We start from the raw sequence: 57671 nt of genomic DNA on the forward strand, positions 1-57671 counted from the left end.
GGTAAGGCAACATATCAAAGCCGGATACTGGAGGCCACTTGCCGGCTTTTGAAGCAGCCCGACAGCATTGCCGCGCTTCAAGGGCGAATTCAACGCCTCGACCAAGCGGGCATTTTTGCCGGAACCGACTGGAGCACCCCGGCCCAGCTTTTGCCGGGGCTGGTAAAGAACACGCTTGAAAAAGCGGAACCCCAAACCGTTGCACTTGAATGTTTAAGCTTGCTGCGGTTTTTGGCAGTTGCGCAATATACCTACCGCGTAAACGGGTTGCCCGCAGCGCAAGCTCGCCATTTTTTAACGCAGGTACTGGCCTTGAATCTCGACCGGATTCTGGGCACCGCGTCTGAAGTATCACGTGTGCGTGAGGGCCCGATGGGTCCGGCAATCGACCAGTTGTTAAAACACGTTCTAGAGCAGATCGGCGCGGAAAGTATCCTGAGCCGCCTGGTGGATGAAGTGTGGCGTATCCTGACCCAACGGCCCTTGCAGGTTGGGCCGGTGAAGTCAATGATTGTGCAAATCGCCGTCGCCTTGCACGCCGAGCAGAACGGCATGAGTGATACCCGCGCAGTGGGGGCCGACCGCCTCATTAGCGCGCTGTTCGGCCCCACGCACTTATGCCGCGACGACCCTGGTCTTGAGGTTTACACACAACGCCTGAACGCGGCCGACCGCGGCGCACTGCAAGCGGAAGCCATGGGTATGGCCCGCGCCATGCACGACACCGGTCTGGTATCCGACTACCAGGTTGGCTTTGTGCAATTTATTATGGCCTCCGATCACCGAGACCTTCTACCTCAGGTACTGGGCCTTTCCAGTACCGGCCTGGATTGCCTGCGTTGCTATCAATCGCTGGTTAATCAGCTTATTAAAGAATCGGTCCATATCGGCACCGGCGAGGCCATTTTAGGTATGGCGCTCATGCTTGAGCGCGGCATTTTGTATTCGCCGCCTATTGCCCCGTCATTGTGGCGACTTTTAGCGACAGAACCCAGCACTGCCTGTACCTATTCTTTAGAGGTGGCTTTTGGCCCGACTATTCCCGCCCGACAACGCATGATTGCCGGGGTTATGCAGATGTTGGGGCAACCGCTAGGGGTGGGCCAGGGCAACAACCCCACTTGTCAATCGGCACGCGCCTTATCAATGTGGGCGTTGAATGACCCCGACTACTTGCTGTGGTTATTGGCCCAGGTCACCCATAACGACCGCATTATTATGCATTTCGAAGGGCAACCGCTCGATTCAAGCCAATTACAGCTTGGCTTGGCGTCGAACATTCCGTTGGATGCCGACGCAGTGTCAATCCTGCTGGTACCGCACCTTGACCGTCTTTATGCAGAAATGGGCCGGCGCGTGGCAGGGCGTGGCGAAGACCCGCACAAGTGGATTAATCCGGAACTACACGGTTGGTGGGTAGGGCGCGACTTTTATATTGCGGTCGACATCGCAACCGGGCAGTTAAAGCAGTACCATCAATTCATTACATCGTTCTATCAAACCTACCATCCGCTCTATAACGGCAACGAGCCCATTATTCACCCCCAACCAGCGGGGATTGCAGTCACCGACAGTTCAGGCGGGTTTGTAGGTTGGCATGCGATTACCATTATTCGCGTCGCGCTTGACCAAAACAACGAAATGCGGGTGTATTTTTTCAACCCTAACAACGACAGCGGTCAAGACTGGGGCAATGGCACCGTGGTTTCAACACAAGGCAGTGGCGAATTGCCGGGCGAAGGGTCGTTGCCCTTTGCCGACTTCGCCTCACGTTTATATATTTTCCACGACGACGGCCTGAAAGGGGCTGAAAAACCGCCTGTTGAAGCGAACGTCTTCGAAGATGTATACGAAAAAGCCAAAGCAAGTTGGGCGGCCGGCCGTCTGGCGGAAAGCCCCCTCTAAACCACCAAAAAAGTATGACCCGGTTTACGGCTTTGGGCTCGGCCCTGTCTTTGCCCCTTCGCGAAACGGTTTACTAAGAAACCCTGAGCCCGTCAGACCAAATCGCCAGGGGGTTTCCACAGCCTTGCTGATACCAATGCGCGGACCCACACTCACCGGTAGGGGTGCTTCGGCCGCCCACACTTCAAAAGGCGGCCTGTCAAGCGGATGACCGTTGTAATCGCGGTGAATCGCCAGCGCCTGCCCCACCCGACCCGGCCCTGAACATAATTCGCGCAACGGTCGGCCGTCTCGACGCTCCCGTATGACATCCAAACCATATAGCGGTTCCAACGCTCTAATTAGTACACCCGCGCCATGGCCCTGCTCTCGACAAACAAAATTCAAGCACCAGTGGATACCATACGACCGGTAAACATAGGCGCATCCAGGAGGCCCAAACATGGCTTGATTACGGCTTGTTCGTCCGCCAAAACAGTGTGACGCCGGGTCATCCCGATCGTAAGCCTCCGTTTCCACAATTCGGCCTCCCACACCATCCACCAGCAGTATTGCCCCTATAAGACGGCGAGCCACGCGCGATGCGTCGTCATTAAAGTCACTCGATTTCAACTGCAACGTCATTTCCTCAAACTCGTGCCACGTTCCAACACCCCCCTGCTCCTTCGTTTTGCGCATATATTATGCAATGCCCTTACTCATAACACAGCACTTCCGGTTCGCCCTAAAGGACTTTATATGAACGTCTCATGCGCTCGTTGTCGTGTCCCTATGCACCTGTTTATTGCGTTTTGCCTCACACTGTTGCTCTCAGTCTTTGCAGCGCTCCCGGCGGAGGCGACCCAGCCAATTTCACATTGGGTCAATGCGCCACTCAACGCAATTTGAACGAAACCGGCCGCGAACAGGCACGACAAATTGGTCAATGGTTTCGTAACCAGACGATTGCAGTGACCCAAGTCTTAAGCTCGCAATGGTGTCGTTGCATGGATACGGCCACATTGGCCTTTCCCAGCCAAGTCACCGAAGCACCGGAATTCAACTCTTTTTTCAGCAATCGACAAGCCGAAGCGATGCAAACCCAACGCGCGCTGGCCCGATTTGCGCGGTGGGACGGTCCCGGGCTGATGGTGGTGATAACACACCAAGTAAACATCACAGCGCTAACGGGGATTGTGCCCCGATCGGATGAAGGTATCGTCGTTAAATACAAAAACGGGGCAGTTCAAGTCGTTCAAAGGCTTAATTTTGGCGTTCAATAAAACCAGGCGGAACCATTTACCCATGTCGACTACAATCGATTTGTTTATTACACCGATTCCCAAGAGTACATTATGTCGAAATTGTTGCCCGCCGTGGATCCCGATGGCTTGCTCGAATATTCGGTTGTCTACACCGATCGAGCTCTTAACCACATGTCGGCGCTTTTTCAAGGCGTAATGAATGATGTTTCCAGCGCGATGAAACGGGTATACAACGCCGACGCAACCATCATCGTACCCGGCAGCGGAACCTTCGGCATGGAAGCCGTTGCCCGCCAGTTTGCCCACGGAAAGCGGTGTATGGTTTTGCGCAACGGTTGGTTTAGCTATCGTTGGTCGCAAATCTTCGACATGGGAAACATTCCAGCCGACACGCGTGTGCTGAAAGCGCGCCCAATGGAAGCGGGGAGTCAGGCGGCTTTTGCTCCGGCGCCTATTGAAGAGGTTGTTCAGGCCATTCACGAATACAAACCCGATCTTTTATTCGCGCCACACGTAGAAACGGCCTCGGGCATTATGTTGACGGACAACTACCTGAAACAGGTCGGTGACGCCGTGCGGGCCAATGGCGGGCTGTTCGTTCTGGACTGCATCGCATCGGGCGCCATGTGGGTCGACATGAAAAGTTCGAATGTGGATATCCTGATCAGCGCCCCTCAAAAAGGCTGGTCGGCATCGGCCTGCTGCGGCCTGGTGATGTTAAGCGACCGCGCTTTGAACCGTATTGAAGAAACCACCAGTTCAAGCTTTGCATGTGATCTGCGCAAATGGTTGCAAATTATGCAAGCCTACGAAAAAGGCGGCCATGCCTACCACGCAACCATGCCAACGGATGCGTTGGTGGTATTGCGCAATGCCATTGCCCAAACCGAGGCGGAAGGCCTTGAGCAAACTAAAACGCGTCAGCGCGAATTGGGGCAAGCAGTACGCAAACTGCTGGGCGGATGCGGTTACAAAAGCGTGGCGGCGCCCGGGTTCGAAGCGCCAGGCGTCGTTGTAAGTTACACAACCAATCCGGATATCCACTCCTCCCGCGCATTCACGCAAATTGGCCTGCAAACCGCCGCCGGTGTGCCATTGCAATGCGATGAACCCGCCGATTTCATGACCTTCCGCCTAGGCTTGTTCGGCTTGGACAAATTACAGAATGTTGACCGCACGGTTGCCTTGTTCGCCGATGCGCTGGGGCAAATTGCCGCAACCTATCGCACGGAGCAACAGGCTTAAGCATCGGCTGCATTAGCGCTAACATTACGGGCGCCACAACCGGTGCCCGTATGCCTCCTTACCCATATCTTTATTTCCAGTAGAAATAAATATATTCTTTTATATTATTTCTAATTCTATCGGCTCATCTCTACAATGAAAAGCAGATTTTTAAACTCTCCTTTAAAAAGTGTTTTTCTATATGAGCCGTCTTACTATTCACACCCTCGATTCCGCCCCTGAAGCCGCTAAAGAGCGCCTGGAAACTGCGAAAAAGAACAACGGTTTTCTCCCAAACCTGATTGGCGTTCTGGCTAACGCACCCACCGCCCTGGAAACATACCAGGTTGTTGGCGGCATTAACGCCAAAACCGGCCTGACTCCGGAAGAACGTGAAGTCGTACAAATTACCGCCGCCACGCTGAATGGCTGCGGATTCTGCGTAGCAGGCCACACGGCTCTTTCACGCAAAAAACTGGGAATGCCCGAAGAAGTCATTCAGGCGTTGCGCAAAACCGAAGCACTGAACGACGCCAAATTAAACGCACTCGCCCAATTCACGATTGCTGTGATGGAAAACAAGGGCGATGTATCAGATGAAACATTACAAGCGTTTTTCGAAGCGGGTTATACCGAAGCCAATGCACTTGAGGCTGTGTTAGGCGTCAGTTTGGCAACCCTTTGCAACTACGCCAACAACCTGGCTCGCACCCCCATCAACCCTGAACTGCAACCCCACGCCTGAAGTTTGCAACCCACAGGTAATACTAGGACGTCAGCGCCATGAATCAATCAGAAGCAATCATCAATGCCATTTCCCAGCAGGCCCGCACCGAATTGCGCCCTCTGGCCGATGCCATCGACCGCGAAGGCTTCTACCCGGAAACGTATTTACGCGAGCTGGGCAAACTGGGAGGCTTTGCCGCTGCTATCCCAGAGGAATACGATGGTCTGGGGCTAGACCTGTCCACCCAAATTGATATCACCACATCAATTTCCCGTGAATGCGGCTCAACCGGATTCATGGTGTGGTGTCAGTCGACTTGTGCCTGGTATTTATTGCACTCCCCCAATCAAGAGGTTCGTGAACGTTACCTGAAAGACGTGGCGCGTGCCCGTATTTTGGCCGGAACGGGCATGTCGAATACCGTCAAGCATTTGGCCGGCATAGAAAAAATCAATCTACGCGCAGTGCGAACCGACAACGGCTATCAGGTAAGCGGGTCTTTGCCATGGGTTTCCAACATCAGCGCCGACCATCTGGCCCTGGTGGCCGCCTACGTGCAAGACGAGGGCTACATTATGTTCGCCGTACGTTGCGATACCCCCGGCGTGTCCCTGCGGCCTTGCCTGGAGTTTTCGGGCATGGAAGGCACACAGACTCTATGCCTCCGCTTCGACAAAGTGGCGCTTAACCAAACCGACATCATTGCCCACCCGGAGCAATTCGGTGATTACATTAAACGCATTAAACCAGGGTTCGTGCTCGGACAAACCGGCATGGGCTTGGGCATTATCGAAGCCAGTGTGGAAACCATAGAAGATACGAACGCCACACATGCGCACGTGAACGTCTTTCTCGACGATCAAGCCGACGATTTAAGCGCCGAACTTCAATCGTTGAAATCGCGCATTAAAGAACTGGCACAAGCCACCAAAAATGGCAACCCGGAAGTGCTGGATGTGTTAAAGGCGCGGCTGGCAACCTCCGAACTCTGCTTGCGTGCCACGCATTCGGCCGTATTGCATACCGGCGCTAAAGGCTATCTCATGAATCATCCCGCCCAGCGCCGCCAGCGTGAGGCCGTATTCGTCGCCATCGTTACGCCGGCGCTCAAACATTTACGCAAAGAGATTCACGCTATCGAACACCCCGACGAACAAGCTCAGGCCGCTTGATCTCATCCAATAACACCAGCAGCATCATGCAAACTCGCTCCGCCTCCGTCACTGACATCGTCTTGCAAGCCCACAACATTGAACTGGGTTATGTACGTACAAGCCAACCACGCCATACCGTCCTGACCGACTTTTCACTGACCGTGGCGCAAGGCGAAACCGTCGCCATTTTAGGCCCCAGCGGAGTCGGAAAATCGTCGCTGCTGCGCGTGCTTGCCGGTTTGCAAACTGCCCAGGCAGGCACGGTACATTTACACGGGCAATTGGTAAAAGGCCCCCACCCCAGGCTGGGCTTTGTCTTCCAGGACCCCAGCCTCCTGCCGTGGCTCAACCTGGAAGAAAACGTTGGTTTCGGGCTCGATTTCAAGCATCAGCCTCATTTAAGCGACCAGGAAAAACGCCAACGAATCAACACCGCCATTAATGAAGTCGGTTTAAGTACTGCCCGCAGCCGCTATCCTACCGAGCTTTCAGGTGGCATGGCCCAACGTACCGCACTGGCACGCTGCCTGGCGCGTCAACCGGAAATTCTCTTGCTCGATGAACCGTTCAGCGCCTTAGACGAAATTACCCGCGAAGAAATGCAGCAGTTACTGCGCAGCATTACACAAACACATCACGCCGCAGCCGTTTTGGTTACGCACGATATCGACGAAGCACTTACCTTAGCCGACCGCATCATACTCATTGGTCATCAACCCGGTCGCCTGGTTGGAGAATGGCGTATTCCGCTACCCCATCCGCGCGACGAAGCAATTGATGCACTTGAGCCTATTCGTCTTGAAATCGTGCATGCCTTGCGCAAAGCACGTCCCAAATCCGCAACCACGGTTGCCCACTGAGTTCTGATCACCATGAAAAAAACCGACCTCTCCCAAAACGAACCTGTCGCCACACAAGAGGCACGTCGTCAGTTTCTAAAATTATCATCGCTGTTTACCGCAGCAGGCGCGCTTCCCTTGCTTAATTTGCACAAGCAAGCGCGCGCAGCGGAAACGGATGCCCCCCTAAGAATTGGCTACCTGCCCATTACAGACGCCACACCATTATTGGTGGCCCATAACAATGGCATTTTCGAAGAACAAGGTATTAAAGTTGAGAAGCCGCGTTTATTCAGAAGCTGGGCGCAATTGGTTGAGGCCTTTCTGGCCGGGCAGGTCAACGCGGTACACCTGCTCTCACCCATGACGATCTGGGCACGCTACGGAAGCCAATCGAAGGCTAAGATCGTCGCGTGGAATCATATGTCCGGTTCGGGCCTAACCGTGCAACCGAACATCAACGACTTGTCCGACCTGGGCGGCACAACTGTCGCCATTCCCTTCTGGTATTCAATCCATAACGTCGTACTGCAACACCTACTAAAAAGTAAAGGCCTGGAATCGATCGCCGACGGCGAGCCGGGCCCCAAGCAAGTGAAGCTTGTTGTCATGGCACCATCCGATATGCTGCCGGCATTGGCCAACCGCCGCATTTCAGGCTATATCGTGGCGGAACCGTTCAACGCGGCGGCCGAACAATTGAAAGTAGGCAAAATCCTGCGGTTCACCGGCGACGTATGGAAAGACCACGCGTGCTGCGTTGTTCTAATGCACGAGGAAGACACAGTGAACCGCCCCGAATGGTCGCAGGCCGTAGTGAACGGAATTGTTCAGGCACAAGCCTGGATTCAGGACAACCGTGAGGAAACGGCGCGAATCCTGTCAAAAGAGCACGATCAGCGCTATACACCGCATGCCTATGAAACCCTGGCTGAAGTACTCGTTCCGGCAAAGCTCAATCGCGCCATGTATGAGAAAAACGGCGCCATCGTCAACACAGAATGGGAGGAAAAGCGCATTGACTTCCAACCCTACCCCTTCCCCAGCTACACCGAAGAGTTGGTGCGCCGACTGAAAGACACCCTGGTCTCCGGGCGCAATGACTTCCTGGCTGAGCTGGATCCTGCCTATGTTGCAAAAGACTTGGTTGACGACCGCTTTGCCCGCAAAGCGATCGAGTCAATCGGTGGTTTGCCGGTATTCGGCCTCCAGCCGGACTACGAGCGTCAGGAAATCATCACGGTTTAATCAGGAGTCTCCATGTTAAAAGCCCTTTCATTTTCTGTTCCAGGAAAACGCACCCTGTTGAGCCTGAGCGGCCTGCTGGTGCTGATCGGGCTGTGGTCGCTGGGAACCCGTTGGCTACAACAAGACATTGGCCTGGCAGGTTTGCTGGGCCCTGAAGAAACATTTCAAAACCTGTTCAGTTTGCTGGCAGATAATCAGCTTACCGTTCACACCTTAACCAGTATGAAACGGGTTCTGATTGGATTATTGCTGGCTTTGTTAATCGGCGTTCCCGTCGGCCTGGCCATTGGGAGTTCGCGCACACTTGAAAACAGCACCAGTAGTGCGTTTCAGTTTTTGCGCATGATCTCACCGTTGTCCTGGATGCCGATTGCCGTCATGGTTTTCGGCATCGGCGATGCCCCCATTTACTTCCTGCTTACCTTTGCCGCGGTATGGCCGATTATTCTGAATACGGCCGCCGGGGTAAAACAGCTGGATAAAAAATGGCTGATGCTGGCCAAAAGTTTAAGTGCCACCCGCTGGGAACTGCTTTCCCGTATTATCATGCCGGGAATCCTGGGCCACATCCTTACCGGTGCGCGTTTGGCAATCGGGATTATCTGGATTGTTCTGGTGCCCTGCGAAATGCTGGGGGTCAGCTCAGGCCTGGGTTACTTTATTCTGGATACACGAGACCGCCTGGCGTATTCCGAACTGATGGCCGTTATCGTGCTGATCGGCGCCCTGGGCTTTATGCTGGACACCATTGCCCAGAAACTGTACCAACGCTGGACCCATACGCCGCAAACTTAAGCCTGTTGCTCAGCCCGTTGCCGGTCTTGCTCACGAATGGCTTGCCGGAACCGGCCGGCAGCGTAATGGTAGAAAGGCTGGGGCGTAATCTGGCGGGAGACCACGGAAGCCAGCAACGATGCCAACAATAGCCAAAACAACATCGGCTGGCTACCAGTCATTTCCATTGTAATCACACTAGCGGTCAGTGGTGCCTGCGTTGCGCCGGCCAAAAATGCAGCCATGCCTAGCAACGCAAGCACTTCGGGGTCGGACAACCCATTAAAAACGTGCGCCAACTCGGCGCCAATTCCCGCGCCCGTGGTTAAAGCGGGCGTAAAAATCCCCCCTGGAATACCCGACCAATACGTCACAACTGTTGCCAACAACTTGCTGATGCCAAAGCCGGCTTCAACCTCAGCACCGCCCGATAAAGCCTGGGCGGCAATGCCGTACCCGGTTCCGTAAACCGTATGATGCGTTAACGTGCCAAGCGCCGCCAAGATCAGCCCTAGCAGGAAAGCCATTTGAATCGGGTGGCGTCGTATCCAGCCCCGCATACGAGAAGGCGCAAACGCGGCGGCACCCTTGGCCAATAACCTTGAAAAAAACCCGGCGGCCACACCGCAAATGCCGCCGGCCAAAACCACACCCCAGATTAACTGCCGATGAGCGGCCTGCGTATCAAACATACCAAAGTAAGGATTGTTCCCCATCAGTGCCACAACAATAAAGCCGCTAGCCAATACACCCAGCAGAACCATTCTTTGCCATTTGAACGATACGCCTCGCCCAAGCTCTTCAATGGCAAAAATAACCCCGGCCAAAGGTGCATTAAATGCCGCAGCCAAACCGCCTGCCGCTCCGGTGGCGATCAATTCCGAAGTTTGTACATGAATGAGCGGAACACCCAGCACTCTGCAACACTTTCCCCACGCCAGCATTAAAGCCGCCCCAACCTGAACCGACGGCCCTTCACGCCCAACCGAAGCCCCCGCGATAAGCGCCAGAAAAGTGAGCGGAATTTTCCATAAAGCCTGTACCAACGACACCAAACGACCACGCCCCGAATCATCCGGCAAAGACATCGCGGCAATCACCTGCGGGATCCCACTTCCGGCGGCAAAAGGGGCAAAGCGACGTGTCATCCAGCAGAGCAAAGCCAAACTACATGGAATAACAATCCACACAGCCCATGGCGCCAGCGCCACCCATTGCTGATTCAACTTAATGCCCCAATCCACCAAATGCGCGAATCCGATAGATACCAGGGAAACCAGCCCTGCCCCAACCAGCACCAGTGAAAACTGTAAAGAACGGCGTGAGAATCTATTTAAGTGACGGACTCGTCGGCGCAACGAAGCGCGTATCCGTTTAAGCGAAGAATCAGGATTTTTTTTTGTCGACATGCAAAAGGTTCGGAAAACAACTTAACGCGGTGGAAACAAACGATTAGAAAGGTCGGTCAGATTCCGGCGGTCTGTTTCAAGATTTAAAACCTGCATCACACGTTCCAGCGCCAGCCTGGCGTGATCGCGAGCGGCCTCACCCAAAGTATCAGGTTGAAGTTCAGCCAAGTGGCTGAGCACTTTCTGCAACCGTACCTGAACCTCGATCATCCCGGCACCATCCCGGGCAATAGGAGTAAAAAAATCGTTAAACACATCTTGCGGGTCGAGCGGCGGCATCCAGACATTTTCACACAAGGGTTTGCCTTCTTTGCCTGCCCGCCGGGCGTCGCTACGGCCATCGGCATGGTGCTCCCAACAAGACAATATCCGCACTGAACGGCTCAGAACATCAATGGCCGTTCCCGGATCATTCATGGCGGGAGACAGCGCACGCGACGCGATTTCAGCCAACACACACATCCCGTAGCGTGGATCCTGATCAAAAGACCGCTCGGCATCCAGCGAAAAAGCGCCTTGCAAGATGCCGCGTTGCTCGTCAGTCAGGGAGCCTTCAATTTTCGCCAACGGTGTGCTCGGATTTACAAAAGACCCAGGGGCGGCCAAAACATAGACCTTTACGCCCCATTCACAAGCGCACTCCGATAACTTTTGCGTATCGATATGCTCAACATAGGCCACTTTCCAGGCAGGCAGCGTCTGCGCCGTATCCGGGATTACCGAAAGGTTGGTTAAAGGGTTCGCCCCCAAACAAGGATGCTCAACCCAGTATTCAAGCGCAGCATGGGCCGCTTTTTCCACCCTTTCAGTTGTATTTCCCACCCGGCCGAAATGCGTTAGGTGGGAAATCCAGCGTAATAAGGTCAGCGCCACAATCAAAATCATGGCCAGTGACACAACAAACAACAATACCCGCCCGCCATCACCGTAAGCACCAGCATTCAAGCCCACAATACCCACCAGGCTGAAAAGAAACGCCCCCAGGAACGTCGATAGAACGTTCTGGGTGGTCGTGTCCTGCATAAGCAAGCGCGTTGCCCGGGGTGTCACACTGGACGTCGCAGCACTGTAGGCCGACACCATGACGGTGAGCGAAAACGTTGTAACGGCCAGCATACTGCTGGCCATAATATCGAGAATTTGGTCGACGGCATCGGCACCAATACGTCCGCCGAAATCAGCCGGGATATAGGGGTCAATCCAAATGGCCACCAACGCTGTCACAATAGCTAATAAGGAATACAACAAAGCCCGAACCCACAAGGTGCGGGAAAACTGCTTCAACAACCAGTCCCATTTGGAAATCATCGCCATAAGCCTTGTTCAGGATGGGGAATAAGGCAACGCACGTTTGTGGGCGGTGCGGCGAAAAATATCCACAATCCGCTCGAAAACATCCGGTGCAACCTCCTTCCCTTCAAGGAAGTCATCAAGTTGGTCGTAGGTGAGGCCAAACGCGTGTTCATCCGGTTTCTGAGGAGCCAGCGACTCAAGGTCGGCGGTTGGTACTTTATATACGAGGTCATCAGGGGCGCCCAATGCATGTGCCAGAGCTCTGACCCGCCTTTTCGACAAACCCGTAAGCGGCGTAAGGTCGGCGGCGCCGTCACCAAATTTGGTAAAAAAACCCATCAAGGCCTCTGCCGCGTGGTCAGTTCCCACCACGACCCCGCCATAAGCACCCGCAACGGCATACTGCGCAATCATGCGTTGGCGCGCCTTAATATTCCCCAAAACGAAATCCTCGTGAAAAGCATCCCGAAAGCCGGTACCCCCTGCTTTAACAGCCTGCAGCATTGAGTCGGATGCGGCCTTGATATTAACCGTGACAACCTCATCGGGTTTGATCACGTTCAGGCTCGCCTGGGCCTCACTTTCGTCTTTTTGTTCGCCGTAAGGCAAGCGCATGGCATAGAACCGCGCAGCCCCTCCTTGCGCGCGTAAGTTTTCAACCGCCCTTTGGCACAAACAACCCGCCACCAAAGAATCAACCCCGCCACTGACACCCAATACGAGAGAATCAATACGATGACGTTTCAGGTAATCGGCCAGAAAACCGGCGCGCCGGGAAATTTGCGCATCAACATCGAAGTGCTCATCAACACTCAATTCGGTTCTGATTTGATTCTGGAGGGAAATTTGTTCGGCAGACAACATGGGGCATCCTTACACGCTGAAAGCGGCATTTCAAAAGAGGTATGATAGCTGATGACTTATCCAATCATGCGATAACCATCGCTCTGTTGCACAACTCAACTATTAGGGAAACAACATATGTCTTTGAAGTTGCACGTCATTATCTGCAGCACACGCCCCACCCGTGTGGGCCCGTCGGTGGCGAAATGGTTTGCTGAATATGCCAAAAACCACGGTACCGGTTTTGATGTCAACCTGGTGGATCTGGCCGAGGTTGACCTGCCGCTGTTTAACGAACCAAACCATCCGGTGCAACGCAACTATCAGTTCGATTACACCAAGCGCTGGAGCGAAATCGTAGAATCAGGCGATGCATTTGTTTTTGTCACGCCGGAATACAATTACAACCCGCCCCCCTCTTTCTACAACGCACTCACTTACCTCAGCAAAGAGTGGAACTATAAAACATGTGGGTTTGTCGGCTACGGCGGCGCTTCCGGCGGTGTGCGGGCGATTCAATCGGCCAAAACGCTGGTGACCACCTTGAAAATGATGCCAATGACCGAGTGCGTTATGGTTCCCATGGTTGCCACCATGATCGACGATGACAAAAACTTCAAGTCGAACGAGTTAATAGAGAAATCGGCCGATGCCATGCTCATCGAGCTGAAGAAATGGGCGGCGGCAATCAAACCCATTCGCGGTTAATCCTTCATTTTTCATAGGGGTGATGCCATGTCTCAACCTACGCCTGTTGACCAAAACACTGAAACCGTCGCGCACTCACGAAATGTAGAGCGCCTGGTGGCGGGACAGCCCACATCAGACGGCGCAGGTGTACGCCTGACGCGTGTCATCACCCAGCATCTGCAACGAAGGCTCGACCCTTATCTTATGCTCGATGCTTTCGGCAGCGACAACCCGGATGACTATATCGCCGGCTTTCCAAACCACCCACATCGCGGGTTTGAAACCATTACGTACATGATTGCCGGCCGCATGCGTCATAACGATAGTCGCGGCAACGAAGGTATTCTGCAAAATGGCGGTGTGCAATGGATGACCGCCGGGCGCGGCATTATTCACTCTGAGCTCCCTGAACAGGAAGCCGGTGTAATGGAAGGGTTTCAACTGTGGCTGAACTTACCCGCCAATGAAAAAATGGGTGAGCCGGCCTATAAAGACATCCAAAACGACGACATTGCCGAGATACAACCCAATGCCAACGTAAAAGCACGCGTCATTGCGGGAACCAGCCATGGCGTAAGCGGCACAATTCAGCATCCGGTTACCCAACCCCTCTATCTCGATATCCATTTTTCCGGCCCAGGCCATTTCAGGCAATCACTTAAACCAGATCACAATGCCTTTATTTTTGTCTATCGGGGAGCGGTTGCCGTAAACGGTAAAAATATCCCCCTGAAGCATATGGCGATACTCGAAAACGACCCACAGGCCGACGGCGTCGTGATTGAAACCGACGATGCTGCAAAACTCATTCTAATCGCCGGTCGGCCGCTTAAAGAGCCCATCGCGCAATACGGCCCGTTCGTCATGAATACGCAACAGGAAATTATTCAGGCAGTTACGGATTTTCAGGAAGGTCGGCTAAATTGAACCAATGCCCCATTTTGGCGGCTTTGGTTTGCAGATAGCCTTCGTTATAACGATTGCGGTTAACCTGCAACGGAACGCGTGCCACCACTTCAATACCATTTTCACGCAAGGCATCAACCTTGCGGGGGTTATTGGTCATTAAACGTAATTGCGTCACCCCAAAATGCTCGAGCATGGGGCGGCACACGTCGTAGCGACGCATGTCTGCCGGAAACCCCAAGCGCACATTCGCCTCGACCGTATCAGCGCCTTCATCTTGCAGACTATAGGCCCGAATTTTATTGACCAACCCAATACCCCGCCCTTCCTGGCGCAAGTAAAGCAACACCCCCCGACCCTCGGCCGCAATTGCCTGCAAAGCGGCCTCAAGCTGGGCGCCGCAATCACAGCGCTGGCTAAAAAGCGCGTCTCCCGTCAGGCACTCGGAATGCACTCGCGCCAACACGGGCTCGGTGGTGCTTAAGTCGCCAAGCGTCATGGCGACATGTTCTTTACCGCTTTCGGGTGAGACAAAAGCGTGCAAAGAAAAAACAGCCCAGGGAGTGGGCAGCTTACAGGTGGCTACGTAGTCCAATTTGGTACTCTGAGAAACGGCAAATACGCCGCTTGCTGGGTTCGGCAAAAGCTAAAGATTAACATTCTTTGAGGGTCAGAGCAGATTCTGAAAATCAACCGATCCCGGATCGGTGTCCCATTGCCCTTGCGCCAGGGCCGCTCTTATGCGGCCAATCGCCTGAGCCCGCAACTGGGAGATGCGCCCTTCCGTCACACCCAATACGGCAGCCGCTTCTTTTTGGTTCAAGTCTTGTTCAAATTGCAACGACAGCAGAAGCTGCTCCCGTTCCGGCAACCGACTGATGGCGTCGACCAGCGCACTTCGGAGCCCTTGCGACATAATCTGCTGCAAGGGATTCGTCCAATGTTGAGCGGATTCATCCGATGGCAGGGCCTCTTCCGCAATACGCGTGCCTTCACCATGAAAACGAGACAAGTCCTCGTAATGTACAACCTGCACACCCTGGGCGCCCTCAAGCATTTCTTGATACTCCGCCAGCGACACGCCCAGCTCTTCGGCCAGTTCCGCCTCGGTCGCAGGGCGCATAAGACGCTGCTCCGAAGCATGAATCGCCTGTTCAATGACACGGCCTTTCGCCCGCACACTGCGCGGCAGCCAGTCTTGTGTTCGTAGCTCGTCGAGCATTGCACCGCGAATACGTGTTACGGCATAAGTTTCAAACTGCGCCTCAGGTACTTGCTGGTAACGCCGGACAGCGTCAAGCAAGCCCATCATGCCGGCCTGTAACAGATCGTCGAGTTCGACGCTGGACGGTAGCCGCGAGATAAGCTGCAGGGCAAGCCGCCGCACCATAGGTGCGTGTTCGGTTACGAGCTGTTCTTCAGAAACGGGCATTCGCTGGAAAGACAATGAAAAAAACCTGAAATAGCATTTTCGCCTGAATAAGCGTCGGCAAACTGGCTGATTTACACCCCATTAGCAGTGTAATTCCCTTCTTTGGCCTGCTTAACCGGAAACAACCCTAAAGATTACCTACACAGTGCCGTTAAGCGGTTCAGGCATGCATCTTAACCTGAATGCGCTCATACTCCGGGAGTCAGCCCAATGATTAACTCAGTTTCAACCAACTTTGCCGTTTCCGCCGGTACGCCGGTAACAACTGATACTGCACCGGTGCTGAATCGACCGGAGCCCGCTCAAAAAGTGACCGCAGCCGAACGCGCGCTGGACGGCCGGTTAAGCCCGGACGCCGAGCAACCGAATCTTACTGCCGACGCTACCAACAAAGCGCTAGAGGAAGTGAACGGACATTTACAGGCTTGGTCAACGGGAATGCAGTTCAAGTTCGACGAAGAAGCGCAGCGAATTGTTGTGTCTATTATCGACAATCATAGCGGTGAGGTACTGCGCACTGTCCCTTCGGAAGCCGTATTGCAGGTTGCAAAAAATGATTGTACAAATGCAAGGCCAGGGTGTGGATACCAAAGTATAAGCAATCAATTAATTCATTGACTGCTTGGTTAAAAGGCAATCTGGAAAAGTAACGACGCATTTGGCAGCAGACACCGGCTTTGAAATACGCTTTGTCGAGTCAAAATAGCGTAACAGGAGATTCAAGAAAATGGCTATTTCCGTAATCGGCGTTGGATCCGGGCTTCCGCTCGACGAACTCCTTTCCGACCTAAGAGCAAGTGAAAACATCGCATTGCAGCAAATCAAAACGCGGCAAGCCGATGTTCAAAACCGCATTTCAGCCTACGGAAAAATAAAAAGCGCGTTCGAAGCTTTTCAGAAAGCAGGACAAACGCTTTCGAAAGAAGGCACGTTCGGCGCTTTCAAAGCCAATACAAGCGCGGAGTCATTCAGTGCCACGGCGGAAACAAGTGCCGTCTCGGGCCAATACAACATCACCGTAGAGTCGTTGGCCAATACGCAAACACTGGTCGCCCAAGGTTTGGCAAGCCGCACCGACGCCAATGGCACCGACGGTGTGATCACATTCACTTTTGGCGACGGCTCAACCAAAACGCTCGACCTCACCGGAAAAGACACGTCAATCGACGGCATTATCGAAGCCATTAACGCCGACGACAGCCTTGGTGTGCAGGCCACTGTATTGAACGACGGCTCGGCCACCCCCTATCGTCTTATGCTGTCGAGCACGGAAACAGGTACAGACGCCGCAATTACACAAATTGACATCACCGGCAACACCGACGGCGCAGGCAGCCCTTTGGAAGATTTGCTCAATTTCGGTACGGCAGGCTCCACTTTGCAGGAACAAGCGGCATCCAATGCCGAAATTACGGTCAACGGAATTACGATTACCAGCCAAACAAATTCTATTGAAGACGCGATTGAAGGTGTAAAGCTCAATTTAACGGAAGCGAACCCGGGCAAAATCGAAACATTGTCCATCACTCGCGACGACAGCACGGCAAAATCGTCCATTGAAACCTTCGTCAAAGCGTATAACGCGCTTCAAGGCACAATTAAGTCACTTACGTCGTACAACACCGAAACACAAACGGCCAACACGCTCACCGGCGACTCAATGGCCCGGCGTATTCAGAACGAGGCCCGTGAAATTGTCAATTCGTTCACCTCTTCAGGCGACGTCAGAACGCTGTCGCAAATGGGCATTACAACGAACTTGACCTCAGGCGAACTCACCATTGATCAGGAAAAACTAACGGCGGCGCTGGAAAACAACCTGGGTGATGTTCAGAATCTTCTGACCGGCGGCAATGGAATTGCCACCCGTCTTGAACAAAGTGCCGAGAATATCCTGGATGCAAATGGGCTTATAGCGGCGGCAACCAACGGCGCCAAGAGCATTTCCGAACGACTGCAAGAACAGTTCGAAACAACCTCTGCGCGCATTGATGCCCGCATGGCAAATTACAAGCAACAGTTCTCGGCGTTAGACGGCATGATTGCCGAAATGAACTCTTTAAGCAGTTATCTAACCCAACAAATGGGTATGTTGGGAAATCTCAGCAGCGGAAATAAAGAATGACCTATTCATTTGCACGCGGCCCCCGGGCAACTCGTTCCGCCAATGCCTACGCCAGCATAGACCTTGAAACCAAGGTCATGAGTGCCAGCCCTGAACGCCTGATTACCCTGCTATACGACGGCGCCCTTGCCGCCATGGCGAAAGCTAAACTGTATATGCAAAACAATAACGCAGCGGGTCGCGGCACAGCGATCTCCAAAGCTATTGAAATCGTTGACTGCGGGTTGAAGGCCAGCATCAATACAGAAGCCGGTGGCGAGGTAGCGCAGAGCCTGATCGCCACTTACGAGCTCATCACACGTAATTTGCTGCTTGCCAATCTGAACGCCGACATTGAACGACTTGAAGCGGCCGAGAAAGCTCTCTCTGAAATTGCCGATGCCTGGCGATCTGCGGTCGATGTAAAAAAGCCCGCGGCTGTGGCCTCGTGAACGTTACGTTACGAAATACACAAGCGGACACACCTACGCTGTTAATCCCACCTATACTTACTTCCGACCTATGTTCGCCGACAATATCGCCATGAGCCGCTCGAAGTCTATATTGAATCAATACAAAATCATCGCCAACCTGTCGGGAAAAATGGTTCAGCTGGCGCGCGACAACCAATGGGATGAGGTGGTCGCCACCAGCCGGGAATACTCGGTTGCGGTGCAAGAATTGCGCCAATACGAACCTCTGGACGACCACGACCGCCTTGCGCGTAAACCCTTGCTGCAAAAAATTCTGCGTGACGATGCCGAAATCAGAGACCTTGCGGCGCCTGAGCTGGCCCGACTGGGCTCACTGCTGGGCAACATGAAGCGCCATCAGAATGTTTTGCAAACCTATCTGGCACCGCCTAAACCCAGACCATGAGCGTAAACGGTCCGTCCGGTCTGGGTACTCTGCTGGTTCAGCGTCTGGATGCTGTTCTTGGCACTTCATTATCTCAACAAACCAATTTAGTGAATGGCGCAAGACCCGACGCCATTACTCAAACACCTGAAGCACAACGCAACGACGCCGCCCAGAACAGGGTTACCCGTGACACCCGGGAGGCCATTGATCAGGTTCAGCGTCACGGCGAACGGGCAACCCGCCAGGCGGTGGAGCGCGCCAAGATCGACGCGCACAAGTCATTGCTTGAGGGCGGAGGCGACCAACCCAACACCCGAGCCACTGCCTCGGCGCCAACCACTCTGGGGGCCGCCGCACGCACAATTTTGGCGTTACTGCAAAACTTCCCGGAGCAAGCAGCTGTTGTGCGCGGTCAGCAGCCACTCATTCAACCACAAGGGAAAGCAACCCAGAATCCCGGCAATGCGCCCACAAATACACAAAGTAGCGCCTCAGGCCAGGGTGCGGCACAAGCACGGGGCGCATCATCATTGCCACAAACGCACATATCCTCTCAAGCATTGGCTCAGACGTTAAGCCAAACTGTACAGTCGAGCGGATTGTTTTACGAATCTCATTTAAGCGCTTTATCGTTCGGCAAATACGCCGCATCGGCGCTGCGCGGCGAACCTCAGGCCCAGCTTGCCGGCGGATCGAATGCGCAGGCCGGCGGGCAAGCTCCGGCGTCAACTTCCCAACCGGCCGCGCATTCCCAAGGCACGTCGCAGCCAAGCGCATCAAACGCCCAACCGGCCCAAACGCCATCAACACAAGGGGGCGCCGGCAGCTCAACCGCCCTCCTTCCCCGGGCAGAGTCAACCACCAGCCCTTTACAGCAAACACGCCAAGCCCCTGCTTCTTCAGCGGCAAATACAAGCACTTCACCGGGGACGGCCGCAGGCACAGGCACTCCCGGCTCAGGCATCGCATTAGCCGCCCTGCACCCTGAAACGCACACGCTTGTTCGCCAACAACTTGAAGTTTTGGCCAATCAAGGTTTCATATGGAAGGGTGAAGCATGGGCCGGCACCGATCTGGAAATGCACATACAGCGGCGTGAGCCGGACTCTAACGAACAAAACGCCGATTTCGCACACTGGGCAACGCGTTTAAAGTTAACGCTTCCCAATCTTGGCGAGGTCGACGTTCGCTTAAACCTGAACGGTGCTTCGCTTCAAATGGCCATTGTGGCCCCGGAGTCTGCACCTATTTTGAAAGAAAACACGCCCGCGCTGCACCAGCGCCTTGATCTGGCCGGGCTTCAACTGGCGCAAATTACTGTAGCCCAGCACCAAGCAATGGTGGAAGATAATAGTGAACAGGCCGACTCTACCCACCCAAGGTAAGCGCAGTTCAGCTGTTGCCATTACCTATGATAAAAAAGACAGTGCCCCAAAAGTGGTGGCCAAGGGCTACGGCTCTTTGGCGGAAAACATCATCAAAACAGCACAAGAACACGGGCTGTATGTACATGAATCACCCGAACTGGTTGGCCTGCTAATGCAAGTGGATCTCGATCAACATATTCCGCCGGAACTCTACCAAGCCGTTGCAGAGCTGCTTGCCTGGCTTTACGCGCTTGAATCGAGAGACGGCGAGTTTACCGGCGAAGCATAACAACACGCTGCGTACATATTTAAACCGGCATACTCGCAATTTCCTGATAGGCCGCTACCAAGCGGTTTCGAACCTGTACCGTTGCCTGAAATGCAACACTGGCTTTTTGCATGTCGATCATCACGTCGTTCAACGAAATGTCGGGCGCCCCAAGCTGAAAAGCTTTGGCTTGTGAAGTAGCTTGCGTTTGCATGTCGGATACTTTATGCAAAGACCGCTGCAACTCTGCGGCAAAGCCCCCGGGCTCAGCAACCGGCCCGGCCGCTTTTCGTTCGAACCCCGACGCTGCGTCGGCAACCGATCGCATCTGGGCAAGCACATCCTCAATGGCTGATAGCTGTGAAACACTCATGAAGCTTTCCATATAAACGTCAAGATGACGCGTTTACTATAACGCCGCCAAAGGCTTTCAAAGCCGGTTAACAAACGGCAAAAATGGCTGTTTTTCATCAATAAACCATGATAGCCATTCCGCACCGCGCTTCTAATAACACACTAAACTCTCCCGTCACGAAGCCGTTAACCGGAAAAAGCACCCAAAAGTGGTGCTTTTCTAAGCTTGGTCGAAGATCGATACACGCAATAATCCAGTCTCCGATTATTAACGTTGTATCGAATGCGTACTTTGTCTTTCACCCAGCCAATCCGTTTGCCCAGCTCAATCGCTCTGCAAGCCCGAGGTGATCGATGAGCCAGGCGTCCGCTTTGCTGGCTCGTTTCCCCGCCGCTGCAAAATTGGGCCAGCTTCCCAAGCCGGTTCTTATTGGTATTGCGTCGGGCATCCTGGCCTTAATTGTTGTTATTGCACTCTGGGCTCGACCGGCCGACTACAAGGTTTTGTTTTCAAACCTGGAAGACCGCGATGGTGGGGCGATTGTTGCCGCCTTAAGCCAAATGAATGTGCCGTACCGTATTTCCAACAACGGAACTGCTATTCTTGTCCCCGCCGATCAAGTTCACGCCACGCGTCTGCAACTTGCGGAACAAGGTTTACCCCAAAGCGGTGAAGTGGGCTTCGAGCTCCTCGATAATACCCAGTTCGGGGCCAGCCAGTTTACCGAGCAAGTCACCTATCAACGTGCTCTTGAGGGCGAACTTGCCAGCTCGGTCGAAGCAGTACACAGTGTGAAAAGCGCCCGCGTTCACCTTGCTATACCACGCGAATCGCTGTTTGTACGTCAACGGCAAGATCCCACAGCGTCCGTCCTGATTACGCTCTATCCGGGGCGAACGCTTAGCGAAGCCCAGGTTTCAGCAATAACCTGGCTGGTTTCCGCAAGCATCCCCAAACTATCGCCTGAAAAAGTATCGGTAGTCGATCAAACCGGCCGCTTGTTAACTCAACCGTCCGGGGAAGCGGGTCTGCAAAACAATCGCCGATCCCTTATTAATGACGTCGAACAGCGCACAGTAGAGCGCATTATGAATCTACTCACTCCACTGGTCGGGGCGGGCAATGTCCGGGCTCAGGCCAGCGCCGACTTCGACTTTTCAGTACGCGAACAAACTTCCGAAGTCTATCGCCCGAACCAAACACCCGGTGAAGCGGCGGTTCGCAGCAAACAAATCAGTTCGTCGGACCAATACGATGTTTTACCGCCGGCCGGTGTACCGGGCGCGTTAACCAACCAGCCACCGGTCAACGCGCAAGCGCCGATCGTTGAACCGCCTGCGGCCCCGGACGACGCAGCCGCGCAAAACAACGAAGCCGACAATGCCAACAACAACCAAAACGGCAACGCGAACAACAACGCGCCCGAAGGGCCGGCGTCGATTCAGCGCGACTCTACCGTCAACTACGAAGTTGACCGCACAATCAGCCATGTCAAGGGCCCTGCAGGCTCACTTCGTCGCCTGTCTGTCGCGGTCGTGCTGAACCATCGGCTTAACCAGGAAGGCGAATACGAGCCCCTACCCGAGGCCACTTTGGCAAACATCGAACAAATTGTGCGCGATGCGATGGGCTATTCGCAAGAACGCGGCGACACTGTCACCGTCATCAACAGTCCGTTTTCGGAAAATCAACAGCCTGAAATTCCGGTTTGGAAAAATCCGCATTACCACGACCTTGCACTCGAGGCACTTGAGTACCTGTTGATTGCTCTGGCTGTGTTCATTGTGTGGCGCAAAGTACTGCGGCCGTTGATACAGAGCCTGGCCCAGACTCGCGTCGCAACCGAACCGGCCGAGCCGGACTCTTCAGCCGCCGGTGCGCTGCGACGCAGCACTGAGGCTGACGAAATGCGGCGAGCATCGGATATTTCCCGTTACGAAGAAAACCTGAAATCCGCCCGCGAACTGGCCGAGAAAGACCCTCGTGCGGTTGCAATGGTACTAAGAGCATGGATGGATAAAAATGGCAAACCTTGAAAATGAAATGGAGCGCTGCGCCGTTTTGTTGATGTCCCTGGGCGAGGACGTCGCGGCGGACGTTTTCAAACATCTTTCCGCGCCCGAGATCCAGCGGATCAGTGGTGCCATGGCGAACCTTAAGCAATTCACCCGCAAAGATGTGGATCAGGTTATCTCGGAGTTTCGCCAAGAGGCTGACCAGTTCATGGCGGTTTCGATCGGCTCGGAAGACTACATTCGTTCGGTACTGACCAAGGCATTGGGCAATGACCGTGCCGCCGGACTCATCGAAGACATTCTTGATGCCGACGCCGGTGCAGGGGGTATTGATGCACTAAATTGGCTCGATGCGAATAGTGTTGCGGAACTGATTGCCGACGAACACCCGCAAATTATCGCAACGATTCTGGTGCACCTGGAGCGAGACCGGGCTTCTGCGGTACTTGAGCTCTTGCCTGAGCGTTTGCGCAACGACGTCATGCTGCGTATCGCCACATTTGGCGGGGTACAACCGGCCGCTCTGTCTGAGTTAACCGACGTGCTGAATAATCTGCTCTCGGGCCAGGGCGCCAAACGCAGCAAACTGGGCGGCGTTCGTACCGCCGCCGAAATTCTAAACTTCATGAGCTCCTCCGAAGAGGAAATAGTGATGAGCAATCTGCAGCAGCTCGACGCAGATCTTGCCCAACGCATTTCAGAGGAAATGTTTGTGTTCGAGAATCTTGTGGATATCGAAAACACGGCTATTCAACTCATCCTCAAGGAAATCAACACCGACGGGCTCACGATCGCACTCAAAGGCGCGCCGGAAGAACTGCGCGAAAAATTCCTCGGCAACATGTCGAATCGCGCGGCAGAGATGTTGCGTGACGACCTGGAGGCCCAAGGTCCTGTACGAATGTCCAAAGTCGAAGAAGAACAGAAGAATATTCTGGGTGTTGCACGGCGACTCGCAGAGTCAGGCCAAATCAGCCTGACCCGACTTGGAAATGACGAATATGTCTAACCCAAACGCGTCTAACTCGAACTCACCTATGGCCTGGCGGCGCCTGGAACTGCATGAACTAAGCAGTCAGGCAAGCGGTCGCGTTGCTCAACCGGTTAACGAAAACAATTTGAAAGAGCCTGGCCGAGCGCGCCAGTTCTCTCCTGAAAAGCTCAACCGCGCCGCGCTGCGTGCGAACGCGCCTGCCGAGTCGGACATACCCCAAGACGTACTTCAGGAACTTGAACGTATCAGCCTGAACGCGCGCGAAGAAGCCACCCGAAAAGGTTTTGAGCAGGGCAAACAACAAGGCCTGAAAGAAGGTCGTGCAGCCGGGCACGCAGAAGGCTTTAAAGCAGGTCACGATGAGGGATATCAGGACGGCCATAAAGAGGGGTACGAAAACGGTCTGCGCGAAGGTCAAACCTTGTCGGGCGAAGAAGCCCGAAAAATGAAAATACTGGCCGACAACCTGGGCGAATCTCTCAGCCGGATTGATCAACAAGTCAGCGATGCATTGGTAACACTGGCTCTGGATATTGCGCGTCAGGTTATTCGTACCGCACTTGCGGCTCGGCCCGAATACATTATTGAAACCGTACAAGACATTCTTCTTACAGAAACATCGGACCAAGGCTTCTTGTGCATCCGCATGCATCCCGACGATATCACTATCGTACGCCGCCACCTTAAAGACGACCCTCGTCTTCAAAAATGGCAACTATTAAGCGATGCAACCATTGAGCGCGGCGGCTGTATGGCCGAAACGTCTTTAGGCAGCATCGACGCCACCTTGCAAACACGCTGGAGCCGCGTGGCCGGGCTTTTGCAGGAAAACACTCAATGGCTGGAGGAAGGCTGATGGGCGAGCCCGCACTACCCTCCACCGCCCAACATTGGTTCGACCGGCTTGAAACGGCCTCGAACCTGGTCAGTACCACTGAGTCCTGGAACGCCTATGGTCGCGTCACCCGTGCCACCGGCTTAATTCTGGAAGCCACCGGATTACGTCTGGCCGTGGGCGCGGCATGCCGTGTGGAAATTTCCGCCCGCCACGGTCAATGGGCCGAAGCGGAAGTGGTGGGTTTTCATGGCAACACGTTGTTTCTGATGCCACAAAGCGATATATCGGGCCTGCCGCCGGGCGCACGCGTCATGCCCGCCGAAACGGCTGTTTTAAACACCCCCAACACTCAAAAACGGGGAAACCAGCGCCCTTCAGCCATTACCACTCAAGCGCGCCATTTGCCGGTTGGAGACGCTTTACTGGGGCGCGTCCTCGATGGCGCCGGTCGACCGCTCGATAATCTGGGGCCATTGAAAAATGTTGCGCAAGCCCCGCTCAGCGCCGTCGCGCTCAATCCGCTTGAACGCGCGCCCATTCGATCCGTCCTCGACGTCGGTGTGCGCGCTATCAACGGTTTGCTCACCGTGGGCCGCGGCCAACGCATGGGCTTGTTTGCCGGATCCGGTGTGGGTAAAAGCGTGTTGCTTGGCATGATGGCACGCTACACAAAAGCCGATGTCATTGTGGTGGGATTAATCGGCGAAAGGGGTCGTGAAGTACAAGAATTCATTGAACACAACCTTGGGCCCGACGGCTTGCAGCGGTCTGTTGTCGTTGCCGCACCAGCCGACGTCTCACCCCTTTTACGCATTCAGGGCGCCGTTTACGCCACGCGACTTGCCGAGCATTTCCGCGATGACGGGAAAAACGTTCTGTTGATTATGGACTCCCTGACACGTTACGCCATGGCGCAGCGGGAAATTGCATTGGCGATTGGTGAACCGCCCGCCACGAAAGGCTACCCTCCTTCCGTTTTTGCCAAATTACCTGCGTTGGTGGAACGTGCAGGAAACGGCGCCCCGGTGAACGGCAAACCGGCCGGCTCCATTACCGCGTTCTACACGGTACTTACCGAAGCCGACGACCAGCAGGACCCAATCGCCGATTCGGCAAGGGCCATCCTGGACGGTCACGTCGTGCTTTCGCGTCAACTTGCCGAAGCCGGCCACTACCCCGCAATTGACATTGAAGCGTCGATTTCAAGGGTCATGGCGGGCATCGTGCCCGGAGAGCGCATCACCATGGTGCACCAGTTCAAACAAATGCTTTCCCGCTACCAACGTAATCGCGACTTACTAGCGGTGGGTGCCTACAAAGCGGGAAGCGACCCGAAAATTGACGAAGCAATTCACAAATACCCCTGGCTTGAAGCTTTTCTTCAGCAGGGGATGCAAGAGCGTGTTGACTATGACGCCGCCTGCCACGATCTCGCGGCGTTAATGGGGCAAAAAAATTCAGGAGGACTAAATGGCTAAGAATTCCGCATTAACGACCCTGATCGACCTCACCAAAGATAAAACCAATGACGTTGCGAAACAACTACAAAACCTGACATCCAGCCGCCAGAGCGCGCACGAGCAGCTTGAAACATTGCACACCTACCGACAAGATTACGCCCAACGCCTTCAACAAGCGATGACCACCGGCTTGTCAGCGGCGAATTATCACAATTTTAGGCAGTTTATCGCCACTTTGGACGAAGCTATTTCGCAGCAAAATAAAGTCGTGGCGCAAATTGACGCTAACGTCGAGCTACGCAAGAAAGAGTGGGTCGACCAAAAGCGGCAGCTATCGTCCTATGAAACGTTGTTAAGCCGCCAGGAACGGCAGGCCGCTCAACGCGAGAATCGAATTGAGCAACGCACGAACGACGAATTGTCCATGAACCTTTTTCGCCGCGCGCACCACAGTCATTAACGGAGCACTCACAGCATGAACGCACCTACACCGGTTTCCGCGCTGAACGTACTGGCCCGTCCTGAAAGAAGCGCGCCGCCTCAAGCTTCAGCCAACGAGGGCGGCACGTCATTTTCAAACGCTCTGGAACAACAGAAAAAAGCGGTTGCGCAGAACGAAAAGCCGTCTAATGACGCACGCCCAACGGAATCGAAGCCCGGAACTGCGAACGAACAAACCATTGACGAGCGCAATTCGCACGCAAACGAGAGCGCAGAGCAAGAGGCCAATCGATCGGCGCGCAGCGAAGCTCCGACAGAAAAAACCGTATCCGACACGACAAACAGCGACAAAAAGGCTGAAGATAACAAACTGCGCGGCAACGAGGAAAAACAGCTCGCCGCCTCTGCCCAAACGAAGGCCTCGCTTGAGTCAATGATTCACGGACTGGCCCCCACTACCGTTGAAAAAGCAATGGACCAACCCACGGCGTCCGATCCAAAGCATGCGCTGGAAATAAATCCTGCAATAACGGAAAAAACGACAAACAGAAGTATTTCCGCCAATGAAATTCTTGTCGACAAATCGGCAACGAATCCAGTAAAAAATCGAACTGCAGCCTTAGGCGAAATGCAGGAAGCCATTAACGACGCGTCTTTTAACGGCAAAAGCAACCGGGAAGCGAGCCTGCTCAGCGTGCAAACCGCCGGACATCAGGCAGGCGCAGCGATTGTAAAAACCAATGGACGCACCGATACAGCGCAAACTGAATTGCTGAATGGCCGCATCAGTGCTCATAGGCTCGACGGCACCAACCCACAACAAATCGAAGCCGCCTTTAATCGGTCCGAAAATACCTCCGCATTCCTTGACCGTGTTGTCGAGGCGCGACGCATGAGCGGACAGCAATTATTGCAAAGTACGCTACACAGCGACATAGCTGCCACAGCCGCCGAACGCACGGCAGGGGGTTCCGAAGCTGTTTCAGGCATCCTCATGGGAAGCTCGAACACCACTGCTTTTTCACTCGGATCGGCAACAGTGTCGACACCCATGGGTCACACACAATGGGGCCGCGACTTCAGCCAGCAGGTCAGTTCGTTTGGGCAGCAGCTCAGAAACGGGCTGCAAACCATCGAGTTACGCCTGGACCCGCCCGATTTGGGGCCGATTCGCATCTCCTTGAGCATGTCTGACAACGTCGCCCAGGCTTCGTTCATTTCCCCTCATGCTGCAGTGCGTCACGCTGTGGAACAAGCGCTTCCGCAATTGCAGGAGCAATTAGCGCAAGCAGGGATCTCGTTAGGACAAACATCGGTCGGTGAACAACATCAGCCAGGGCAAGGATCCCAAAACACGGCAATGTCGAACACCACAACAACCGCATCGTCATCCGGTGACGCTCATGCCGCTGACGAAACAGCCCAACCCCAGATTGCCGCCCAGCGTTCTCACAATGGGCAAGTTGATACCTTTGCCTAATCTGTTTGAGTTGTAGAAAATTAATGAAATTACTGAAACTTAGCTTACTTGTCGTTGCCATTATTGCCGTTACCCTGGGCAGCACGTTTTATTATTTGTCGGCCACCGGTGTTTTGGGCGCCTCGGAAGCGCAAGCCCAAAATACGCTGGAAACGCCTCCACCCATCAAACCTATTTTCCTGCCGCTGGAACCCTTTACCGTTACGTTGCGCGACAACGATAGTTTGAATCGCATTCTGTATGTGGAAATTACCTTGCGAACGGGCGATGAAGCATCGAAGCTGCATCTGGAACAATATATGCCTGAAGTACGTAACCGCATCATCACGGCACTTTCAAGCTACTCGCCCTCATTTCTGCAAACAAACGACGGCCGTGCAACCCTGGCCCGGGAAATACAGGTCTCTTTACAAGAACCTTACGAACCCGACCCCACCAAAGCAAAACTCTCCAGCGTGTTGTTTACCGCTTTTGTGATCCAGTAAATGTCGTACTCCAACTTTCTCTCGCAAGACGAAGTCGATGCCATTATCGCCAATATGACCGGCGAGGACGCCAATGCGTCCAAAAAATCGGGTACAGCCGATTCCGGCGTTCGTCCGTACGACTTAAGCTCGCCCGACCGGGTGGTGCGGCATCGCATGCACACGCTGGAGCTGATTCACGAGCGCTTTGGCCGGCGCATGCGCGCCGTGCTATTGAATTTCATGCGACGTAACGCCGACATCACGGTGTCGGCAATTCGCATACAAAAATACTCCGATTTCGAACGCAACTTGCCTGTTCCAAGCAATCTGAACATGATTGCCATGAAACCGCTAAGAGGCACCGCACTATTCACATTCGATCCCAATCTCGTGTTCCTCATCATCGACAGTATGTTTGGCGGTCACGGCCGCTACAACACGCGGGTGGAAGGACGGGATTTCACAACCACCGAGCAACGCATTATCAGCCGCCTGGTGAACGTGACACTTGACTGTTACAAGGGGTGCTGGGAAAGTATTTACCCGCTTGAACTGGAGTACATTCGATCGGAAATGTACACCAAGTTCGCCAGTATCACGAGCGGCAATGAAATCGTTGTGGTCTGCTCCTTCCAAATTGAAATCGGCGCGGCCGGCGGGCACTTGAACATCTGCATTCCCTACTCCATGATCGAACCGGTTCGCGACGTGCTGTCGCGACCGCTTCAAGACACCACACTCGAATCCACCGACCAACGCTGGATGCAGCAACTTTCCGGCGAAGTACGCAGTGCGGAGGTTGAACTGGTTGCCGAATTCGGACACATCGACACCACCGTAGGTGGATTGGTCCGAATGAAAGTAAACGACATTTTGCCGCTTGATTTGCTTCCAAATATTGTTGCCCACGTTGGAGGTGTACCGATACTGGAATGCGGTTACGGCACCCATAACCATCACTACGCTTTGCGGGTAGAAAAAACCTTGTCCCCAGCGAAAACTGAATTTACTCGAGCTTCTCACCATGACTGATCCGACTCACGATCCCGATAAAGACCCGAACCAAGAAAACGCCCAGGAAACACCTGAGGAGCTGGATACGGATTGGGCTGCCGCCCTGTCAGAACAAGCTGCGGGCACCCAAGGCACCCAGGCGGACGGTTTGAAAAGCGACATGGATGATTGGGCTGCAGCGCTTGCCGAGCAAACCGCTGCAACGCAGCCGCAAACCGACGACACCGTGGAAGACGCCTCGGCACAAGACAACCCTGCAACAGAGCAAGCAGAAACGAGCGCCTCCGAACAAGGCCTTGACCCAAACCTCGCGCGCCCTGCAGCAGAACAGGTCTTCCAGCCGCTTTCAAGCGCAACCACCGGTGTTGGCAGCGACATCGACATGATTATGGATATCCCCGTTCAACTCACTGTTGAACTGGGTCGCACCAAGCTCACCATCAAAAACATCCTGCAACTAGGCCAAGGCTCCATTGTCGAGCTCGACGGCCTGGCGGGTGAACCGATGGATATTTTCGTAAACGGGTATTTAATTGCCCAAGGCGAAGTGGTCGTGGTTGATGACAAATACGGCATTCGTCTGACCGATATTATTACGCCGTCAGACCGACTACACCGACTGAATAGTCGTCGATAATCATGGAAGCGCCCGAAGTCCTTCAACCTATTCTTGCGCTGCTTTTTATTCTTGCGCTTATTTTAGGCGGGGCATGGGTTGCACGCCGTACGGGCTTGTTGAAAACACGGGGCAAAGCAACCGCCATCCGCGTTGTAGGGTCCCAAAGCCTCGGTGGACGCAGTTTCATCTCGATTGTCGAGGTCGAAAACGCACGCCTGGTCATTGGTGTTACGCCGCAAAATATTTCCTTGTTGCATACGCTGGAAGATAAAGCAACAACCAACTCAAACCCTTCCGACGCATAAATACACGCTGTCATGAACCGTCTGTCCGGCGCCTTTCCCTGCATGAAAAGCTTTGCTCTTATCAGCCTGTTGTTGATATTGGCATTGTTATGCCAAGACGCAATGGCCCAAGCCACCCTGCCCGCGTTCACCACAACGCCCGGGCCAAACGGTGAGCAAACCTATTCACTCAGTCTGCAGACCTTATTACTGCTGACGATGCTATCGTTTCTGCCGGCCATGTTGCTTATGATGACCGGCTTTACACGCATTATTATCGTTCTGAGCCTGCTTCGAAACGCTATGGGTACCGGTGCTTCACCGCCAAATTCCGTACTCATCGGCCTTGCGCTGTTCCTGACCATTTTCGCCATGTCACCGGTACTCGACGAAGTCTATACAACGGCTTACCTGCCTCTCAGCCAAGGAGAACTTTCGTTCGAAGCGGCACTGGCTGAAGGTGCGCGTCCGTTTCACGCGTTTATGCTGAGCCATACGCGCGAAACCGATTTGTCCCTGTTTGCCAACATGTCTAATGCCGGCGAGTTCCAAACCCCGCAAGATGTGCCGTTGCGCGTATTGGTGCCCGCTTTTGTTACCAGCGAACTTAAAACTGCATTTCAAATCGGTTTTACGATTTTCATCCCGTTCTTGATAATTGACCTTGTCGTGGCCAGTGTGCTGATGGCGCTAGGGATGATGATGGTGCCGCCGGTCACCATTTCGTTACCTTTCAAGCTCATGCTCTTTGTATTGGCCGATGGCTGGCACCTTCTGCTGGGCTCACTTGCACGCAGTTTCTATTGATACGGAGGACTCGACCCGATGACCCCTGAAACCGTCATGTCGATGACCTACACCGCGCTGAAAGTAGCCTTCTTCCTGGCCGGCCCTGTCTTGCTCATTACGTTGGCAGTGGGTTTGTTAATCAGTATTTTCCAGGCCGCCACACAAATTAATGAGATGACGCTATCGTTTATTCCGAAGCTGCTGGCAATCGGCGTCACGCTCGCACTAATGGGCCCCTGGCTAATCGGCACTATGGTGGATTACATCAGGCAATTGCTGCTCTCCTTACCCACTTTGGCCGGCTAATGCGCCATGATCTCCGTTGACCTGACCCAACTCTACGGCTGGATCAACACCTTTCTGTGGCCCTTTGCACGACTGCTTGCATTTATTGGCGCAGTACCGTTACTGGGTGAGTCTTCTATTCCCAATCGCGCAAAGGTGGGTTTGGCCGCCTTCACTGCGATGCTTATCGCCCCCACCCTGCCCCCCATGCCGGCCATTTCTCCGGCTTCTTACGAAGGTTTATTCATACTGCTACAGCAAATATTAATTGGGATTTTGCTGGGACTTGTCATGCGAGTGGTGTTTGCCGCGGTGCAAACCGCCGGTGAATTCATCGGCCTCCAAATGGGGTTGTCTTTTGCGTCATTCTTCGACCCGGCAACGGGTGCGAACACTGCCGTGTTATCGCGGCTGATGAATATGATCGCAATGTTGCTTTTTATTGCACTCAACGGCCATCTGCTTATGCTGGCCGGCTTTATACGAAGCTTCGACATTCTGCCTATCCAGAGCAACGGAATTAACCTTGACGGGCTCCCCGTTTTATTTGAATGGAGTGCTCAGGTCATGATTGCAGGCATGTTGCTTGCTTTGCCATTAATTATTGTTTTACTTACTATCAGCCTGGCGCTGGGTATTTTGAACAGAACAGCGCAGCAGCTATCTGTATTTGCGGTGGGCTTTCCAATTAGCCTGATGGTGGGAATCATTCTGCTATGGGTTGTACTTCCCCAAACGTCGCCCTTCTTGCGCCGCCTTTTCGATGCCGGATTCAGCGCAATGGGGCGCCTGATGGGTGCTCTCTAAAACTATTTCTATTTCAAGGGATACGCGACGGCCTGCGAGGACACCGTTTGTTCCAGTTCGGGGTTCGGCTGACGCACAGGACTTGGGGGTGGCGGCATCTGGGTATAGCCGCTAGCTGAATCAGCAGGTTGCTTGGGTGACGGCAGCACATTATTACTGTCCACCACCGCCTCAAAGCGCCCATCCGGGCTAAACCTTAAAAGCAGATTACGTCGGTAATAAGCAGCGTCGGTCAATACCGTTATTTTATGTTCCCACTGGGCCAACATCGCGCCATTTAACTGGGAATAAGTATTAACCGGTTCTGCACCAAGAAGGCGCACAGCTTGTGTATAAGTTGTTTGACCCGGCACGAATTCCGCCAGGGCCATTTCATTGAAAGAACGCCCACTGGTGGCACAGCCCGACAGAAACGCTAAAGCGCTCCCCGCTACCGCTACTTTAAACACACAAAAAAGGTGTCCGCGCCGACACAAGCCGAATTTCGTCAATTAATGTCAGCCTTTCATATTGAACATACTGGTTGCCTGGATCTTTTTGAACGCCATGGAAGCGGCGTCAAGCGCGGCGGTGCGCAACTGCAACTGCGCAATGGCTTCGTAATAATCAACGTCTTCAAGCCGGGAAAGGTCTTGCGCATAACTTAGGCCACGTACATTGCTATTGGCATCGATGGCGTCAATTTCACTCAGCCGGGTACCAACCGACGACACCACGGTTTGTACCTGATCGAAGTTCACGTCAAGGCGCTGCATGGCAGAGGCAAGAACGTTCTGATAACTCGCATGTGCTGCAGGATCACCCTGGATGGGCGTTTTCAGTGCTTCGATAATGTCATCAAGCGCGTCAAACACGTTCAGATTGGTGGACGGCTCAACGGGCTCAACGGAAAAGGCATAACCATCGTTCGGCACCCCTTCAAAAGCCACTTCGAGGCCGCCGCCCAGATCCAGAACCCCACCCGGACCAGGGTCAGTATAGTTAATCCAGGGGCCTGTTGTGCCGTCAACCGTAAGCTGGTACTGAAACGTACCCGGAACCACCTCCTGAAAAGCCACGTCGACCTGCTTGCCCATGTATTCGCCGGCGGGGTCGGTTACACCCGGCTTGCCCAATACCGCCGTGCCTTCTGTTCCAGCCGCCGACTGTTGCGCAGAAATAAAGGGGTCCGTGACAAAGACCGGCTCGACGCTGAATGCATCGCCATCGGCGGGCATACCTGAGAATGCCACCTGTACGCCACCCGGCAAGGCCAATGTTTCGGTTGAATCATCGTAGGCAACAGGCACGCTGGGGCCGGAAAGAATGTAATCGGCCGCATCGCGCACGGTCACGCTGTACTGCATCGAACCATCACCTGCTTCCGTGAACGACAGCTCGAACTTCGCGCCCACATACTGTCCTTTCGGGTCGGCAATAACGGGTTTGCCGATAATGCCGGTACCTTGATTTCCGGCTGCCACATGCGTGATGTAATCGCGGGCACCGGGCGCCGCTTTGGTAAAAATATCCAATCCCGTATCGGCCGAATCGAGTTGTCGCGTTTGATCGACCTGAATCAAACGACGCCCTTCATCACCCTGGTAACTTACCGCACCGAACGAGTCGGCGATAAACGGCGGCCGGCTGCCGGAATGACCTGAGAAAAGATACTGCCCATTGCCGTCGGTTGCGTTCGCCAGCCCCATAAGATTATCTTTGGCGTTCTCGAGCACGTTGGCCAGAACCCCACGATCGGCGTCTGACAAGGTACCGTTGCCGGCTTCGACCAAACGGGTTTTAAGGCCCGAAAGCAACGTTGAAACCGAATCGAGCGTATTTTCCTGAATACCCAGTTGGGTTTTGGCAACCTGGCGGTTTTCGGCATAACGCACGTTGAGCGACTGAGATTGCGCAATATTGATTGTTTGTGCAGCGGCAAGCGGATCGTCGGCCGGCGTAATCATACGACGCCCGGTTCCTACCTGCTGGTAACGATGCATGAGGTCGGACTGCTGCAAATTAATGGTTCGCAGACCGGTCTCAAAGAACAAGTTAGAACTAATACGCATCGCGCCACCCCTTCACACCGGAAAATTCAAAACAAATTATTGACGTAAGCTCAGCAAAGTATCAAACAACGTTGAACTGACATCGATGAGCCTTGAGGCGGCACGAAAGTGCTCTTGATAACGCTCAAGGTTGACATATTCTTCATTCAGGTTGACACCCGAAATTGCCTGTTGCGCTGCAAAATTCTGCTGAACCAGCGTGTCCTGTGCCTTCTGAGCAGTTTGGTTTTGCTGTGTTTGCACCCCTATCGTGTTCACAATTTGCGAAAACGACTCGTTTAAACTCATGGTGCCGTTACCGAGCACCTTGTCAGTTTGCAGTTGCGCCAATTTCAACGCGTTTCCATTGTCGGCATCACCCGCATCACTTCCCGCAGCGGCAATGGAGGCCGGGTTGGAAATATTCAGTTTGATATCCGAAGCAGAACCACGCGTGGGTGTCATTGTCCAGCGATCACCCGCCAACGCGGTACCGGAAAAATCCATTTCGATTCCGTCGATGGTCACAGGGAAGGTCGTTCCCTCGTACATGAGGTTGCCATCGGGCTGACGAACAATAGAATAATTGGCGCCGTTATAACTGATTTGATAATCACTTGCGGTAAGGTCATTCGCGTTGACAAAAGACGCGGAAAATTCACCATTTCCCTGATTTCGTTCCGACGCACTGACAGAAGGATCGGGCAAAGAGAAAAACGCCTCCCCCGGGCGACCAACCTGATCAAACCCCTGCTCATGCTGCGCGTTAACCGCCATGGCCAAACCGGTGGCAAGACGGCCCAAATCATTTTGAACAGCATCCAGTGTTTGCGAGCGATATTGCAATAAACCACCCAGTTTTCCACCACGAATATATTGATCACCAATTTCCGTCATGGTGGTCTTTCCATTGCCTGCCGGCATCGCATAACTCACCACGGTGCGGCTGGGATCGTCGATGGATGGACCGGCCTGCAAAGGATAAACTGTGTCGGAACTCAGCAGAACTTGTCCTCGACCAAAAGACAGCCCAAAACGGTCGCCCTGCTCAATGACGTTTACCCCTACCAGCTCGTTCAACTCGGCCACGGCCTGATCGCGCTTATCGAGCAAGTCGTTCGGAGCATGACCCGAGCCGGCTGCTTTGGCGGTAACGATTTGATTGTTCAAATCGTGAACCCGCTCGACGTAGCTGTTAATTTGGCGCACAACCGTATTAACCTGCGTATTAATATTGCTGCGCTGATCATTCAGAAATGCATTGGTGTCATTCAACTGGCCCACCAAGCTGGACGCGCGGCCCAACAGTTCCTGACGGGCTGCCGGGTCGGCGGGGGAAGAGGCTACGGCCTGCATGCCGTCGAAGAATTTTTGCAGCGCCGGCGAAATGCCCACCGTACGGTCGGCCATAATATTATTGACTTGCGTAATTTCCGTACCATACGCACCCAGTTCCGCCCCTTTGCTCTGGGAGTCGACCAATTGCCGATAAAGAAAGTTGTTGTAAGCACGATCGATCGTATCAACCTGAACGCCCAGACCCACATAGCCGGCGCCGGTTGCCTGTGCCCCGGCGGTGGAAACCTTGACCGATTGGCGGTTATACCCTTCCGTTGCGGCATTGTTAATATTATGGCCGGCGGTTTGTAACCGGTTTTGCGCAGCCTGAATGCCGGAAAGGCCCAAATTCGATAAGTTCATAGTGTTTCCAAACAATTAACAGCAAGAACGGAACATAACCGGTTTACGGCAGGAATCCCGGAATATTTACCCCTATCCCCGGCTACCCGCAGACGGCCCCCGCACCATGAAGGAATCCAGACGATCATCCAGATACCCCATAATTGAAATCAGCTTCTCGGCATACTTGGGATCGGTGGCGTAGCCTGCTTCATGCACCTTAACTGCCGCCATTTCCGCGTTAGGTGCCGTTAGTACGGCCTGATAACGATCATTCTGGCTAATAAGCCGGGCGTAATCGGCAAATGATTCGGCGTAAGAGTCGTAAGCGCGAAATGCCTGCACCATTTTCTGAGGCTTGCCGTCAATAAACTCCGTCGTCACGATATTGGCAACCTTGCCTTCCCAGCCCCCGGTCGCCTTAATGCCAAACAGGTTGTAACTGTTTGAGCCGTCTTCCATTTTGATTTCACGACGTCCCCAGCCCGACTCCAATGCCGCTTGACTCAAAATCAGCTTGGCGGGAATACCCGACTCCTGGGCTGCATGACGGGCGGCATCGCCCATTTTGGTAACAAACTGCTCAATATGGCCTGGCGCACCGCGAATCGCGCTTAACAATGCTTCCCCGGTGCGGCGCCCGGACTCAACAACCGGGGAGCTTGCCAACAGATCAAGCAATTCGGAAATAGAATCAGCAATTTCTTTTCGTGCTGCAGCGGGCCCCTGAATGGAAAATGACTGCAAGCCGCGATCGGCGGCCAACCGGGGATCGGACTTGACTTCGCTTATCCCCCGCATTTGATCAAGAAGCGCTTGTGCAAGGCCCGTACCTGTTTCGGCCAGATTGGAAGCCATTTGCTCATCGGCCATGCTTTGGGCCAGGCGTGTTTGATTGCTTTCAAGCAACCCTTCCAACCCCACATCACCGGCCCTGGCCTGCTTCATGATTTGCTGCAAAAAAAGCGCCTCGAATTGCTTGGCAATCTCTTTTTGTGCAGCGGGATCCTGGCCATTGGAATGGCGAGCCGTATAACCCAGCCGGTTTAAATGGCTGAAGTCCATTGCGCTGGCGCCGGCATCGGGGCGGGGTAAAAAATAGGGCATTGCCGTCATGAGTGCCGCCTATTAAATAATTTCCAGATCGGCGCGCAAAGCGCCCGCACTTTTCAGGGTTTGCAGGATCGACAACAAATCCTGCGGTGTTGCACCCAAGGCATTTAACGCCTGAACAACATCGGCCAGGTTTGCGCTGGTTTGCACACGCTTGATACTGCCGGTATCCGTTCTTAATGCAATTTCCGTGTTCTCGGTTACAACCGTTTCACCACCGGCAAACGGCGTGTCCGGTTGATTCACCTGTTCCTGGCGGCTGATGGAAACCGACAAATTGCCATAAGCGACAGCCGCTTCGTCGATAGTGACAGTGCGATTCATCACGACCGACCCGGTACGCGCATTGATAATGACTTTGGCTCGAACCGGAGGCAATTTAACCTGCAGATTCTCAACTTCCGACAAAAACGCCGCCTGTCGCGACGGGTCAAGTGGACCCCGCAACTGAACCAGACGCCCGTCGAGCACCGAAGCCGTACTCGGGCCAAACTTTCTGTTCAGCGCCGCAGCAACATTCTGCGCAATCCCGAAATCGGTTGTATTCATTTCCAGGTTAATAAAGCCATCGCGAATGTAAGTAGTGGGAACGGATTGCTCGACAATCGCGCCGTCGGGAATAATGCCGCCATTCAGCTGATTAACCTGCACACTGGAGCCGCCGGCCTGGGCACCGGCTCCACCGACCAACAAGTTGCCCTGAGCAAGCGCATACACCTGCCCATTAGCCCCTTTCAAAGGCGTCATCAGCAAGGTACCGCCACGCAGACTCTTGGCATTACCCATCGATGACACGACGACATCGATCGTTTGCCCCGGCCTGGTGAACGCCGGCAGTCGCCCTGTTACCATGACTGCCGCCACATTGCGCAGCTGCATATTGGTCCCTTGCGGCAACGTTACGCCCAATTGCGACAACATATTGGTAAGACTTTGCTGCGTAAAAGGCGATTGGCGCACCTGATCGCCACTGCCGTCGAGCCCGACTACCAAACCATAGCCAATCAATTGATTCTCTCGCACCCCCTGAATCGATGCGAGATCCTTGATACGCTCGGCATGCGCCGACGGCGTCACGGCAAAAAACAACAGCGCAAGCAATAACCAGGCCAACCCGCCCTTTAAGCTCATGCCCCACTTTGCGCGGCCATGTTTGTTCAACACTATTTTCATCCTTGTCAGAACGGCGAAATATTCAGGAAAAATCGTTGCAACCAACCCATGGTCTGTACTTCGTCCATGCGGCCTTTGCTGCGAAACTCAATACGTGCGTCCGCAACGCGTGTCGATGGGACAGTGCCGTCGCCTGCAATCGACCGGGGATCAACCACGCCGGAGAACCGGATATGCTCGGAACCGCGATTGATTGCAATCTGTTTGTCGCCGGCCACCTGCAGATTGCCATTGGGCAGAACGCCAATAACCGTTGTTGTTAAAGTCCCGGTGAACGTATTATTCGCCTCGCTGGCTCCGCTGCCTTCCGCGACGTTATTACCGTTCATATCAAAGTTCTGCTGTGGGCCCAGGCCCGGTGGGAAAAAGTCGGGAACGACGTCCATCCCCAAGCCTGCACTACCGGAACGGCTGCTTTCAGTTGAAACACGCTTTGCCGCATTGGTGCGCTCTTGAATCAAAATCGTGACGATATCGCCCACATTGCGAGGTCGACGATCCTCAAACAGCGGATAGTTTCCATAAGCCGTTGGCTGATAAATCGCCCCATTGGCTTGAGGCGCCGTCGTCACCATAGGAGGCGGGGGCGCCGTTAAAGGCCCTGTTACGATCGGTTCAGGTGGAATCATGGCGCACCCGTGCAATACGAATGCAGCCACACCAGCCATCACGAAACGCACTTGTTTGTTCATTTCCAACACAATCCACTCATCAAACCATTACAGCTGCGTCAAACGCGACAACATTTGATCGGATGTCTGAATTGCCTTGCTGTTCATTTCATAACTGCGTTGCGTCGTAATCATGTTCACCAACTCTTCGGCCACATTCACGTTCGACGTTTCCACATAATTCTGCAAAACCAGCCCTGCACCATCCAAACCCGGCTGCGCAAAATTGGCCGGCCCCGAAGCGTCTGTTTCGGCGTACAGATTCTCGCCCATACTTTGCAGACCGGTGGGGTTAATGAAGGTGCTTAACTGCAACTGCCCGACTTCAACATTGATACCCACTGCGCCGGGCTGGGTCACCGACACCGTACCGTCGCGCTCAATCGTGACACTTAACGCGTTATCAGGAATATTGATCGGGGGCTGAACAGGATAGCCTCCGGCTGTCACCATTTGCCCGTTTTGATCAACCTGAAGACTGCCGTCGCGCGTGTAGGCAAAAGTGCCGTCAGGCATTTCAACCTGGATAAATCCACGCCCCTGAATCGCAATATCCAACGGGTTGCCGGTTTCACGCAAATTTCCCTGCGTGTGAATCCGTTCCGTTGCCACAGTGCGCACACCCGTACCAATTTGCAGGCCCGACGGCAGTTGGTTGGCAGCCCCTACCTGGGCACCAGGTTGCCGAATGGTTTGATACATTAAGTCTTCAAATACAGCACGACTGCGCTTGAAGCCCGACGTATTCACGTTGGCCAGGTTATTGGAAATGACATCCATATTGGTTTGCTGTGACTCCAAGCCTGTTTTGGCAATCCAGAGAGATCGAATCATTTTTCTATTCCTTGATGAGGCAACCCAACGGCTGCGTTCACAATTACGTTATTCCGTTTGCTTAACCGTTGGCCGACAAGATTGAATTGGCACGCTCTGCATTACGGTCGGCATCTTGTATGGCTTTCATTTGCATTTCAAACATACGACCGTTTTTAATCATGCCGACCATGGTTTCAGCCGCACTCACATTGCTTTTTTCGATGAACCCGGAAATCATGCGTACATTGGGGTCGGCAGGCGCCGCCGCCGGCCCTTCACCGGGATTAAACCGAAACAGGCCGTCGTCGCCGCGTTCCAGATTCTCAGCAGGCGGATTGACCAATTTCAATTGACCAATAACCTGAATATCGGCTGGGTTGTCACCCGCGCCCAAAGCGGTAATAAATCCATCGCTGGAAAACGTGACACTGCCGCGGTCGGGAACCTGAACCGGCTGACCATCATTGCTTAGCACCGGCAAACCCGACTGCCCTACCAACAGGCCTTGCGCGTTCACGGCAAAATCGCCCGCCCGTGTATACGCTTCCTGGCCATCCGGTGTTTGTACGGCAAACCAGCCTTCCCCGGTAATGGCCAGATCAAGCGCGTGGCCTGTTTCCGTCATGGTGCCTTGCGTAAGGCGACTACCCGGGGTGGAAGCAACCGTTCCCACACGGGTCGATAGTTCACCCTGTTGTGCTTGAAACGGCACCGCCCGGAAATTAGCCAACTGCGCCCGGAAACCGGACGTATTAACGTTGGCCATATTGTTACTCAGCACCGACTGCTGCTCCAGTACCCGGGCGGCACCACCGGCCGCAATGTAGGCAACTCGATCCATTACGCTACCCTGTTATTAACGCATGGAGATCAGATTCTGAACGATCTGATCCTGCGTTTTAATGGTTTGGGCATTGGCCTGGTAGAAGCGTTGGGCAATAATCATATTCACCAACTCTTGACTCATATCAACGTTCGACTCTTCGAGCGCCTGACCTTTAATGGTGGCCAGACCATTTGTGCCCGGACGACCCACAATAGGTTGGCCCGACGCACCAGTTTCAATCCATGAGTTATCACCGAACGCCTTCAACCCATTCAGGTTGTTGAAATTGGCCAGGGCCACATAGCCAATCGTACGCAACTCGCCGTTGGTGTAACTGGCAATCACCGAGCCGTCGGTATCAACCGACAAGCCCGCGTATTCACCCGTTGGAAAACCGTCTTGCGTAAAGTTGTAGGAAAAATCGCCACTGAACTGTGTGGAACCGGTGTAATCGAAGGTTAGCTCCAATGCATCGGCCGGCGCGTCAGCGCCGCCGGGATTAGGAATAACCAAATTTGCGTTGGTTCCCGTCTTCAGGCGACCAGCCGTATCGTAGGTAATTTCGTGAGGTGTTGCGGCATTGACAACATTTCCATCAAGGGCGTAATAGACATCCCACTGTGAATCGCCGCCGCCACCGGGACGTTTCACAAAATACTGAATCATTTGATGCGAATTACCCACCGAGTCGTATACGGTTAAAGGTAATGTGTGCGTATAACTTTCCGGATCGGTAAGGCTGAAAGGATGCGCAATAATAGGCGCGGTATAAGCTGTACCGACTGTCGCGCTCTCCCCCAACGCACCGGCGGGGCTGGCTGCTTGACCCGTTGTCGTCGCCAACGTGATGGTCGTGCTATCCTGCGTTACGCCATCCGTCGTTGCAGTATAGGTGCCGTCGGGCAAACTAACCGGATTGTTGGTCATATCAAACCAAGAAATCTGCCCCGTTGAACCAATACGATACTGGTATTGAGCACTGGCACCGGGTCCGGCATCATCCATCCAAACGCTGCCCAACACTTCCGTTACACCCGTTTCATACACCGGGTTCGCATTCGCATCCATGTTGGCGCGCGTCGTAACATCGGCTGAAGCACGCGGCGCCAGATTACCTACCGGGACCGTCAGCGCCTGCAGATCGTCCCCAATCAAACCAAAGCCTGTTAAGCGCTGACCCTGAGCATTGACGATGAAATTATCTTTATCGGCAAAGAACTGCCCGTTTCGGGTATATAAAACATTGCCGTTCGTGTCTTCGGTGCGGAACAAGCCTTTGGTACCGTCAATGGCCAAATCAAGCGAATTACCGGTATTGCTGATCGAACCTACCGTGAAGCGCTGGTTTACGGATGCCACCTTCACACCTAAACCCACCTGCGAATTAGCAAAAACGTCGGAGAATGTGACCGACGACGACTTAAAACCCACCGTTCCCGCGTTGGCAATGTTATTGCCAATAACATCCAGCTCTTGCGCTGCGGCATTCAGACCACTTAGACCCTGACCGAAACCCATAATGTTTTCCTTTCAAATTTAATTTTCAACGTTGCCGGCCCAAACTTTCGCGCCGGGTCGGCCAAATTCAACGAGTAAAAACCACGCTGTTACATAATCTTGCGTACGTCGAATAAAGAACGCGCGCCCATAAGCCCTAAATCCAGTTGCACCCCCGAAGATGAGTACGCAATGCTGGACACCTGTCCATAAGTGAGCGCCTCGACGCCAACAGCTGAGCCATCCGCCCCCACACCCGACACATCGAGCGTGTAGGCACCGTCGGGTACCGGCTCGCCGGAATCATTCAGACCGTCCCACTCAAGCGACACCACACCTGCATTCACTGGGCCTATCTCGACGTTGCGCACAGCCTTCCCACTGCCGTCCAAAATGGCCACTTTCACTTTTTCCGCCGGTGAAATAAGGTCAATACCAAAAGGCGTTGCAACCTTGGTATTGGGATCATCCGGGGAGCTACCGGTGGAAATTTTGTTACCGGTCACCAGAACTTCTTTACCAATCAGTGTTGCCGCCTGCATGGATTGCGTCATATCCATTTGGCCCGACAGCGCCTGCAACGTTTTATTCAGTTGCGTAATACCGTTTACAGTTTCCATCTGCGCCAACTGCGATGTGAACTCGGCATTCTCCATCGGATTCAACGGATCCTGATTACGTATCTGAGTAATAAGCAGGGTCATGAACTGGTTCTTCATGTCCTCTGCGCGCTTGGCTGCCTCGGCAGTGGACGCAGCCAGTGAGCCTGCGGATGTTGCCTGCGCTATTGTGTTCGGATCGACAGTGGTCACAGTCGCACCTCCAGAAAATTTAAAAATATTTCAATAACGGCTTATTGCCCGATTGAAAGCGTGCGGCTCATCAGCGCCTTGGCCGTATTTACCACTTCTACATTGGCCTGATATGAACGGGAAGCGGAAATCATGTTGACGGTTTCCGCCACGACATCGACATTCGGCATTTCGACATACCCTTCGGCATTGGCCAAAGGGTGATCAGGTTGATACTCCATGCGGGCGGGCGCATTGCTTTGGACTACACTCGATACCTGAACACCACCCACCGCACCTGCGTACGCCTGCCCTGGTACCGGCGCCATTTCGAAAACAACCTGACGTGCCTTGTATGCCTGGCCGTTAGGCCCTGCTACGCTATCGGCATTGGCCAAATTGCTGGCAGCCACATTCATGCGCTGCGACTGCGCTGTCATGGCGGAACCGGCTATCTGGAAAATACTGAAAGTGGACATGGAGTCACTCCTTAAATACGACCGAGGCGGCCACGTGCGATTTATTGCTGCAACGCGGCGATCAAGCCCTTGATTCTTTGTGAAATAATGGTGAGATCAGTTTGATAACGCATGGTGTTGTCGGCGAACGCAACGCGCTCAAGATCCATATCAACGGTATTGCCGTCCAGGCTGGGTTGAACCGGCTGCCGATACAACAGTTCCGCACGGGCAGGCGACTGCGCCTTTCCTGGAATATGCCGCTCTGAAGTCAGCGCCAACGAGGTATCCGGCAAACTCAGTGAACCGCCCCCCATCGCCTCTTTCAGGGCTTGGGTGAAATCAAAGTCGCGCGCCTTATAATTAGGCGTGTCGGCATTGGCAATATTCGCACTGAGCACTTCCTGGCGCTGTTCGCGCAAGCGAACGGCTTCCTGAAAAAAGCTTAAGTCATTACTGATACGATCTACCATCTTGATTACCTGCAGACATGTTCATAACATTCATCAGGTTGTATGGTAGTTGCCGGCAAGGCAAGACAAACCCGGAAATAACACGCCATTTATGCTCCAATTCCGGGATTGAATGTAAACGGCCCTTACTACAATACGGTTATGCGTAAAGTAATCGTTTCGCTCGGGCTCATTATGCTGCTACAGCCAGTAGCTCACGGTGTCGCCCAGGCCGCCGCTCAAACTCCAGAAGAGTTGAATCTCCAAAAGAAAATGCTTGCTTTCCTGGAGGGCAAAGCGGCGAGCTGGGACGGCACGTTACAAGCCCAAATTGAGCCGCCCAATATTAAGAATCAACCCAAGTGCGAAAATGTCGAGATTTTCATACCGGGGCGCGGGGCCACTTTGCGGCCCACTGTCACGTTGGGCATTCGCTGTTTGGGGCCCAAACCCTGGGTCAGTTATACGCAAGCGAGCATTCGCATCGAAGGCAGCTACTACATTACAGCCCGCCCCGTCAGGGCAGGCACTACCCTGAGCATGCAAGATCTGGAGCAACGCAACGGTGATCTTCTTCGCCTGCCCAGGGGAACACTGATTGACCCCGAACAACTGGTGGGTTACATCACACGATATCGGCTCAATGCAAGAAAACCTATTAAGGCCTCGGCCATACGCAGCCCGCTATCAATTGAACGCGGCCAAATGGTCTACATGGAAGTACGCGGGGTGGGCTTTGTGGCACGCAGCGAAGGCAAAGCCATGGAAGACGGTGAGCCTGGTGATCATATCCAGGTGCGCACCGCGTCCGGGCAAATTGTTACAGCCACGATACTGGATGCCCATACCGTACTCATTCCCATGTAACGTTCCGTATCAAACATAGTATGGGCAACCCTAAAGTTTTGCACGGCGCAGCCGTTATTCCCTATACTAAGCTTGGCAATGTGCCGGGCACCCAGAATTACCGGAGTCTGTCGTGAAAATCACACCATCCATCAAGAATACTGCAGTCACCCCCGCGACACCATCGCGTCAAGGGCCTGCACAAACCGCCCAAAACAATACGGGTGGCAAAACGGCTGTCGACCTCAGCCCAGCCGCGCGCCAGTTGGCCAATTTGCAAAATGGCGAAAACGATATCGACATGGCGCGCGTGCAGCAAATTAAAGATGCCCTGGCATCGGGCCAATTAAAAATTAACCCCGAACGCATTGCCGACGGTTTGCTGGCAAGCGCAAGGGAACTACTGAAATAAATAAGCGGTGTGCATGCTAGGCACCGGTTTTATTAATAAGGCTTGACCATGACAGACTCCCAGGCCCGGCTTCAGCCCCTGCAATCTCAATTGCAACAGGAACTGCATCTTACGCAGCAGTTTTTCAATATACTCAACGAAGAATCCCAGGTATTGGAAACCGGCCAACCCGACGACCTCAACCGTACAACTTCGTTGAAAGAGAAAATCGCAGAAGACCTGCATGCTGCAACGCAACGTCGCGGATCACTGCTCGAAGCCTTAAATTTACCCAATAACCTTCAGGGTCTGCGTGCCGCTGCCGCCCAACAGCCCGAACTTTCCGCACTTGTTGAGGAATTAGGCGCCCTGTCGGACCGGGCACAACGCCTGAACGAACAAAACGGCAATATCATTAATGCGTTGCTAACTAACACGCAACGAATGATGGCGGCATTACAAACACTTACCGGCAACAACACGGTTTATGATGCGTCGGGAAAAAAGAAAGCTGCGTCGGTTTCAGCCGACGTACCCCGGCTGAAACCCCTTAAGGCCGGCTAGCACGCCTCCAGCCCGGAATACGTTTAACATATCAGGCGGTCATTTCCTTTAAGGTAAATAACTTCATCATGGCGGACACTGCCTCCGCCTGATTCGGTTGCGCCTTGCCGCTTAAGCCCTGAATAGCACTGAGCAACGTATGGCCGTCGGGCGACTGGAAGGCATCCCAGGTTGTCAAACCGACTTGCATCGCCGTTAAGGCACGCCGCGACACCGCATCGGCCCACTGGCGCTGAGCCAGCATGGGCCACCAGCGAGCGGCAAACTTCAGTGCCGTTTTATGTTCGGCATGCACCAACAAAGCCAACGCCAAAGCTTCAGTCTGAGCAGCCACGGAAGTCGCATCGGCCAAGCCTGTGGCCTCACGCAAAACCGTGCCGTCACGACGGTCGACCACACGCACAGCAACCAACTGAACCGGTGTATAACCATTCTGGCGCGAAAAAAGACTCACCTCGCGAGTAGCCACCCAAACAACCAATTGGCCGCGCTCTACGCCTTGAACCATTGCGCGCTCGTAACGCGTACCCAAGGCGCCGACAGGATGAAAATCCAGTGTTTTTACAACTGCACCAACGGTCGTGGCACTACCCTCATCGACAACTCGGGTTGTACGCGTACAGGCAGACAACCAGGCTAACCCCTGGGCTGTTGCCGACTGCCAGACAGATACCGTAGCGCCATCAAAAAGATGCAGCAAGGGCACGTCACGGACATTCCCGGCGGCCCATTGCATTTGCTTTTGCAGGGACTCATAGCCCGTTGGCGCCCGCAGCGCCGTTTCTCCATCGGAGGCACGCCATCCATCGGGCAACGTTAACTGCTGATACGGTGAGCACCAGGGTACCCCCGCATGATTAAGCAGCACGGTGGCACGCAACCGTCCAACCGCCCCCCCGGCTGACTCATCACGCAAACCTACATGATCGTGTAGGGCAAGCACGTATTGGTCGGCGTCTTCGGCAAATTCGTTTCGCGCCACACCCAGAAAATGTTGCGTGAGCGACCCCATGCTGTCGGCAGCCTCGCCCTTGAAGTAAGCGCGCCAAAGTGCGTAGGTCTCACTGGCCAGGACGTTTTCGTCGATATAGCGGCCGGCCTGCTCAATTTCATCTACCTCAAGCGGCGCTTTACTTGAGCGTGCAACCGTTAACAAATTCGGCAATAAAGCCCGGCGCTGAGTGGTATGACCCGCCTTGTCGTCGCGCGGGCGTGACTGTTCCGACATAGACATTAAAGCTGCGAAGTCGGCCTCGGACGGTGCGTACAAAGCCGACGCTTGCTGATTTTTTACCAGTGCCTTGTCGACCAGTTCATTGGCCGTCATATGCGCCAAATTCTGCGGGACTTTCTGGCCATCGGAAACATAACAAACAGGCAGTTGATACCGTATAACGGTATCCAGAACCGCTCCCAGGCGCGTTGCTTCGTCGATCTTGGTAATAATGCTTCCGCGCAATGGGCTACCGCCATCATGCGTATAACGACGCGCCACTTCATCGAGTGTGTCACCGTGGCTTGACGCATTCAGAACCAATAATCGGCTTACTTCGCGCCCCGCCGCAGACAACATCGCCGCTTGCTCTGACACAAAACGGTCACGCTGGCTGATACCAACATTGTCGATAATGATTATTTGATGTGCGGCGACCGAGGCAATAATACGCCGTAATTCTTCTGCATCCTGAACGACATGCACCGGAACATGCATCATTTTGCCGTAGATTTTCAATTGCTCATGCGCACCGATACGATAGGTATCGGTGGTTAGCAGCACCACATTTTCAGCCCCGTATTTTTTGACACATCGTGCGGCAAGCTTGGCCACCGTCGTGGTTTTCCCCACCCCCGTAGGCCCAACCAGGGCAATGGCTGCTCCCGGACGCCACAATGCCTCTTCGCGCTCAAGCACCGGAAGACTTTTAACCAATTCCGTGCGCGCCCATTGTAAAGCCGCACGCGAACCCAGCCCTTCCGGCAGGCCCTTCAACATGGCCCGCAGAAGCGCCGTGCTGAAACCGAACCCCAACAATGTCTGAAACAAACTGACTGCCTGAGGGACACGCCGCAACTGATTTCCCCACATCAATTCGTCAATACGAGACTCAAGTGCCCCTTGCAGAGCACCAATGGCGCCCATCACGTCGGCGCCAGCCGGTAATGAGGGAGTCGCGGCGGGCATCACTGCGGGAGCGGAGACCGCCTGCGCAGGTGCGTGCGACTTAGGTTGAGCCGGCTTTGGCTGTTGCGGCGCAGGTTGAGCAGGCGGGCGCGATATGGCGCTGCGCATGGTAACCGGACCGGCCGTACTGCTTTTGGCTACTTCCTCGTCAGCGATCCGACGCACAATCTCCGGCGACAGCGAAGTTTCATCGGTGGCAAGAATCTCCACCCCACCATTGACCCGGCGGTTGGAAATGATTAAGGCATCCGGCCCCAAAGCCAGACGCACCTGACGCATCGCTTCACGATTGGTTATTCCGAAGAATCGGCTGACATTCATGCATTACCTCCACCGATCACTGCAGTCACACGCAGGATACGCTCTTCGGGAATCTCAAAGTTCGACAGTACACCCATATGGGGAAAATGATGACGCAAGAAACGCGACAAAGCAGAACGTAATACAGGTGACACCACCAGTACCGCCGGATCACCGTTCGCTTCTTGCTGCTGAACCGTGCGCTGGGCCTCCTGCAACAAGGTATCTGCCAGCCCGGGCTCCAATGCGCCACTGCTTGTCACGGCTTGGGTTAATACGCGTTCCAGCTTGGGGTCCAGCCCAATGACACGAACCTCATCACCGCTTGGAAACCACTGCTGTGTAATAGCGCGCCCCAAGGCAATTCGGATCTGCTGTAACAGTTCTGACGGATCAGGCCCCGTCCCGGCCGTGTTGGCAGCCGCCAATCGGGGCGCATTTTCGGCAATACTTTCAACAATGGTGCGAGCGTCCCGTATCGGCACCTCTTCCTCAAGCAACCCACGCAGTATCTTTTGCAGCAAGGTCAGACTAATGGTTTTGGGAACAAGGTCTTCGACCAGTTTAGGCGCGTCCCGACCGATGTGATCCAGCAGCTGCTGAACTTCTTGCCTGCCCAACAATTGAGAGCCGTGACGATGCATTAAATGATTCAAATGCGTGGCGATTACGGTACTGGCATCAACCACCGTGTAACCCGCAATTTGTGCCTGCTCGCGCATTGCAACGTCAATCCAGACCGCAGGCAACCCAAATGCCGGATCTGTGGTGGGCGTACCTTCAAGCTTCATGGCAACCTCGCCCGGATCAATCGCCATCCATTGGTCCGTCATGGCAACGCCGCGCCCCACTTCCACACCCGACAGCAAAATACGATATTCGTTCGGCTTCAGTTCAAGATTGTCGCGAATATGCACAACCGGAGGCAGGAAACCGACGTCCTGCGCATACTTCTTGCGTAAACTGCGTATCCGATGCAGCAGCTCGCCCCCTTGCGAGTGATCCACAAGGGAAATAAGCCGATAACCCACCTCGAGACCCAAGGGATCGACCAGCGCCACGTCGTCCCAACTGGCTTCGGCCGCGGCGGCTTCCGCAGCCGCCTGTTGAACCTGCGGGTCGGGTGCCTCGGCCTCCTTCGTTTTCTGTTGACGCTTATAAAGCAGCCAGCCACTGCCGGCCAAGACGGCAGACAACAACAAAAACGCAAAATGCGGCATATTGGGAATCAAGCCCATCGCACCCAGAATGCCCGCCGTAATGAACATCACCGTTGGGTTATTCAGTAACTGGCCAATCATCTGCTGGCCAATGTCTTCATCTGTTGCCACCCGCGACACCACAACACCGGCCGCAGTGGAAATCACGAGTGCGGGAATTTGTGCCACCAAACCGTCACCAATCGCAAGAATGGTATAGACTTCGCCGGCCTCGCCAAACGAAAGACCATGCTGCGCCACACCCACGATCAACCCCCCTACAATATTGATCACCATAATCAGCAAACCGGCCACAGCGTCACCGCGCACAAACTTGCTCGCCCCATCCATGGAGCCGTAGAACTCGGCCTCCTGAGCTACCTCAGCACGACGAGATCGCGCGTCTTCCTCGCCAATTAGCCCGGCGTTCAAATCGGCGTCGATCGCCATTTGCTTACCCGGCATCGCATCCAACGTGAAACGTGCGCCTACCTCGGCGATACGGCCTGCCCCTTTTGTAATCACCATAAAATTAATGATGACCAAAATAATGAAAACGATAATGCCAACGGCAAAGTTGCCGCCAATCAGGAAGTGTCCAAACGCCTCGATTACCTGCCCGGCCGCGTCGGGCCCCTGGTGACCATTCAACAAGACCACCCTCGTGGAAGCCACATTCAGCGCCAGCCGAAGCAAGGTCGTAAACAAAAGCACAGCCGGAAACGCAGCAAAATCCAACGGTTTTTTGGTAAACATGGCCACCAGCAACACCATAATGGCCATAGAGATATTGAAGGTGAAAAGCAAATCTAGAATAACCGGCGGCAACGGCAAAACCATCATGGACAAAACCATGAGGATCAGCACCGGCCCCGCCAGGAATCGGGCGTGCTGTGAACCGTTAAGCTTGAATAAGGCGATGAAGTTATTCATAGATATTTGTTAATTGCATCAGGTGGCACCATTGGCCTGCGGGTCCAGTGCGTCGGGAACGGGTAAATCGGCGGGGTGCTGCGGCTCTGCGGCCAACCCCTCCTTCCAGCTGCGCAACTGGAATACCCAGGCTAGTACCTCAGCCACCGCTTTATATAGCTCGGCAGGAATTTCCTGACCTAATTCAACGTGTTCATGCAGCGCGCGCGCAAGCGGCGGCGCGCTAAGCTGCGGAACATCGTACTCTTCAGCCAGCATTCGAATGCGTGCGGCAATCAGGCCTGACCCTTTGGCAACCACACACGGCGCACCAAACCCGCCGGCTTCATATTTCAATGCAACAGCGTAATGCGTCGGATTAGTGACGACCACATCGGCCTTCGGTACTTCCGCCATCATGCGACGGCGCGCCATGGCTCGCTGCTGCTGACGTATTCTGGCCTTTACGTGAGGATCTCCGTCACTCTCTTTGTGTTCCTGCTTAACGTCCTGCCGGCTCATGCGCAGTTTTTTATGGTGGCTGTACAATTGCCATGGCACGTCAATTAGCACAATAAGTAACAACGCCGCCACGATCAGTGCACAACATAGCGCAACCAGGCGCATCCCGGCGGCAAGCGCCTGCGTTGTAGGCGCATACATTAGCGCAATCATTTGATCCTGATAAGACCAAATCACCACCGCCGCAATACCCCCGATCACAATGGCTTTTGCAATGGTTTTCAATAACTCGACGAGCGTTTGCGCGGAAAACAGACGCATCACGCCTTTCAGCGGGTTCAACCGTTCGAACTTCGGTTGCAGGGCCTTACCAGAGAACAGTAATCCGCCCAATGACACAGAGGAAATAACGGCCAGAACCACCAGCGCACCGAAAACAGGAAACAACAGCACCAGGGCTTCCCAGGCAGCATTCACCGCCTGGCTTGTCATGACGCCCACATCGGTTCCCACACGCACATCGAAAGCCATGCCGGACCGGATCACACCCCGTAAAACGCGATAAAACTCAGCGCCCAGAAACCATAGCGCCGCGACCCCGCCCGCCAGAAGCATCAGGGTATTAAGCTCACGAGAGCGCGCAACCTGCCCTTCTTCTCGCGCCTTTTCAAGGCGCCTGGGCGTTGCGGCTTCGGTTTTTTCGAGATCGCTTTCCTCGGCCATGGATGAAAACTGCTTGCGGCAAACAATAGATAGGACAAATGACGGCCCATTGTATGGGCGGCCTTGTTTTACCTATCGGCGAAGTAACGCCTATAAAACCGCTTAATTCCACCGACCTCGGATGACTCCATGGCAACCCGCCCGGAGTCAAAGGGGAACTAGAACCCCAGGCTGGACAATAAATCGTCGACCTGATCTTGGTTTGAGACCACATCCGGCTTCTCGGCAGGTTTAATCTGCGGGCCGTTCAACAGTTGGTCAATTTCCTTGCGTTTGGCCTCTCGTTCTTCTTCCGGTAAGTGGCTGATCAGCACCTGGATGAGTTCGGTTTCTATGGAGTTAATGACGCCCAGCATGCGAGAAATGACCTGGCCGGTAAGATCCTGAAAATCTTGCGCCATGATGATTTCCAGAATTTGCTGCTGCGCCGTTTTCGTTCTGTCGGGAATATCCTGCAGTAATGAACGCGTGTCGTCTACCAGCTCGCGCGCCTGCGCCAGCTCGGCGGGTTGATCGAACCATGCCTGCCAACGCTGATCCAACGCTTCCGCTCTTTTTTGCATCTCTTCCTGAGCGGGCTGCATTTCTTCGGCAACATTCAACACCCGCGTGGCCGCCTGTTCGGTTTTATGCGCCACATAATCCAGACGCTCACGCGCATCGGGAATGGCGTCGGCTGCCTCGGTAATCGCGCGATCCAGCCCCAGTTCACGCATACTTTCGCGCAACATACGCGTAACATTGGCGACCTGTTGAATAAGTTCAGGTGTATTGGCATCGGCGCCTGGTTTTATGTGATTGCTCTCTGTCGACATACGGCCCCCTACCCACCCTGCTTGTCAAAGATCTTGTTGATTTTCTCCTCTAGCACTGCCGCAGTGAAGGGTTTAACCACGTAACCGTTTGCACCCGCCTTGGCAGCTGCAACAATATTTTCCTTCTTGGCTTCGGCGGTCACCATGAGCACAGGCGTCTTACCGAGCTTTTCATCGGCGCGAATTGCCTGCAACATCGATAGGCCGTCCATATTGGGCATGTTCCAATCGGATACGACAAGGTCAAAATTGTTATCTCGAACCTTATCCAGCCCCATCTGCCCGTCCTCGGCCTCGTCGACATTCTCAAAACCCAGGTCTTTCAATAAGTTACGAATAATTCGGCGCATGGTTGGAAAATCATCCACCACCAGAATCTTGATGTTTTTCTGTACCACTTTGCACTCCCAAAAAATTGAATACGCTAAATGCAAACGTAATAAAAATTAAACCCGATGCCCGTACGCGCCGGCACTACCAAGCAAGGTCTCGCTCATTTGCGACAAGGGCACGGCTTGATCCGTCGCACCGATCAAAAGCGCTTCGCGAGGCATCCCGAATACAACACAACTGGCCTCATCTTGTGCGAAGGTGGTCGCACCCGCCTGTTTCATGGCCAGCATGCCTTGGGCACCATCTTTACCCATCCCGGTTAAAAGTGCGCCCACGGCATTTTTTCCCGCCACTTCGGCCACCGAGTGAAACAGCACGTCGACCGATGGTCGATGCCGATTCACCGGCTCGGTTTCTTCCAAATGGATAACATAATTGGCACCCGAGCGAGCCAACTTCATGTGCGCTACGCCTCCTGGCGCAAGATACACATGCCCCGGCAATATTCGATCTCCGTCTTGCGCCTCATGAACACTCACTGCGCAAATATTATCAAGGCGCTGCACGAAAGAGCGCGTAAACCCAGCCGGCATATGCTGCGTAATGAGAATTGCAGGGCTATTCGCCGGCATCGGCATGAGCACTTGGCGAATCGCCTCCGTTCCCCCTGTTGAGGCGCCAATCGCGATCAACTTTTCCGTTGTCGAAAAAACCGGACTTAAACGGCGCGGGGTGTCGCCTTTATCTGTGGCCGGACGCGGTTTGGGACGCGACTTGGCGGCCACCCGAATCTTCTCGGCGATTAGGTCGCTATATTCAACCAAACCATCGCGCAAGCCCAGCTTGGGCTTGGTGACAAAATCAACCGCACCCAATTCAAGTGCACGAATCGTCACCTCTGAGTTACGTTCCGTCAGCGACGACACCATCACCACCGGCATAGGCCGCAACCGCATTAAACGCTCGAGAAAATCAAGCCCGTCCATCCGCGGCATTTCAACATCAAGCGTCAGGACGTCAGGATTATGTTGTTTGATCAACTCACGCGCAACCAAAGGGTCCGGCGCAACCGCCACGACTTCCATATCGGGCTGCCCGTTGATGATTTCCTTCATCAAACCACGCACCAACGCAGAATCATCGACACACAAAACCCGAATCTTGCTCATTCAACTACCTTTTTCATTCACACACCCCAAAACCGTACCTTAACCCACCGCCGTATACACTGTTTGCCCTTGCAGCTTGAAGCGTTTTGTCAGATAGGTGAAGTTTTCTGAATGTCCGGCAAACAATAAGCCATCTTTTTTCAATAATGGGGCAAAGCGGTCGAGCAGCACGCTTTGCGTGTCGCGATCAAAGTAGATCATGGTGTTACGACAAAATATCGCATCGAACTTACCGTCAACGGGCCAACGGGAATCGAGCAGATTCAACGGTTCAAAATCGATCATGTCACGCAGTATTGGCTTGACCCTGACCAATCCCGCTTTAGCCGCCGTCCCTCTGAGAAAATACTTTTTGAGTAAGACCTCGGGAATATCCTTGACGCGCTCCAGGGTATAAACACCTTTACGCGCCCGGGCGATGGCATGAGTATCGATATCGGTTGCCCAAACCCTGCACTGCCCCTGCGCAGCCGGTAGCGCCTCACACAAAGTCATCGCAAGCGAATACGGTTCCTCACCGGTCGAGGCCGCAGCACACCAAATTGATATAGGCTTGCTTCGGGTTCGAACAAACTTCTTTAATATTTCAAAATGGTGTTGTTCGCGAAAAAAGGCAGTGTGGTTAATTGTGAAAGCGTTCACGAAATCATGCCATTCATCCGAATCGGGGCTTTGCGCCAAAACAGACAAATAGGCACCTACGCTTTCAGCGCCCATTCGACGCGCCCGCATACCCAACGTGCGAATCGCCATTTCACGTTTATGTTCACCCAGCAAAATACCGGTGCGTGCCTTCAGCATACGCGCGGCACGCTCAAACTCTTCCGGCTCAACGGCCAGCACACTAGGCGCCAGTTGAGCAAACAATGATGTCGTAGTCAATTTATGCCGCTTATCAGGTAACAGCCTGCTCTACCAGCGCCATTTCATTGCTGGTCATGAGTTTTTCAATATCGACCAGAATAATCATACGTTCGCCGACGGTGCCGATGCCCGTTAAATACTCCGTGGAAAAAGCCGTACCGAACTGCGGCGCGGCGCTGGTTTGCGACGGATTCAACATTAAAACGTCGGATACGCCGTCGACAACCACACCCACAACCCGCGAGGCAATATTCAGAATAACTACAACAGTTTGCTGGTTATATTCCACGTTATCCAGGTTGAATTTGATACGCATGTCGACAATGGGCACGATAACGCCGCGCAAATTGGTCACGCCTTTGATAAAAGAAGGGACGTTGGCAATACGGGTGACGCTTTGATCGTCGTATCCACGAATTTCCTGAACTTTCAGGATGTCGATACCATACTCCTGGTTAGCAAGGGTGAAAATCAGATATTCCTTGCCATCACCCTCAGTGGAGCCGGCTTTGTTCTGCGCGTCATTAAGCATAATGTTCTCCGATAACAGTCATATTGGGGCTGGGGGTAACGCCTTTGTTACGCGTCATGCGCATTAAAGCAAACACATCAACAATCAGCGCAACACTACCGTCACCCAGAATGGTGGCAGCTGATATGCCGGGGATTTTCCGGTAATTGGCTTCCAGGTTCTTCACCACCACTTGTTGCTGACCCACCAAATGGTCAACCAGCAAGGCAAATCGGCTTTCCTCGGCCTGTAAAATAACCGCAATCGACTGGTTGATATCTGTTTGGGCCCCCTCAACATTGAAAATGTCGTGCAGCGCTACAAGCGGGAGGTATTCTCCCCGCACATGCAGTACTTGCTCGGTTTGCGAAATATGGTGTATTTGCTCAGCGCTTGGCTGCAGTGATTCGGTAACGTGGCTAAGCGGCAACACAAAAATCTCCTGTCCCACCTGAACTGACATACCGTCGAGAATGGCCAGTGTCAGAGGCAGAAAGATGCGTGTTGTGGTGCCCTGCCCAGGCCGTGAGCTAAGCTGGATATGCCCACCCATATCCTGGATATTGCGGCGTACCACATCCATACCTACACCCCGACCCGATATTTCGGTTACTTTTTCGGCGGTGGAGAACCCAGGGGCAAAGATCAATTGCCATACTTCTTCATCGGGTGTGCTGTCACTAACCGGCATGCCGCGCTCAGCAGCCTTTCTCAAGATGCGCTCGCGGCTCAGGCCACCGCCGTCATCGGCAACCTCAATCACAATCTGCCCACCCAGGTGCTGAGCGGACAACGTTAAATTCCCTTCAGCGGGTTTACCGTTTGCAGCACGCACATCGGGCGCTTCAATGCCGTGGTCGATACTATTGCGCACTAAGTGCGTTAAAGGATCGATAATGCGTTCAATCAGGCTTTTATCCAGTTCCGTGGCCTGGCCTTTGGTCGTCAGGCGAATTTGCTTGCCCAGCTTGGCCGCCGATTCCCGCACAACACGGGGAAAGCGGCTGAACACATAATCCATTGGCATCATGCGAATCGACATCACCGCTTCCTGCAAGTCCCGTGCGTTGCGCTCGAGATGCTCGATACCATTCAGCAAACGATCATGTATAACGGGATCAAGCGAAGACGCTGTTTGAACCAGCATCGCCTGGGTGATAACCAACTCACCAACCAAGTTGATGATTTGATCAACCTTTTCAACCCCCACCCGTAATGTTGACTCTTTAGAGGCTGCACGGGCCGCGTCACGCTGAACACCTGGGGAGTCGGCCGCCGGCACATCGGTTACGTTGTCGGCTGCGCTGGTATCAGCTTGAGAGGGTTCGACAGCGGCATCAGCTGTCGGCTTTTCATCTGCACTTGCCGAGTCTGACGGCAACGCAGCATGAACGACCGTTACTTGGCCGGCATCAATGACAAAACAACATACCGCCTCAATATCAGTGGCCGTCTCGGTCGTTTCAAGCCAAAGCTGCAGGGTATCGCCCTGACGCTCACGATGCAAAATGGAACCCATCAGAGCCATTTCGGCCTCTAGCGAGGCGGCATCTTTGTCGTTTAATCGCAACAACGTAATATGTAATGGTCCCGTTTGCGCCGGCGAGGCGGCATCGGGTTCCAAGGACACTTGCGCGGAGCTTGTCTCAACCGCAGGTTCAGACTGCGTCTGCCCTGCGTTCGGATCAGGCAAATCCATAACCTGCCCCCCTTTTTCTTCAACGGCCAACTGCTGCAATTGCCGGCAAATGCGCTCATAAGCCTGTTCATCGGGGCGCTCACCGTTGCGATATGCAGACACTTGATCAGATAACACGTCTTTCGTTTCCAGGAAAAGGTCAATCATGTCTTTACGCAGAGCCATCTCGCCCATGCGCAAGGCGTCGAGCAGGTTCTCGAGCAAATGAGTGGTATTGGCCAGTTCACCAAAACAGCCAAAAGTACCCGCCCCACCTTTAATTGAATGCGCAGCCCGGAAAATGGCATTTAATTGATCTATATCGGGCTGTTCTATATTCAATTGGAGCAGTGTTTGCTCCATCTCGGCGAGCAGTTCATCCGCTTCATCGAAAAACATGTCGTAGAACTGGCTAAGGTCGACACCTTCGCTCATAAGTATCCTTCTTTACCGCGTTTGGTTGCTTTCCGGCGATCGGGCCCCTGTTACCGCTTCGGAGCCCGACGCCCCCATGGAATTTTCAACAGCTTCAGCGACATTGCCTTGCGCATCGACCGACAAATTACCCGTGGCATTTTCTTGATCGATTCGACGCTCAGTGCGCTGATTTAGTACTACCAAGCTAATACGACGGTTAACGGCGGCATTGGGATCATCTTTAATTAGATTAACGGTTGAGGCCAAACCAAGGATGCGTTTGACCTTGCCTTCTTGCATGCCGCCGGCCACCAACTCCTGACGTGCCGCGTTGGCCCGGTCGGCTGACAGCTCCCAATTACTGTAGGCACGTTCGCCGCGCGCATATTGTTGTGCATCGGTATGCCCTGAAATGGTCACCGAATTTGAAATTTGGTTAAACAAAGGGCCAAGCTCACGCAAGATGGTGCGCATATAAGGTTGAACCACTGCGCTGCCGATTTGAAACATAGGCCGATTTTGTTGATCCACAATTTGAATGCGCAAGCCTTCCGGTGTCATATCAAGCAACAATTGCGGGCGAAACTGGCGTAAAACCGGATCGGTATCGATAAGCGCTTCGAGCTGGGTTTTCAAATCCTGCAACCGTTGCGTATCACGCT

General features: G+C 53.8%; 61 protein-coding genes (2 of these 61 running past the window's edge). 32 read left to right on the top strand and 29 right to left on the bottom strand.

The genetic code is table 11. The annotated features are described in order from the left end of the window. A protein-coding gene (locus CJO09_RS01470; protein ID WP_218961007.1) for a hypothetical protein crosses the window boundary here: on the top strand, nt 1-1905 show its 3' portion. Its footprint begins 129 nt before the window's first position; the window shows 1905 of its 2034 coding nt (coding positions 130-2034); its start codon lies off the left edge, out of view; the stop codon is at nt 1903-1905. A gap of 24 nt (nt 1906-1929) precedes the next feature. Here the strand turns inward: CJO09_RS01470 and CJO09_RS01475 are convergent, their stop codons facing one another. Beyond that, entirely contained in the window at nt 1930-2529 is a 600-nt protein-coding gene (locus CJO09_RS01475) for a DNA-3-methyladenine glycosylase (RefSeq protein ID WP_119441339.1), read from the bottom strand. A gap of 125 nt (nt 2530-2654) precedes the next feature. Here CJO09_RS01475 and CJO09_RS01480 point away from each other — a divergent pair, with 125 nt between their 5' ends. The 7 genes from CJO09_RS01480 (at nt 2655) to CJO09_RS01510 (ending at nt 9136) form a co-directional block, all read left to right on the top strand. After that, entirely contained in the window at nt 2655-3167 is a 513-nt protein-coding gene (locus tag CJO09_RS01480; RefSeq protein ID WP_119440781.1) for a histidine phosphatase family protein, read from the top strand. Between the two features lie 72 nt (nt 3168-3239). Next, nucleotides 3240-4394 (top strand): aminotransferase class V-fold PLP-dependent enzyme, encoded by a 1155-nt coding sequence (locus CJO09_RS01485; RefSeq protein ID WP_119440782.1) that lies wholly within the window; start codon nt 3240-3242, stop codon nt 4392-4394. A gap of 181 nt (nt 4395-4575) precedes the next feature. Continuing rightward, nucleotides 4576-5118 carry a carboxymuconolactone decarboxylase family protein gene (locus CJO09_RS01490; protein ID WP_119440783.1) on the top strand — a complete coding sequence of 181 codons (543 nt, stop codon included), beginning with the start codon at nt 4576-4578 and terminating at the stop codon, nt 5116-5118. A 38-nt stretch (nt 5119-5156) separates the two neighbouring features. Next, nucleotides 5157-6272 (top strand): acyl-CoA dehydrogenase family protein, encoded by a 1116-nt coding sequence (locus CJO09_RS01495; RefSeq protein WP_119440784.1) that lies wholly within the window; start codon nt 5157-5159, stop codon nt 6270-6272. A 26-nt stretch (nt 6273-6298) separates the two neighbouring features. Then, on the top strand, nt 6299-7114 hold the full coding sequence (locus CJO09_RS01500) for an ABC transporter ATP-binding protein (protein ID WP_119440785.1): 816 nt from the start codon (nt 6299-6301) through the stop codon (nt 7112-7114). 12 nt (nt 7115-7126) lie between these two features. Beyond that, entirely contained in the window at nt 7127-8341 is a 1215-nt protein-coding gene (locus CJO09_RS01505) for an ABC transporter substrate-binding protein (protein ID WP_119440786.1), read from the top strand. 12 nt (nt 8342-8353) lie between these two features. Continuing rightward, nucleotides 8354-9136 (top strand): ABC transporter permease, encoded by a 783-nt coding sequence (locus CJO09_RS01510; RefSeq protein ID WP_119440787.1) that lies wholly within the window; start codon nt 8354-8356, stop codon nt 9134-9136. Here the strand turns inward: CJO09_RS01510 and CJO09_RS01515 are convergent. The 3 genes from CJO09_RS01515 to nadE are packed head-to-tail and all read right to left on the bottom strand — an operon-like array spanning nt 9133 to nt 12681. Beyond that, nucleotides 9133-10524, bottom strand: a complete 1392-nt coding sequence (locus tag CJO09_RS01515) for a chloride channel protein (RefSeq protein WP_119440788.1) — start codon at nt 10522-10524, stop codon at nt 9133-9135. The two genes, CJO09_RS01510 and CJO09_RS01515, sit on opposite strands and share 4 nt — an antisense overlap. Before the next feature lie 21 nt (nt 10525-10545). After that, a complete protein-coding gene (locus tag CJO09_RS01520; protein WP_119440789.1) occupies nt 10546-11832 on the bottom strand; it encodes a DUF2254 domain-containing protein in 1287 nt (428 codons plus the stop codon). A 15-nt stretch (nt 11833-11847) separates the two neighbouring features. Next, the gene (gene nadE, locus CJO09_RS01525; RefSeq protein ID WP_119440790.1) at nt 11848-12681 is read right to left on the bottom strand and encodes an ammonia-dependent NAD(+) synthetase; all 834 of its coding nucleotides are present in this window, start codon (nt 12679-12681) and stop codon (nt 11848-11850) included. Between the two features lie 117 nt (nt 12682-12798). Between nadE and CJO09_RS01530 the strand changes: the two genes are divergently transcribed. Next, entirely contained in the window at nt 12799-13368 is a 570-nt protein-coding gene (locus tag CJO09_RS01530) for an NADPH-dependent FMN reductase (protein WP_119440791.1), read from the top strand. 27 nt (nt 13369-13395) lie between these two features. Then, entirely contained in the window at nt 13396-14277 is an 882-nt protein-coding gene (locus tag CJO09_RS01535; RefSeq protein WP_119440792.1) for a pirin family protein, read from the top strand. On the opposite strand, the gene ribA is transcribed toward CJO09_RS01535, so the two are convergent. Both ribA and CJO09_RS01545 read right to left on the bottom strand, forming a co-directional pair. Next, nucleotides 14246-14851 (bottom strand): GTP cyclohydrolase II, encoded by a 606-nt coding sequence (ribA, locus tag CJO09_RS01540; RefSeq protein ID WP_119441340.1) that lies wholly within the window; start codon nt 14849-14851, stop codon nt 14246-14248. The genes CJO09_RS01535 and ribA overlap by 32 nt on opposite strands. A 75-nt stretch (nt 14852-14926) precedes the next feature. Continuing rightward, nucleotides 14927-15688 carry an RNA polymerase sigma factor FliA gene (locus CJO09_RS01545; protein WP_114419644.1) on the bottom strand — a complete coding sequence of 254 codons (762 nt, stop codon included), beginning with the start codon at nt 15686-15688 and terminating at the stop codon, nt 14927-14929. Nucleotides 15689-15898: 210 nt separating this feature from the next. Here CJO09_RS01545 and CJO09_RS01550 point away from each other — a divergent pair, with 210 nt between their 5' ends. From CJO09_RS01550 to CJO09_RS01575, 6 genes are all read left to right on the top strand, one after another. Beyond that, nucleotides 15899-16306, top strand: coding sequence for a flagellar protein FlaG (locus tag CJO09_RS01550; RefSeq protein WP_119440793.1), 408 nt, complete (start codon nt 15899-15901; stop codon nt 16304-16306). Between the two features lie 109 nt (nt 16307-16415). Further along, nucleotides 16416-17813 carry a flagellar filament capping protein FliD gene (fliD, locus tag CJO09_RS01555; protein WP_119440794.1) on the top strand — a complete coding sequence of 466 codons (1398 nt, stop codon included), beginning with the start codon at nt 16416-16418 and terminating at the stop codon, nt 17811-17813. Then, on the top strand, nt 17810-18244 hold the full coding sequence (fliS, locus tag CJO09_RS01560; RefSeq protein WP_119440795.1) for a flagellar export chaperone FliS: 435 nt from the start codon (nt 17810-17812) through the stop codon (nt 18242-18244). The genes fliD and fliS overlap by 4 nt, the downstream gene beginning before the upstream one ends. A gap of 91 nt (nt 18245-18335) precedes the next feature. Then, entirely contained in the window at nt 18336-18671 is a 336-nt protein-coding gene (locus CJO09_RS01565; RefSeq protein ID WP_119441341.1) for a flagellar protein FliT, read from the top strand. Continuing rightward, nucleotides 18668-20038: a flagellar hook-length control protein FliK gene (gene fliK / locus CJO09_RS01570; RefSeq protein ID WP_119440796.1), complete on the top strand. Its 1371-nt coding sequence runs from the start codon at nt 18668-18670 to the stop codon at nt 20036-20038. Before CJO09_RS01565 ends, fliK begins: the two co-directional genes overlap by 4 nt. After that, nucleotides 20007-20309 carry an EscU/YscU/HrcU family type III secretion system export apparatus switch protein gene (locus tag CJO09_RS01575; RefSeq protein ID WP_114419649.1) on the top strand — a complete coding sequence of 101 codons (303 nt, stop codon included), beginning with the start codon at nt 20007-20009 and terminating at the stop codon, nt 20307-20309. The genes fliK and CJO09_RS01575 overlap by 32 nt, the downstream gene beginning before the upstream one ends. A 19-nt stretch (nt 20310-20328) precedes the next feature. On the opposite strand, the gene fliE is transcribed toward CJO09_RS01575, so the two are convergent. Next, nucleotides 20329-20661 carry a flagellar hook-basal body complex protein FliE gene (gene fliE, locus CJO09_RS01580; RefSeq protein WP_114419650.1) on the bottom strand — a complete coding sequence of 111 codons (333 nt, stop codon included), beginning with the start codon at nt 20659-20661 and terminating at the stop codon, nt 20329-20331. A 335-nt stretch (nt 20662-20996) separates the two neighbouring features. Between fliE and fliF the strand changes: the two genes are divergently transcribed. The 13 genes from fliF to fliR are packed head-to-tail and all read left to right on the top strand — an operon-like array spanning nt 20997 to nt 32136. Beyond that, nucleotides 20997-22679, top strand: coding sequence for a flagellar basal-body MS-ring/collar protein FliF (fliF, locus tag CJO09_RS01585; protein ID WP_119440797.1), 1683 nt, complete (start codon nt 20997-20999; stop codon nt 22677-22679). After that, nucleotides 22666-23667: a flagellar motor switch protein FliG gene (gene fliG, locus CJO09_RS01590; RefSeq protein WP_119440798.1), complete on the top strand. Its 1002-nt coding sequence runs from the start codon at nt 22666-22668 to the stop codon at nt 23665-23667. Before fliF ends, fliG begins: the two co-directional genes overlap by 14 nt. Beyond that, complete coding sequence (fliH, locus tag CJO09_RS01595) at nt 23660-24508, top strand: flagellar assembly protein FliH (protein ID WP_158582694.1); 849 nt, start codon at nt 23660-23662, stop codon at nt 24506-24508. Before fliG ends, fliH begins: the two co-directional genes overlap by 8 nt. Then, nucleotides 24508-25968 carry a flagellar protein export ATPase FliI gene (fliI, locus tag CJO09_RS01600; protein WP_391523669.1) on the top strand — a complete coding sequence of 487 codons (1461 nt, stop codon included), beginning with the start codon at nt 24508-24510 and terminating at the stop codon, nt 25966-25968. The genes fliH and fliI overlap by 1 nt, the downstream gene beginning before the upstream one ends. Continuing rightward, nucleotides 25961-26410, top strand: coding sequence for a flagellar export protein FliJ (gene fliJ / locus CJO09_RS01605; RefSeq protein WP_119440801.1), 450 nt, complete (start codon nt 25961-25963; stop codon nt 26408-26410). Before fliI ends, fliJ begins: the two co-directional genes overlap by 8 nt. A gap of 15 nt (nt 26411-26425) precedes the next feature. Next, a complete protein-coding gene (locus tag CJO09_RS01610) occupies nt 26426-27871 on the top strand; it encodes a flagellar hook-length control protein FliK (RefSeq protein ID WP_245961197.1) in 1446 nt (481 codons plus the stop codon). Nucleotides 27872-27894: 23 nt separating this feature from the next. Beyond that, complete coding sequence (locus CJO09_RS01615; RefSeq protein WP_114419657.1) at nt 27895-28356, top strand: flagellar basal body-associated FliL family protein; 462 nt, start codon at nt 27895-27897, stop codon at nt 28354-28356. Next, a complete protein-coding gene (gene fliM / locus CJO09_RS01620; protein WP_119440802.1) occupies nt 28357-29370 on the top strand; it encodes a flagellar motor switch protein FliM in 1014 nt (337 codons plus the stop codon). Continuing rightward, nucleotides 29363-29989, top strand: coding sequence for a flagellar motor switch protein FliN (gene fliN, locus CJO09_RS01625; RefSeq protein WP_119440803.1), 627 nt, complete (start codon nt 29363-29365; stop codon nt 29987-29989). The genes fliM and fliN overlap by 8 nt, the downstream gene beginning before the upstream one ends. 2 nt (nt 29990-29991) lie before the next feature. Then, nucleotides 29992-30276, top strand: coding sequence for a flagellar biosynthetic protein FliO (gene fliO / locus CJO09_RS01630; RefSeq protein ID WP_119440804.1), 285 nt, complete (start codon nt 29992-29994; stop codon nt 30274-30276). Between the two features lie 12 nt (nt 30277-30288). Further along, nucleotides 30289-31062, top strand: a complete 774-nt coding sequence (gene fliP, locus CJO09_RS01635) for a flagellar type III secretion system pore protein FliP (protein WP_425454085.1) — start codon at nt 30289-30291, stop codon at nt 31060-31062. An 18-nt stretch (nt 31063-31080) separates the two neighbouring features. Further along, complete coding sequence (gene fliQ / locus CJO09_RS01640; RefSeq protein WP_114419662.1) at nt 31081-31350, top strand: flagellar biosynthesis protein FliQ; 270 nt, start codon at nt 31081-31083, stop codon at nt 31348-31350. A 6-nt stretch (nt 31351-31356) separates the two neighbouring features. Further along, nucleotides 31357-32136, top strand: coding sequence for a flagellar biosynthetic protein FliR (fliR, locus tag CJO09_RS01645; protein WP_119440806.1), 780 nt, complete (start codon nt 31357-31359; stop codon nt 32134-32136). Between the two features lie 8 nt (nt 32137-32144). Here fliR and CJO09_RS01650 read toward each other — a convergent pair whose 3' ends face one another. The 12 genes from CJO09_RS01650 to flgB all read right to left on the bottom strand — a co-directional run bounded on the left by CJO09_RS01650 (nt 32145) and on the right by flgB (nt 43664). After that, nucleotides 32145-32627: a protein kinase family protein gene (locus CJO09_RS01650; protein WP_147269376.1), complete on the bottom strand. Its 483-nt coding sequence runs from the start codon at nt 32625-32627 to the stop codon at nt 32145-32147. 6 nt (nt 32628-32633) lie between these two features. Next, the gene (gene flgL, locus CJO09_RS01655) at nt 32634-34187 is read right to left on the bottom strand and encodes a flagellar hook-associated protein FlgL (protein ID WP_119440807.1); all 1554 of its coding nucleotides are present in this window, start codon (nt 34185-34187) and stop codon (nt 32634-32636) included. A gap of 36 nt (nt 34188-34223) precedes the next feature. Beyond that, nucleotides 34224-35867, bottom strand: coding sequence for a flagellar hook-associated protein FlgK (gene flgK, locus CJO09_RS01660; protein WP_119440808.1), 1644 nt, complete (start codon nt 35865-35867; stop codon nt 34224-34226). A gap of 72 nt (nt 35868-35939) precedes the next feature. Continuing rightward, a complete protein-coding gene (gene flgJ / locus CJO09_RS01665; protein WP_119440809.1) occupies nt 35940-36962 on the bottom strand; it encodes a flagellar assembly peptidoglycan hydrolase FlgJ in 1023 nt (340 codons plus the stop codon). A 12-nt stretch (nt 36963-36974) separates the two neighbouring features. After that, nucleotides 36975-38090 carry a flagellar basal body P-ring protein FlgI gene (locus CJO09_RS01670; protein ID WP_119441343.1) on the bottom strand — a complete coding sequence of 372 codons (1116 nt, stop codon included), beginning with the start codon at nt 38088-38090 and terminating at the stop codon, nt 36975-36977. 47 nt (nt 38091-38137) lie between these two features. Continuing rightward, entirely contained in the window at nt 38138-38824 is a 687-nt protein-coding gene (locus CJO09_RS01675; RefSeq protein WP_119440810.1) for a flagellar basal body L-ring protein FlgH, read from the bottom strand. 27 nt (nt 38825-38851) lie between these two features. Next, nucleotides 38852-39637: a flagellar basal-body rod protein FlgG gene (gene flgG, locus CJO09_RS01680; RefSeq protein WP_114419670.1), complete on the bottom strand. Its 786-nt coding sequence runs from the start codon at nt 39635-39637 to the stop codon at nt 38852-38854. A gap of 61 nt (nt 39638-39698) precedes the next feature. After that, nucleotides 39699-40460 carry a flagellar basal-body rod protein FlgF gene (flgF, locus tag CJO09_RS01685; protein WP_119440811.1) on the bottom strand — a complete coding sequence of 254 codons (762 nt, stop codon included), beginning with the start codon at nt 40458-40460 and terminating at the stop codon, nt 39699-39701. A 15-nt stretch (nt 40461-40475) separates the two neighbouring features. Further along, entirely contained in the window at nt 40476-41963 is a 1488-nt protein-coding gene (locus CJO09_RS01690) for a flagellar hook protein FlgE (RefSeq protein WP_119440812.1), read from the bottom strand. Nucleotides 41964-42052: 89 nt separating this feature from the next. Then, on the bottom strand, nt 42053-42754 hold the full coding sequence (locus CJO09_RS01695) for a flagellar hook capping FlgD N-terminal domain-containing protein (protein WP_119440813.1): 702 nt from the start codon (nt 42752-42754) through the stop codon (nt 42053-42055). Between the two features lie 41 nt (nt 42755-42795). Continuing rightward, nucleotides 42796-43212: a flagellar basal body rod protein FlgC gene (gene flgC / locus CJO09_RS01700; RefSeq protein ID WP_119440814.1), complete on the bottom strand. Its 417-nt coding sequence runs from the start codon at nt 43210-43212 to the stop codon at nt 42796-42798. A gap of 41 nt (nt 43213-43253) precedes the next feature. Further along, nucleotides 43254-43664 (bottom strand): flagellar basal body rod protein FlgB, encoded by a 411-nt coding sequence (gene flgB, locus CJO09_RS01705; RefSeq protein WP_119440815.1) that lies wholly within the window; start codon nt 43662-43664, stop codon nt 43254-43256. Nucleotides 43665-43838: 174 nt separating this feature from the next. Here flgB and flgA point away from each other — a divergent pair, with 174 nt between their 5' ends. The 3 genes from flgA to CJO09_RS01720 all read left to right on the top strand — a co-directional run bounded on the left by flgA (nt 43839) and on the right by CJO09_RS01720 (nt 45444). Continuing rightward, nucleotides 43839-44510 (top strand): flagellar basal body P-ring formation chaperone FlgA, encoded by a 672-nt coding sequence (gene flgA, locus CJO09_RS01710; protein WP_158582695.1) that lies wholly within the window; start codon nt 43839-43841, stop codon nt 44508-44510. Nucleotides 44511-44622: 112 nt separating this feature from the next. Continuing rightward, entirely contained in the window at nt 44623-44901 is a 279-nt protein-coding gene (flgM, locus tag CJO09_RS01715) for a flagellar biosynthesis anti-sigma factor FlgM (protein WP_119440817.1), read from the top strand. A 48-nt stretch (nt 44902-44949) separates the two neighbouring features. Beyond that, nucleotides 44950-45444, top strand: a complete 495-nt coding sequence (locus CJO09_RS01720; RefSeq protein WP_119440818.1) for a flagella synthesis protein FlgN — start codon at nt 44950-44952, stop codon at nt 45442-45444. Nucleotides 45445-45475: 31 nt separating this feature from the next. Here the strand turns inward: CJO09_RS01720 and flhF are convergent, their stop codons facing one another. The 10 genes from flhF to motB all read right to left on the bottom strand — a co-directional run. Then, a complete protein-coding gene (flhF, locus tag CJO09_RS01725) occupies nt 45476-47947 on the bottom strand; it encodes a flagellar biosynthesis GTPase FlhF (protein ID WP_119440819.1) in 2472 nt (823 codons plus the stop codon). Continuing rightward, entirely contained in the window at nt 47944-50058 is a 2115-nt protein-coding gene (flhA, locus tag CJO09_RS01730; protein WP_119440820.1) for a flagellar biosynthesis protein FlhA, read from the bottom strand. Before flhA ends, flhF begins: the two co-directional genes overlap by 4 nt. 18 nt (nt 50059-50076) lie before the next feature. Continuing rightward, nucleotides 50077-51222, bottom strand: a complete 1146-nt coding sequence (gene flhB, locus CJO09_RS01735; RefSeq protein ID WP_114419681.1) for a flagellar biosynthesis protein FlhB — start codon at nt 51220-51222, stop codon at nt 50077-50079. 158 nt (nt 51223-51380) lie between these two features. Beyond that, complete coding sequence (gene cheZ / locus CJO09_RS01740) at nt 51381-52037, bottom strand: protein phosphatase CheZ (RefSeq protein ID WP_119440821.1); 657 nt, start codon at nt 52035-52037, stop codon at nt 51381-51383. Nucleotides 52038-52045: 8 nt separating this feature from the next. Continuing rightward, nucleotides 52046-52435: a chemotaxis response regulator CheY gene (gene cheY, locus CJO09_RS01745; RefSeq protein ID WP_114419683.1), complete on the bottom strand. Its 390-nt coding sequence runs from the start codon at nt 52433-52435 to the stop codon at nt 52046-52048. A 48-nt stretch (nt 52436-52483) separates the two neighbouring features. Continuing rightward, the gene (locus CJO09_RS01750; RefSeq protein WP_119440822.1) at nt 52484-53539 is read right to left on the bottom strand and encodes a protein-glutamate methylesterase/protein-glutamine glutaminase; all 1056 of its coding nucleotides are present in this window, start codon (nt 53537-53539) and stop codon (nt 52484-52486) included. Nucleotides 53540-53578: 39 nt separating this feature from the next. Further along, the gene (locus CJO09_RS01755) at nt 53579-54421 is read right to left on the bottom strand and encodes a CheR family methyltransferase (protein ID WP_281270724.1); all 843 of its coding nucleotides are present in this window, start codon (nt 54419-54421) and stop codon (nt 53579-53581) included. Nucleotides 54422-54434: 13 nt separating this feature from the next. After that, the gene (locus tag CJO09_RS01760) at nt 54435-54935 is read right to left on the bottom strand and encodes a chemotaxis protein CheW (protein ID WP_114419685.1); all 501 of its coding nucleotides are present in this window, start codon (nt 54933-54935) and stop codon (nt 54435-54437) included. Further along, complete coding sequence (cheA, locus tag CJO09_RS01765) at nt 54928-57027, bottom strand: chemotaxis protein CheA (protein ID WP_119440823.1); 2100 nt, start codon at nt 57025-57027, stop codon at nt 54928-54930. Before cheA ends, CJO09_RS01760 begins: the two co-directional genes overlap by 8 nt. 12 nt (nt 57028-57039) lie before the next feature. Then, nucleotides 57040-57671, bottom strand: the 3' portion of a protein-coding gene (gene motB / locus CJO09_RS01770; protein WP_114419687.1) for a flagellar motor protein MotB. Its footprint extends 316 nt past the window's final position; only the last 632 of its 948 coding nucleotides appear in the window; the start codon falls outside the window, past its right edge — the gene reads right to left on this strand; it ends in the stop codon at nt 57040-57042.

Origin of the sequence: Neopusillimonas maritima, assembly GCF_003576595.1 — a bacterium.
In the GTDB taxonomy this organism is placed as follows: domain Bacteria; phylum Pseudomonadota; class Gammaproteobacteria; order Burkholderiales; family Burkholderiaceae_B; genus Neopusillimonas; species Neopusillimonas maritima.

Coding starts and splice junctions, on each gene's coding strand:
- flhF (WP_119440819.1), bottom strand. CDS start 47,947: ATGAATGTCAGCCGATTCTTCGGAATAACCAATCGTGAAGCGATGCGT.
- CJO09_RS01545 (WP_114419644.1), bottom strand. CDS start 15,688: ATGCCCGTTTCTGAAGAACAGCTCGTAACCGAACACGCACCTATGGTG.
- CJO09_RS01490 (WP_119440783.1), top strand. CDS start 4,576: ATGAGCCGTCTTACTATTCACACCCTCGATTCCGCCCCTGAAGCCGCT.
- fliI (WP_391523669.1), top strand. CDS start 24,508: ATGGGCGAGCCCGCACTACCCTCCACCGCCCAACATTGGTTCGACCGG.
- flgA (WP_158582695.1), top strand. CDS start 43,839: ATGCTGCTACAGCCAGTAGCTCACGGTGTCGCCCAGGCCGCCGCTCAA.
- fliP (WP_425454085.1), top strand. CDS start 30,289: ATGAACCGTCTGTCCGGCGCCTTTCCCTGCATGAAAAGCTTTGCTCTT.
- CJO09_RS01480 (WP_119440781.1), top strand. CDS start 2,655: ATGCGCTCGTTGTCGTGTCCCTATGCACCTGTTTATTGCGTTTTGCCT.
- flgL (WP_119440807.1), bottom strand. CDS start 34,187: ATGCGTATTAGTTCTAACTTGTTCTTTGAGACCGGTCTGCGAACCATT.
- CJO09_RS01510 (WP_119440787.1), top strand. CDS start 8,354: ATGTTAAAAGCCCTTTCATTTTCTGTTCCAGGAAAACGCACCCTGTTG.
- flgJ (WP_119440809.1), bottom strand. CDS start 36,962: ATGACGGCAATGCCCTATTTTTTACCCCGCCCCGATGCCGGCGCCAGC.
- flgG (WP_114419670.1), bottom strand. CDS start 39,637: ATGATTCGATCTCTCTGGATTGCCAAAACAGGCTTGGAGTCACAGCAA.
- CJO09_RS01565 (WP_119441341.1), top strand. CDS start 18,336: ATGAGCCGCTCGAAGTCTATATTGAATCAATACAAAATCATCGCCAAC.
- fliE (WP_114419650.1), bottom strand. CDS start 20,661: ATGAGTGTTTCACAGCTATCAGCCATTGAGGATGTGCTTGCCCAGATG.
- CJO09_RS01670 (WP_119441343.1), bottom strand. CDS start 38,090: ATGAGCTTAAAGGGCGGGTTGGCCTGGTTATTGCTTGCGCTGTTGTTT.
- fliD (WP_119440794.1), top strand. CDS start 16,416: ATGGCTATTTCCGTAATCGGCGTTGGATCCGGGCTTCCGCTCGACGAA.
- cheA (WP_119440823.1), bottom strand. CDS start 57,027: ATGAGCGAAGGTGTCGACCTTAGCCAGTTCTACGACATGTTTTTCGAT.
- nadE (WP_119440790.1), bottom strand. CDS start 12,681: ATGTTGTCTGCCGAACAAATTTCCCTCCAGAATCAAATCAGAACCGAA.
- fliS (WP_119440795.1), top strand. CDS start 17,810: ATGACCTATTCATTTGCACGCGGCCCCCGGGCAACTCGTTCCGCCAAT.
- CJO09_RS01495 (WP_119440784.1), top strand. CDS start 5,157: ATGAATCAATCAGAAGCAATCATCAATGCCATTTCCCAGCAGGCCCGC.
- fliN (WP_119440803.1), top strand. CDS start 29,363: ATGACTGATCCGACTCACGATCCCGATAAAGACCCGAACCAAGAAAAC.
- CJO09_RS01475 (WP_119441339.1), bottom strand. CDS start 2,529: ATGACGTTGCAGTTGAAATCGAGTGACTTTAATGACGACGCATCGCGC.
- CJO09_RS01500 (WP_119440785.1), top strand. CDS start 6,299: ATGCAAACTCGCTCCGCCTCCGTCACTGACATCGTCTTGCAAGCCCAC.
- flgK (WP_119440808.1), bottom strand. CDS start 35,867: ATGAACTTATCGAATTTGGGCCTTTCCGGCATTCAGGCTGCGCAAAAC.
- fliJ (WP_119440801.1), top strand. CDS start 25,961: ATGGCTAAGAATTCCGCATTAACGACCCTGATCGACCTCACCAAAGAT.
- fliF (WP_119440797.1), top strand. CDS start 20,997: ATGAGCCAGGCGTCCGCTTTGCTGGCTCGTTTCCCCGCCGCTGCAAAA.
- fliR (WP_119440806.1), top strand. CDS start 31,357: ATGATCTCCGTTGACCTGACCCAACTCTACGGCTGGATCAACACCTTT.
- CJO09_RS01485 (WP_119440782.1), top strand. CDS start 3,240: ATGTCGAAATTGTTGCCCGCCGTGGATCCCGATGGCTTGCTCGAATAT.
- flhB (WP_114419681.1), bottom strand. CDS start 51,222: ATGGCCGAGGAAAGCGATCTCGAAAAAACCGAAGCCGCAACGCCCAGG.
- CJO09_RS01675 (WP_119440810.1), bottom strand. CDS start 38,824: ATGAACAAACAAGTGCGTTTCGTGATGGCTGGTGTGGCTGCATTCGTA.
- flgC (WP_119440814.1), bottom strand. CDS start 43,212: ATGTCCACTTTCAGTATTTTCCAGATAGCCGGTTCCGCCATGACAGCG.
- CJO09_RS01520 (WP_119440789.1), bottom strand. CDS start 11,832: ATGATTTCCAAATGGGACTGGTTGTTGAAGCAGTTTTCCCGCACCTTG.
- CJO09_RS01615 (WP_114419657.1), top strand. CDS start 27,895: ATGAAATTACTGAAACTTAGCTTACTTGTCGTTGCCATTATTGCCGTT.
- CJO09_RS01535 (WP_119440792.1), top strand. CDS start 13,396: ATGTCTCAACCTACGCCTGTTGACCAAAACACTGAAACCGTCGCGCAC.
- CJO09_RS01690 (WP_119440812.1), bottom strand. CDS start 41,963: ATGGGTTTCGGTCAGGGTCTAAGTGGTCTGAATGCCGCAGCGCAAGAG.
- flgB (WP_119440815.1), bottom strand. CDS start 43,664: ATGGTAGATCGTATCAGTAATGACTTAAGCTTTTTTCAGGAAGCCGTT.
- fliQ (WP_114419662.1), top strand. CDS start 31,081: ATGACCCCTGAAACCGTCATGTCGATGACCTACACCGCGCTGAAAGTA.
- fliO (WP_119440804.1), top strand. CDS start 29,992: ATGGAAGCGCCCGAAGTCCTTCAACCTATTCTTGCGCTGCTTTTTATT.
- CJO09_RS01550 (WP_119440793.1), top strand. CDS start 15,899: ATGATTAACTCAGTTTCAACCAACTTTGCCGTTTCCGCCGGTACGCCG.
- flgF (WP_119440811.1), bottom strand. CDS start 40,460: ATGGATCGAGTTGCCTACATTGCGGCCGGTGGTGCCGCCCGGGTACTG.
- CJO09_RS01505 (WP_119440786.1), top strand. CDS start 7,127: ATGAAAAAAACCGACCTCTCCCAAAACGAACCTGTCGCCACACAAGAG.
- fliK (WP_119440796.1), top strand. CDS start 18,668: ATGAGCGTAAACGGTCCGTCCGGTCTGGGTACTCTGCTGGTTCAGCGT.
- CJO09_RS01760 (WP_114419685.1), bottom strand. CDS start 54,935: ATGCTTAATGACGCGCAGAACAAAGCCGGCTCCACTGAGGGTGATGGC.
- fliG (WP_119440798.1), top strand. CDS start 22,666: ATGGCAAACCTTGAAAATGAAATGGAGCGCTGCGCCGTTTTGTTGATG.
- CJO09_RS01720 (WP_119440818.1), top strand. CDS start 44,950: ATGACAGACTCCCAGGCCCGGCTTCAGCCCCTGCAATCTCAATTGCAA.
- cheZ (WP_119440821.1), bottom strand. CDS start 52,037: ATGTCGACAGAGAGCAATCACATAAAACCAGGCGCCGATGCCAATACA.
- CJO09_RS01610 (WP_245961197.1), top strand. CDS start 26,426: ATGAACGCACCTACACCGGTTTCCGCGCTGAACGTACTGGCCCGTCCT.
- fliM (WP_119440802.1), top strand. CDS start 28,357: ATGTCGTACTCCAACTTTCTCTCGCAAGACGAAGTCGATGCCATTATC.
- CJO09_RS01515 (WP_119440788.1), bottom strand. CDS start 10,524: ATGTCGACAAAAAAAAATCCTGATTCTTCGCTTAAACGGATACGCGCT.
- CJO09_RS01750 (WP_119440822.1), bottom strand. CDS start 53,539: ATGAGCAAGATTCGGGTTTTGTGTGTCGATGATTCTGCGTTGGTGCGT.
- flhA (WP_119440820.1), bottom strand. CDS start 50,058: ATGAATAACTTCATCGCCTTATTCAAGCTTAACGGTTCACAGCACGCC.
- fliH (WP_158582694.1), top strand. CDS start 23,660: ATGTCTAACCCAAACGCGTCTAACTCGAACTCACCTATGGCCTGGCGG.
- CJO09_RS01530 (WP_119440791.1), top strand. CDS start 12,799: ATGTCTTTGAAGTTGCACGTCATTATCTGCAGCACACGCCCCACCCGT.